Source organism: Zobellella denitrificans (assembly GCF_002237365.1).
Lineage (GTDB): Bacteria > Pseudomonadota > Gammaproteobacteria > Enterobacterales > Aeromonadaceae > Oceanimonas > Oceanimonas denitrificans.
On record NZ_NMUO01000018.1, the window covers coordinates 1 to 50,399 of the forward strand.

At 63.3% G+C, this 50,399-nt stretch carries 49 protein-coding genes, 1 pseudogene and 1 other annotated feature; of the genes and pseudogenes, 20 read left to right on the forward strand and 30 right to left on the reverse strand.

All coding sequences use genetic code 11. The annotated features are described in order from the left end of the window. The 13 genes from CGX12_RS05920 to aspS all read right to left on the reverse strand — a co-directional run. On the reverse strand, positions 1 to 360 hold a 360-nt coding region (locus tag CGX12_RS05920; RefSeq protein ID WP_142995580.1), incomplete at its 3' end, for a YbgF trimerization domain-containing protein. A 16-nt stretch (positions 361 to 376) separates the two neighbouring features. Continuing rightward, positions 377 to 898 carry a peptidoglycan-associated lipoprotein Pal gene (gene pal / locus CGX12_RS05925; protein WP_094038970.1) on the reverse strand — a complete coding sequence of 174 codons (522 nt, stop codon included), beginning with the start codon at positions 896 to 898 and terminating at the stop codon, positions 377 to 379. Between the two features lie 26 nt (positions 899 to 924). Continuing rightward, entirely contained in the window at positions 925 to 2,223 is a 1,299-nt protein-coding gene (tolB, locus tag CGX12_RS05930) for a Tol-Pal system beta propeller repeat protein TolB (RefSeq protein ID WP_094038971.1), read from the reverse strand. A gap of 2 nt (positions 2,224 to 2,225) precedes the next feature. Beyond that, positions 2,226 to 3,389 carry a cell envelope integrity protein TolA gene (gene tolA, locus CGX12_RS05935; RefSeq protein ID WP_094038972.1) on the reverse strand — a complete coding sequence of 388 codons (1,164 nt, stop codon included), beginning with the start codon at positions 3,387 to 3,389 and terminating at the stop codon, positions 2,226 to 2,228. Between the two features lie 7 nt (positions 3,390 to 3,396). Next, positions 3,397 to 3,822, reverse strand: a complete 426-nt coding sequence (gene tolR, locus CGX12_RS05940; protein ID WP_094038973.1) for a protein TolR — start codon at positions 3,820 to 3,822, stop codon at positions 3,397 to 3,399. Next, positions 3,822 to 4,502, reverse strand: coding sequence for a protein TolQ (gene tolQ / locus CGX12_RS05945; RefSeq protein ID WP_094038974.1), 681 nt, complete (start codon positions 4,500 to 4,502; stop codon positions 3,822 to 3,824). Before tolQ ends, tolR begins: the two co-directional genes overlap by 1 nt. Continuing rightward, complete coding sequence (gene ybgC, locus CGX12_RS05950) at positions 4,492 to 4,902, reverse strand: tol-pal system-associated acyl-CoA thioesterase (RefSeq protein ID WP_094038975.1); 411 nt, start codon at positions 4,900 to 4,902, stop codon at positions 4,492 to 4,494. Before ybgC ends, tolQ begins: the two co-directional genes overlap by 11 nt. 204 nt (positions 4,903 to 5,106) lie before the next feature. After that, positions 5,107 to 6,114 carry a Holliday junction branch migration DNA helicase RuvB gene (gene ruvB / locus CGX12_RS05955; protein WP_094038976.1) on the reverse strand — a complete coding sequence of 336 codons (1,008 nt, stop codon included), beginning with the start codon at positions 6,112 to 6,114 and terminating at the stop codon, positions 5,107 to 5,109. Between the two features lie 3 nt (positions 6,115 to 6,117). After that, positions 6,118 to 6,723 carry a Holliday junction branch migration protein RuvA gene (ruvA, locus tag CGX12_RS05960; protein ID WP_094038977.1) on the reverse strand — a complete coding sequence of 202 codons (606 nt, stop codon included), beginning with the start codon at positions 6,721 to 6,723 and terminating at the stop codon, positions 6,118 to 6,120. 288 nt (positions 6,724 to 7,011) lie between these two features. Beyond that, positions 7,012 to 7,533 (reverse strand): crossover junction endodeoxyribonuclease RuvC, encoded by a 522-nt coding sequence (gene ruvC / locus CGX12_RS05965; protein WP_094038978.1) that lies wholly within the window; start codon positions 7,531 to 7,533, stop codon positions 7,012 to 7,014. 77 nt (positions 7,534 to 7,610) lie between these two features. Then, entirely contained in the window at positions 7,611 to 8,351 is a 741-nt protein-coding gene (locus CGX12_RS05970) for a YebC/PmpR family DNA-binding transcriptional regulator (protein ID WP_094038979.1), read from the reverse strand. A 3-nt stretch (positions 8,352 to 8,354) separates the two neighbouring features. Then, positions 8,355 to 8,798: a dihydroneopterin triphosphate diphosphatase gene (gene nudB, locus CGX12_RS05975; RefSeq protein ID WP_094038980.1), complete on the reverse strand. Its 444-nt coding sequence runs from the start codon at positions 8,796 to 8,798 to the stop codon at positions 8,355 to 8,357. Between the two features lie 3 nt (positions 8,799 to 8,801). Continuing rightward, positions 8,802 to 10,583, reverse strand: a complete 1,782-nt coding sequence (gene aspS, locus CGX12_RS05980) for an aspartate--tRNA ligase (RefSeq protein ID WP_094038981.1) — start codon at positions 10,581 to 10,583, stop codon at positions 8,802 to 8,804. A 295-nt stretch (positions 10,584 to 10,878) separates the two neighbouring features. On the opposite strand from aspS, the gene CGX12_RS05985 reads away from it, so the two are divergent. The 6 genes from CGX12_RS05985 (at position 10,879) to CGX12_RS06010 (ending at position 16,911) form a co-directional block, all read left to right on the forward strand. Further along, a complete protein-coding gene (locus CGX12_RS05985; RefSeq protein ID WP_094038982.1) occupies positions 10,879 to 11,721 on the forward strand; it encodes a DUF72 domain-containing protein in 843 nt (280 codons plus the stop codon). 204 nt (positions 11,722 to 11,925) lie between these two features. Then, positions 11,926 to 12,654, forward strand: coding sequence for a carboxy-S-adenosyl-L-methionine synthase CmoA (gene cmoA / locus CGX12_RS05990; RefSeq protein WP_094038983.1), 729 nt, complete (start codon positions 11,926 to 11,928; stop codon positions 12,652 to 12,654). Then, positions 12,651 to 13,661, forward strand: coding sequence for a tRNA 5-methoxyuridine(34)/uridine 5-oxyacetic acid(34) synthase CmoB (cmoB, locus tag CGX12_RS05995; RefSeq protein WP_094038984.1), 1,011 nt, complete (start codon positions 12,651 to 12,653; stop codon positions 13,659 to 13,661). The genes cmoA and cmoB overlap by 4 nt, the downstream gene beginning before the upstream one ends. Then, complete coding sequence (locus CGX12_RS06000) at positions 13,654 to 14,424, forward strand: ATP-dependent zinc protease family protein (RefSeq protein ID WP_094038985.1); 771 nt, start codon at positions 13,654 to 13,656, stop codon at positions 14,422 to 14,424. The genes cmoB and CGX12_RS06000 overlap by 8 nt, the downstream gene beginning before the upstream one ends. A gap of 8 nt (positions 14,425 to 14,432) precedes the next feature. After that, positions 14,433 to 15,947 (forward strand): inactive transglutaminase family protein, encoded by a 1,515-nt coding sequence (locus CGX12_RS06005; RefSeq protein ID WP_094038986.1) that lies wholly within the window; start codon positions 14,433 to 14,435, stop codon positions 15,945 to 15,947. Next, entirely contained in the window at positions 15,940 to 16,911 is a 972-nt protein-coding gene (locus tag CGX12_RS06010; protein ID WP_094038987.1) for an alpha-L-glutamate ligase-like protein, read from the forward strand. Before CGX12_RS06005 ends, CGX12_RS06010 begins: the two co-directional genes overlap by 8 nt. A gap of 221 nt (positions 16,912 to 17,132) precedes the next feature. Here the strand turns inward: CGX12_RS06010 and rluB are convergent, their stop codons facing one another. Genes rluB through rnm form a run of 3 tightly spaced genes read right to left on the reverse strand, consistent with a single transcriptional unit; the run spans position 17,133 to position 19,531 of the window. Beyond that, positions 17,133 to 18,056: a 23S rRNA pseudouridine(2605) synthase RluB gene (gene rluB / locus CGX12_RS06015; RefSeq protein ID WP_094038988.1), complete on the reverse strand. Its 924-nt coding sequence runs from the start codon at positions 18,054 to 18,056 to the stop codon at positions 17,133 to 17,135. Positions 18,057 to 18,065: 9 nt separating this feature from the next. After that, the gene (locus CGX12_RS06020) at positions 18,066 to 18,686 is read right to left on the reverse strand and encodes an L-threonylcarbamoyladenylate synthase (protein ID WP_094038989.1); all 621 of its coding nucleotides are present in this window, start codon (positions 18,684 to 18,686) and stop codon (positions 18,066 to 18,068) included. Positions 18,687 to 18,706: 20 nt separating this feature from the next. Continuing rightward, complete coding sequence (gene rnm / locus CGX12_RS06025; RefSeq protein WP_094038990.1) at positions 18,707 to 19,531, reverse strand: RNase RNM; 825 nt, start codon at positions 19,529 to 19,531, stop codon at positions 18,707 to 18,709. Positions 19,532 to 19,640: 109 nt separating this feature from the next. Further along, positions 19,641 to 19,743, forward strand: a sequence feature (Trp leader region). A gap of 177 nt (positions 19,744 to 19,920) precedes the next feature. Between rnm and CGX12_RS06030 the strand changes: the two genes are divergently transcribed. From CGX12_RS06030 to trpA, 6 genes and pseudogenes are all read left to right on the forward strand, one after another. Beyond that, a complete protein-coding gene (locus CGX12_RS06030; protein ID WP_094038991.1) occupies positions 19,921 to 21,471 on the forward strand; it encodes an anthranilate synthase component 1 in 1,551 nt (516 codons plus the stop codon). Then, positions 21,464 to 22,048: pseudogene (locus tag CGX12_RS20195) on the forward strand (aminodeoxychorismate/anthranilate synthase component II); the annotation flags it as partial. The gene CGX12_RS06030 and the pseudogene CGX12_RS20195, both read left to right, overlap by 8 nt. 9 nt (positions 22,049 to 22,057) lie before the next feature. Next, positions 22,058 to 23,053, forward strand: coding sequence for an anthranilate phosphoribosyltransferase (gene trpD / locus CGX12_RS20200; protein WP_232513440.1), 996 nt, complete (start codon positions 22,058 to 22,060; stop codon positions 23,051 to 23,053). Then, the gene (gene trpCF, locus CGX12_RS06040; protein WP_094038993.1) at positions 23,047 to 24,435 is read left to right on the forward strand and encodes a bifunctional indole-3-glycerol-phosphate synthase TrpC/phosphoribosylanthranilate isomerase TrpF; all 1,389 of its coding nucleotides are present in this window, start codon (positions 23,047 to 23,049) and stop codon (positions 24,433 to 24,435) included. Before trpD ends, trpCF begins: the two co-directional genes overlap by 7 nt. Then, positions 24,432 to 25,625, forward strand: a complete 1,194-nt coding sequence (trpB, locus tag CGX12_RS06045) for a tryptophan synthase subunit beta (protein WP_094038994.1) — start codon at positions 24,432 to 24,434, stop codon at positions 25,623 to 25,625. Before trpCF ends, trpB begins: the two co-directional genes overlap by 4 nt. Next, entirely contained in the window at positions 25,622 to 26,431 is an 810-nt protein-coding gene (gene trpA, locus CGX12_RS06050; RefSeq protein WP_094038995.1) for a tryptophan synthase subunit alpha, read from the forward strand. Before trpB ends, trpA begins: the two co-directional genes overlap by 4 nt. A 127-nt stretch (positions 26,432 to 26,558) precedes the next feature. Here the strand turns inward: trpA and CGX12_RS06055 are convergent, their stop codons facing one another. The 5 genes from CGX12_RS06055 to CGX12_RS19835 form a co-directional block, all read right to left on the reverse strand. Beyond that, on the reverse strand, positions 26,559 to 27,392 hold the full coding sequence (locus CGX12_RS06055; protein ID WP_094038996.1) for a protein NO VEIN domain-containing protein: 834 nt from the start codon (positions 27,390 to 27,392) through the stop codon (positions 26,559 to 26,561). 220 nt (positions 27,393 to 27,612) lie between these two features. Further along, positions 27,613 to 28,104, reverse strand: coding sequence for a nucleoside deaminase (locus tag CGX12_RS06060; protein WP_094038997.1), 492 nt, complete (start codon positions 28,102 to 28,104; stop codon positions 27,613 to 27,615). Between the two features lie 106 nt (positions 28,105 to 28,210). Further along, the gene (locus CGX12_RS06065) at positions 28,211 to 29,188 is read right to left on the reverse strand and encodes a calcium/sodium antiporter (RefSeq protein ID WP_094038998.1); all 978 of its coding nucleotides are present in this window, start codon (positions 29,186 to 29,188) and stop codon (positions 28,211 to 28,213) included. Between the two features lie 286 nt (positions 29,189 to 29,474). Next, entirely contained in the window at positions 29,475 to 30,011 is a 537-nt protein-coding gene (locus CGX12_RS06070; protein WP_094038999.1) for a hypothetical protein, read from the reverse strand. Between the two features lie 87 nt (positions 30,012 to 30,098). After that, positions 30,099 to 30,236, reverse strand: a complete 138-nt coding sequence (locus tag CGX12_RS19835) for a hypothetical protein (RefSeq protein ID WP_157772159.1) — start codon at positions 30,234 to 30,236, stop codon at positions 30,099 to 30,101. A 140-nt stretch (positions 30,237 to 30,376) separates the two neighbouring features. Here CGX12_RS19835 and nirK point away from each other — a divergent pair, with 140 nt between their 5' ends. The 4 genes from nirK (at position 30,377) to CGX12_RS20320 (ending at position 34,295) form a co-directional block, all read left to right on the forward strand. Next, positions 30,377 to 31,798 (forward strand): copper-containing nitrite reductase, encoded by a 1,422-nt coding sequence (nirK, locus tag CGX12_RS06075; RefSeq protein WP_094039000.1) that lies wholly within the window; start codon positions 30,377 to 30,379, stop codon positions 31,796 to 31,798. Next, positions 31,798 to 32,571 (forward strand): formylglycine-generating enzyme family protein, encoded by a 774-nt coding sequence (locus tag CGX12_RS06080; RefSeq protein ID WP_094039001.1) that lies wholly within the window; start codon positions 31,798 to 31,800, stop codon positions 32,569 to 32,571. Before nirK ends, CGX12_RS06080 begins: the two co-directional genes overlap by 1 nt. Beyond that, a complete protein-coding gene (locus tag CGX12_RS06085; RefSeq protein WP_094039002.1) occupies positions 32,531 to 33,070 on the forward strand; it encodes an SCO family protein in 540 nt (179 codons plus the stop codon). The genes CGX12_RS06080 and CGX12_RS06085 overlap by 41 nt, the downstream gene beginning before the upstream one ends. 97 nt (positions 33,071 to 33,167) lie before the next feature. After that, entirely contained in the window at positions 33,168 to 34,295 is a 1,128-nt protein-coding gene (locus CGX12_RS20320) for a methyl-accepting chemotaxis protein (protein ID WP_094039003.1), read from the forward strand. 66 nt (positions 34,296 to 34,361) lie between these two features. Here the strand turns inward: CGX12_RS20320 and CGX12_RS06095 are convergent, their stop codons facing one another. Together CGX12_RS06095 and CGX12_RS06100 are read right to left on the reverse strand one after the other, a co-directional pair. Next, positions 34,362 to 35,000: a YceH family protein gene (locus CGX12_RS06095; RefSeq protein ID WP_094039004.1), complete on the reverse strand. Its 639-nt coding sequence runs from the start codon at positions 34,998 to 35,000 to the stop codon at positions 34,362 to 34,364. Between the two features lie 70 nt (positions 35,001 to 35,070). Then, the gene (locus CGX12_RS06100; protein ID WP_094039005.1) at positions 35,071 to 35,406 is read right to left on the reverse strand and encodes a YkgJ family cysteine cluster protein; all 336 of its coding nucleotides are present in this window, start codon (positions 35,404 to 35,406) and stop codon (positions 35,071 to 35,073) included. A 459-nt stretch (positions 35,407 to 35,865) separates the two neighbouring features. Here CGX12_RS06100 and CGX12_RS06105 point away from each other — a divergent pair, with 459 nt between their 5' ends. Further along, positions 35,866 to 37,749, forward strand: coding sequence for a methyl-accepting chemotaxis protein (locus tag CGX12_RS06105; protein WP_094039006.1), 1,884 nt, complete (start codon positions 35,866 to 35,868; stop codon positions 37,747 to 37,749). Between the two features lie 102 nt (positions 37,750 to 37,851). After that, positions 37,852 to 38,397, forward strand: coding sequence for a hydrolase (locus tag CGX12_RS06110; protein ID WP_254918221.1), 546 nt, complete (start codon positions 37,852 to 37,854; stop codon positions 38,395 to 38,397). 247 nt (positions 38,398 to 38,644) lie between these two features. Here CGX12_RS06110 and CGX12_RS06115 read toward each other — a convergent pair whose 3' ends face one another. Continuing rightward, positions 38,645 to 40,066 (reverse strand): alanine/glycine:cation symporter family protein, encoded by a 1,422-nt coding sequence (locus CGX12_RS06115; RefSeq protein ID WP_094039008.1) that lies wholly within the window; start codon positions 40,064 to 40,066, stop codon positions 38,645 to 38,647. 394 nt (positions 40,067 to 40,460) lie between these two features. Between CGX12_RS06115 and tal the strand changes: the two genes are divergently transcribed. Beyond that, a complete protein-coding gene (gene tal, locus CGX12_RS06120; RefSeq protein WP_094039009.1) occupies positions 40,461 to 41,414 on the forward strand; it encodes a transaldolase in 954 nt (317 codons plus the stop codon). A 207-nt stretch (positions 41,415 to 41,621) separates the two neighbouring features. Then, positions 41,622 to 41,816, forward strand: coding sequence for a DUF3545 family protein (locus tag CGX12_RS06125; protein WP_094039010.1), 195 nt, complete (start codon positions 41,622 to 41,624; stop codon positions 41,814 to 41,816). Positions 41,817 to 42,046: 230 nt separating this feature from the next. Here CGX12_RS06125 and ung read toward each other — a convergent pair whose 3' ends face one another. From ung to CGX12_RS06155, 6 genes are all read right to left on the reverse strand, one after another. Beyond that, on the reverse strand, positions 42,047 to 42,721 hold the full coding sequence (ung, locus tag CGX12_RS06130) for a uracil-DNA glycosylase (RefSeq protein ID WP_094039011.1): 675 nt from the start codon (positions 42,719 to 42,721) through the stop codon (positions 42,047 to 42,049). Between the two features lie 110 nt (positions 42,722 to 42,831). After that, a complete protein-coding gene (tesB, locus tag CGX12_RS06135) occupies positions 42,832 to 43,695 on the reverse strand; it encodes an acyl-CoA thioesterase II (RefSeq protein WP_094039012.1) in 864 nt (287 codons plus the stop codon). A gap of 843 nt (positions 43,696 to 44,538) precedes the next feature. Continuing rightward, entirely contained in the window at positions 44,539 to 45,813 is a 1,275-nt protein-coding gene (gene thrC, locus CGX12_RS06140; protein ID WP_094039013.1) for a threonine synthase, read from the reverse strand. Continuing rightward, complete coding sequence (gene thrB / locus CGX12_RS06145) at positions 45,810 to 46,766, reverse strand: homoserine kinase (protein ID WP_094039014.1); 957 nt, start codon at positions 46,764 to 46,766, stop codon at positions 45,810 to 45,812. Before thrB ends, thrC begins: the two co-directional genes overlap by 4 nt. Continuing rightward, on the reverse strand, positions 46,767 to 49,226 hold the full coding sequence (gene thrA, locus CGX12_RS06150) for a bifunctional aspartate kinase/homoserine dehydrogenase I (protein WP_094039015.1): 2,460 nt from the start codon (positions 49,224 to 49,226) through the stop codon (positions 46,767 to 46,769). It abuts the gene before it with no gap. A gap of 218 nt (positions 49,227 to 49,444) precedes the next feature. After that, positions 49,445 to 50,143 (reverse strand): tRNA/rRNA methyltransferase, encoded by a 699-nt coding sequence (locus tag CGX12_RS06155; protein ID WP_094039016.1) that lies wholly within the window; start codon positions 50,141 to 50,143, stop codon positions 49,445 to 49,447. Positions 50,144 to 50,399 lie beyond the last annotated feature (256 nt).

Below are 50,399 nucleotides of genomic sequence, written 5' to 3' on the forward strand. Positions count from 1 at the left end.
GCCCTGGGCCTGGCCGCCATTCTGGGCGCCGCTCGGCTGAGGCGCCGCCGGCGCCGGGGCCGGCTGTTGGGCCGCATCCTGCTGAGCCGCCAGTATGGCGCGCTGGCGCTCGATCACCTGCTCCAGCCGGTAACTCTGCTCTTCCAGCAGGCCGCGCAATTCGCTGACTTCCTGCTGCAACCCGTTCAGCTGGCGCTGTTGGTCTATTTGGGCCTGGCTGCGGGCGTTGAAGGCGCGCTCCAGTTCAGCCAGGCGATCATTGACGGAGCCGCTGCCACCCACGCTCGTCACCGGTGCCTGGGCCCAGCTGGAGGTGGATAAAACAGCGGCCATCGAAATGGCCGCTAAATTAATCTTCATAGGGTCGACTTAAACCTTAGTAAACCAGAACCGCGCGGCGGTTCTTGGCGAAACCGGCTTCGGAGCGAGAAGTATCTACCGGCTTCTCCTCACCGTAGCTGACGATGGCCAGTTGGGCACCGTTCACACCCAGGCTCTGCAGGTAGCTGGTCACGGCCTTGGCACGACGCTCGCCCAGGGCGATGTTGTACTCGGGAGTGCCGCGCTCGTCCGCATGGCCTTCCACCAGCACGCTGACGGAGGGGTTGGAACGCAGGAAGCTGGCGTGGGCTTCCAGTACCTGGGCGTAGTGGCCGGTCACTTCGTCACGGTCGAACTCGAAGTAGATCACGTTCTCGCGACGCAGGGCTTCGTACTGCTGGCGCATCTGCTCATCGGCAGACATGGCACCGCCCACACCGCCGGTCTGTACGCCGTCCTGATAGCCGCTGCCCGCGGTACCGGTCATCGCATCGGAATCACTGGTGGAGCTACATGCGGCCAGGGTCAACATGGGCAGCGCTACCGCCAGACTCTGAAGCAGTTTTTTCATTTGCATCATTTTTCCTTAGAAATTGCAATGGTTTAGTTAAGGAACGGTGACCATGCCGGTGCACGAACATCACCGCTTCGTGCGGGCAGCCTGGCCTTGAAGCGACCATCCATAGACACCAGGGACAGCACCTGGCGGCCCTGATAGGTAGTACTATAGATGATCATGGTGCCGTTTGGTGCCGGGCTTGGCGATTCATCAAGCTGGGTTTCAGTTAACACCTGCATATGACCGCTATCCAGCTCCTGACGGGCAATTCGGTACTGTCCCTGTGAGCGACTGACCAGCACCAGGCTCTTGCCGTCTCTGGTCACGCTGGGTCCTAGATTCATATCCCCCTGGAAGGTGACACGACGGGTGTCACCCGAACCCAGATCGACCCGGTAGATCTGCGGCCGGCCGCCCCGCTCGGAAGCGAAGAAAAGGGCATTGCCGTCCGTCGACCAGGCCGGTTCGGTGTCGATTGTGCGGTTATTGGTCACCCGGGTCAACTGGCGGCTGGCCAGGTTGAGCACATAGATTTCGGGCTGACCGTCCCGGGACAACACCAGGGCCAGGCGGCTGCCGTCCGGCGACCACTGGGGCGCGCCGTTGATGCCCGGCTGGGAGCTGACCACCTGACGCTGCTGGCTGTAGATGTCCTGCACCACCACCTCGGCCTTCTTGTTCTCGAAGGACACATAGGCCAACCGGCGGCCGTCCGGCGACCAGGCCGGCGACATCAGCGGCTCGCGGGAACGCAGCAGCACCTGCTCGTTGAAGCCGTCGTAGTCGGCGATCATCAACTGATAGGGGTACTGGGCACCGTGCTGCACGTTGACGTAGGCGATGCGAGTGAGGAAGGCGCCCTTGATGCCGGTGAGCTTCTCGAACACGATATCGGCGATGCGGTGGGCGTACTGGCGCAGCTGGGCCGCCGGCACGGTGGCGCTGCGGCTTTCAAGCAGCTGGGCGCCGTTCCTGTCCAGCACATCGGCCAGCTCGAAACTGATGCGGTACTGATCGCCACCGGCCGGCTCAATGGTGCCCACCACCACCGCCTCGACCTGGCGGGAACCCCAGAGGGCGGGGTTGAGCTGGCTGGCCTGGGCCACCTGCTGCGGCAGGCTGCCACGATCCAGCGGACGGAACATACCGCTGTTGCGCAGATCGCTGGCGATCACCTCCGCCAGATCCTGGGGCATGGCCCCTCCCCCGGTCCATTGAAAAGGCACCACCGCCACCGGACGGGCGCTGTCGATGCCGCCGGTAATAATGATATCCAGCGCCGCCTGAGCCCGGCCTGCGAGCAGCAGCAGCGGCAGCCATAACCACAACCATCTTTTTGTCATCACTAGAGCCTCGGTATCAGCGTTAAATTCAGGTTTTGCAATTGTCGGTTCACTTCCGGATCCTTCGGCATCGGCAGGGTGCCGGTCTTGCGGATAGCCAGCTCCGCCGAGCGGCACACTTCCCCGTCACCCTGGCCCTGGCCAATCTGCAGGATAAGGCCGTCGGCCGCCACCCGGATATTGATCCGGCACTGCTTGCCGACCATGGTCGGCCCCACCAGCCAGTTGCGCTGAATGGCAGCGATGATCATGCCGGTATAGCGATCCACCTCGCCCGCCGCGGCCGCGGAAGAAGAGGAGGAGCCGGTCGGCCCCGAGCCCATCAGGGCTTCCAGATCCTTCAGCGCCTGCTCCTGTTCGCGCTTCAGCGCGGCCTCGGCCTGCTTTTTCGCCTCTTCGGCCTTGCGCTTCTGTTCGGCTTCCGCCTGCTTTTTCGCCTCTTCGGCCTTGCGAGCCTCTTCCGCCTTGCGCTTTTGCTCGGCCTCGGCCTGCTTTTTCGCCTCTTCAGCCTTGCGAGCCTCTTCCGCCTTGCGTTTTTGCTCGGCCTCGGCCTGCTTTTTGGCTTCCTCGGCCTTGCGCGCCTCTTCCGCTTTACGCGCCTCTTCTGCCTTGCGTTGTTGCTCGGCTTCGGCCTGCTTTTTGGCTTCCTCGGCCTTGCGCGCCTCTTCCGCCTTGCGTGCCTGCTCCGCGGCCGCCTGCTTTCTCGCTTCCTCGGCCTTGCGGGCTTCCTCCGCCTTGCGCGCCTCTTCCGCCTTGCGGGCTTCCTCGGCCTTGCGCTGCTGCTCTACCACCTGCTGGCGTTCACGCTCGGCCTGAGCCTGTTGCTCGGCCACTACCTTCTGCTGTTCGGCCTGGCGGGCCGCCTCTGCTGCCGCCCGCTGCTGTGCCGCCTGCCGCTCGGCTTCTTCGGCGGCACGCTGTTCGGCTTCCTGCCGTGCCTGTTCGGCCGCCTGGGCCTGCTGCTGTTTGGCCTGCATGTCGGCCAGCTGCTGCGCCTGGGCCGCCACCATGCCATCGTCTATCATGGTAGCTTCGATTATGGATACCGCCTGGGTCGGCCGCTTGGGCGCATTGAAATTGACGCCCACCAGGAAAAAGATCCCGATCGTCAGGTGCAGAGCCAGCGAGATCAGTAACGGCTTGCGAATGCCCTCGTTCTCGGTCATGAGTCCGCTACTGCTCCGGTTGGGTCATGAGGCCGACGGACGGCACCCCGGCCGCCTTCAGGGTCGCCATCAGCTGGATCACGGCGTCATAACGTACATTGGCATCGCCCTTCACCACCACCGGCGCTTCCGGCGTGGTTCTCAGCTGATCCTGCACCATGGTGGCCAGCTCCAGCAGATCCACCGCCTCGTCCCGGCTGTCGCCCACGTCCAGGAAATACCGGCCTTCGGCGTCGATGGACGCCACCAGCGGCCTTTCGCTGTCTTCCGGCAGCATCTCGGCCTGGGCCTGGGGCAGATCCACCTTGACCCCCTGGGTGATCACCGGTGCCGTGGCCATAAAGATGATCAGCAGCACCAGCATGACGTCGATATAGGGCACCACGTTGATCTCGGCAACGCTTTTGCGACGCCTGCGCTGATAGCCGTGCATCAGTTGTTACCTGTCATCACTTGGCGGTTGAGGATGGTAGAGAATTCGTCCATGAAGTTGGCCAGGTGGTTTTCCTGCCGCTCTACCTGATAGCTGAAGCGGTTATAGGCGATAACCGCCGGTATGGCCGCAAACAGGCCCATGGCGGTGGCGATCAGCGCCTCGGCGATGCCGGGGGCCACCATCGCCAGGGTGGCCTGCTGCACCTCGGCCAGGGCGATAAAGGCGTTCATGATGCCCCAGACGGTACCGAACAGGCCGATATAGGGGCTGATGGAGCCGATGGTGGCCAGCAGCGACAGGTTGGTCTCCAGCCGGTCCACTTCCCGGGACAGGGCGACCCGCATGGTGCGGTAGGTGCCTTCCAGTATGCTGTCCTGGGCACGGCCCTGTTTTTGCAGGCGCACAAATTCCTTGAAGCCGGCGTAAAAAATCTGCTCCATGCCGGCCAGGCTGTCGCGGCGGGCGTTGCTCTCGTGGTAGAGGCGGCTCAGGTCGGAGCCGGACCAGAACTTTTCTTCGAAGGTTTCGGCGTCATCCCGGGCCGTGGTCAGCACCTTGCGCCGATTGATGATCAGCGCCCAGGACAGGACGGAGAAGCCCATCAGGGTCAGCATCACCAGCTGGACCAGCAGGCTGGCCTCCAAGAACAGACCTATAAACGATATTTCAGCGTGCACCTGACAATACTCCCATCAGCGGCTCAGGAATGGCAAAAGGTTTCATTTGAGCAATCTGGACGCAGGCGATCAGTACTTCGCCCCTGGCCAGACAAAGGCCCGCATCATCCAGAATTTCCTGCTCAAACACAATAGAGGCTCGTTTCAGCATTTTCACCGTCACGGTGACTTTTAATGCATCATTGAAGCGCGCCGGCTTGCGCAGATCCAGCTCGACACGCCGCACCACAAAGGCGACCCCCTGCTCCAACAACCCGTCTTGCTCAATCCCTTGACTGCGCAGCCACTCGGTGCGCGCTCTCTCCATGAATTTCAGATAGTTGGCGTTATAAACGATACCACCGGCATCGGTATCTTCGTAGTAGATACGCACCGGCCAATAAAAGTTCGTATCAGACATCGGCTACTCGGCCGCGAGGCTCAAAAGATGGGCATACTATACCCGAGTCATGGGAGGGAAAGAAGATGGCCCCGGACAGCCACGACACCGGCTGACCCGGAAGCGGGAAGCGGGAAGCGGGAAGCGGGAAGCGGGAAGCGGGAAGCGGGAAGCCGAGCCTACCCACCTCTCGATCGACTTCAAGCTTCAAGCTTCCAGCTGCCGTTACGGTTCCGGCAGATCAAAGCCGAAGTGCAGGTAGGCCCTGGGGGTGGCGACGCGACCCCGGGGAGTGCGCTGCAAAAAACCCTGCTGGATAAGGTAGGGCTCAATCACGTCCTCGATGGTTTCCTTTTCCTCGCCGATGGCCGCCGCCAGGTTGTCGAGCCCCACCGGACCGCCCATGAACTTGTCAAGCACGGCGTGCAGCAGCTTGCGGTCCATGTAGTCGAAGCCCTGCTTGTCCACGTCCAGCATGTCCAGCGCCTGGGCGGCGATGGCGGCGTCGATGCTGCCGCTGCCCTTGACCTCGGCGAAGTCCCGCACCCGGCGCAGCAGCCGGTTGGCGATGCGCGGCGTGCCCCGGGCCCGGCGCGCCATTTCAAAGGCACCGTCATCGTCGATATCGAGCCCCAGCTTGTCGGCACTGCGGCTGATGATATGGGCCAGATCCGCCACCTGGTAAAACTCCAGCCGCTGCACTATGCCGAAGCGATCGCGCAGCGGCGAGGTGAGGGAGCCGGCGCGGGTGGTGGCGCCCACCAGGGTGAAGGGCGGCAGTTCGAGCTTGATGGAGCGGGCCGCCGGCCCCTCCCCTATCATGATGTCGAGCTGGTAGTCTTCCATCGCCGGATAGAGGATTTCCTCCACCACCGGGCTCAGGCGATGGATCTCGTCGATAAAGAGCACGTCGCCCGGCTCCAGGTTGGTGAGCATGGCCGCCAGATCACCGGCCTTCTCCAACACAGGGCCAGAGGTGGTCTTGATGTTCACCCCCATCTCATTGGCGACGATATTGGCCAGGGTGGTTTTGCCGAGCCCCGGCGGGCCGAAGATCAGCAGGTGATCGAGGGCTTCTTCCCGCCGGCGCGCCGCCTCGATGAAGATTTCCATCTGGCTGCGCACATGATCCTGGCCCCGGTAATCCGCCAGCGCCTTGGGGCGGATGGCCCTGTCGATGGCTTCCTCTTCCCGCCGGGGGGCCGGGTTGATAAAACGGTCCGCTTCTATCATGGCTTATCCCATGCTCCGCAGGGCTTCGCGGATCAGTTGTTCGGCGTTCATCTCCGGCCTGGCGATTTTCTTCATCGCCTGCTCGGCCTGGGCCGCCTTGTAGCCGAGCGCCAGCAGCGCGGCCACGGCCTCGTCCCGGGCGCTGTCGGCCAGCACCGCGGAGGTCGCCGACTCGGGCGCCGGGTTGAACAGATCGTAACCGCCGAAGCCCTTGAGCCGGTCGCGCATCTCCACGATCAGCCGCTCGGCGGTCTTCTTGCCCACCCCCGGCAGCTTGACCAGGGCACCGATCTCCCCCTGCTCCACGTTGTAGATGAACTGATCGGCGGTCATGCCGGAGAGGATGGCCAGCGCCAGCTTGGGGCCGACGCCGTTGGTCTTGATCAGCTCCCGGAACAGGGCCCGCTCGGTCTTGGTGTTGAAACCGAACAACAGCTGGGCGTCTTCCCGCACCACGAAGTGGGTGAGCAGGGTCACCGCCTCACCCACCTTGGGCAGTTCGTAGAAACAGCTCATGGGCAGGGTGACCTCGTAGCCCACCCCGTTCACATCCAGCAGGATCTCCGGCGCCTGCTTCTCGCTGATGATACCTTTCAACCGACCTATCACTGGGGCTCCCCGCTAACCAATCTGTGTGGCGCCAAGCATAATAAATAACTGGATAAATATCCATGCACCTGAGCTGGAAGCCATCAGCTAGAAGCTGGAAGCAGATCGAAGCTGTTTGGAAATATTGAACCGTCTCTTTGGATTCGGCTTTGTTTGCGGGATGGACTCCCGCCTGCGCGGGAGTGACTCACTTCTAGACAAAACACAGCCTCACAAACACGGCGTACTACTCCCAGCAACACCACTTCCAGCTTTCGGCTTCACGCTTCCAGCTTGCGCGGCCGCGCGTCAGCGAAACCGCTTTCTCACCGTGCCACGTACCTGACCGGACATGCTGATCAGGCTCTGGCGGGTGTGACCATGGCACAGGGCCACCGCCAGGGCGTCGGCGGCATCGGCCTGGGGCGTGCCCGGCAGCGTCAGCAGCTTGACCACCATGTGCTGCACCTGGGCCTTGTCGGCGGCGCCGGTGCCCACCACTGCCTGCTTGATCTGGCGGGCGGAATACTCCGCCACCTCCAGGCCGGCGTTGGCGGCGGCGACGATGGCCGCGCCCCGGGCCTGGCCCAGCTTCAGCGCCGAGTCCGGGTTGCGCGCCATAAACACCTGCTCGATGGCGAACAGCTCGGGCCGAAACTGCAGGATGATCTCGCTCACCCCGTCGTAGATCTTCTTCAGCCGGGGCGCCAGCTCATCGTCGCCCATGCGGATACAGCCCGAGCCCAGGTATTCCATCCTGTTGCCGGTCTGGCGCACCACGCCATAGCCGGTGATACGCGAGCCGGGATCGATGCCGAGGATAATGGACATATCAATAAAGCCGGAAGCTAGAAGCTAGAAGCAGGAACTTCTTCCAGCTTCAGGCTTCAGGCTTCAGGCTTCAGGCTTCAGAGCTTTTGAGCCACTTCATCGGAGATCTCGCCGTTGTGGTAGACCTCCTGCACGTCGTCCAGATCCTCGAGCATGTCGATAAGCCGGAGCAGCTTGGGCGCGGTGTCTTCGTCCAGCTCCGCCCTGGTGGAAGGGATCATGGTCACCTCGGCGTTGTCGGCGACCAGGCCGCCGGCGTCGAGGGCATCCTTGACGGCGCCGAACTCGTCCCACTGGGTGTAGACGTCGATGGAACCGTCGTCGTTCACCACCACGTCCTCGGCGCCGGCCTCCAGCGCGGCGTCCATCACCGCCTCTTCCTCCGCGTCCTGGTAGCTGATCACGCCCTTCTTCTCGAACAGGTAGGCCACGGAGCCGTCGGTGCCCAGGTTGCCGCCGCTCCTGGAAAAGGCATGGCGCACCTCGGACACGGTACGGTTGCGGTTGTCGGTCATGCATTCCACCATCACGGCGGTGCCGCCCGGGCCGTAGCCTTCGTAGACGATGGTTTCCAGCACCTGGCCGTCCAGCTCGCCGGCGCCGCGCTTGATCGCCCGGTCGATGGTGTCCCGGGTCATGTTGTTGGACAGCGCCTTGTCGATGGCGGCGCGCAGCCGCGGGTTGGAGGCGGCGTCGGAGCCGCCTTCACGGGAGGCCGTGGTCAGTTCACGGATAAGCTTGGTGAAGATCTTGCCGCGCTTGGCATCCTGGGCCGCCTTGCGGTGCTTGATATTGGCCCACTTACTATGACCTGCCATAGGTTATTCTCCGGTTTGCTTGCTCTGGATCAGCCTGCCGATGGCCTCCTGGTTGGTCCAGGAGCTGGCGGCGCGCCGGGCGTCCTCCAGGGGCAGCCAGCGCTGGGCCAGGTGCTCGCTCAAACGCACCTCGCGGGGCGCCGGCAGGCGTAAACGGAATTCGTATTCCCAGTTATGGGTGACCCCCGGGCGATAGCGGTGCCGCCAGCGGGGATAGATCTCGAAACGCACCCGGTGGCCGGTTTCCACCAGCGCCAGGCCGTCGTCCAGCCTGATCCCGGTTTCTTCCTCCAGCTCGCGCACCGCCGCCTGAAAGCGGCTCTCGCCCGGCTCCAGGCTGCCGGTGACCGACTGCCAGAAGTCCGGGTTGTCCTTGCGTTGCAGCAGCAGCACCTGGTCCTCGGTATGAATGAGGACCAGCACCGACTCCGGGTGCTTGTGGCCCATGCCTCAGTCGTCCGCCCTGTCGGCCTGGGCCGCCGGCAGGCGGGTGGCGATGGCCAGTTCCGCCAGCGCGTCCGGGTTGGCCAGGCTGGGCGCATCGGTCAGCAGACAGGAGGCGGTGGTGGTCTTGGGGAAGGCGATCACGTCGCGGATATTGTCGGTACCGGTGAGCAGCATCACCAGGCGGTCCAGGCCGAAGGCCAGGCCGGCATGGGGCGGCGTGCCGTATTTCAGCGCCTCCAGCAGGAAGCCGAACTTCTCCTGCTGCTCCTCGGCCTCGATGCCGAGCAGGCGGAACACCGTCTGCTGCATCTCGTTGTTGTGGATACGCACCGAGCCGCCGCCCACTTCGTAGCCGTTGATCACCATGTCGTAGGCATTGGCCACCGCCTCGAGCGGGCTGGCTTCCAGTTCGGCAACCGAGACCTCCTTGGCGGCGGTGAAGGGATGGTGCATGGCGTAGAGACGACCGTCCTCTTCCTCGAACATGGGGAAGTCGATCACCCACAGGGGTTTCCAGCTGTTTTCCAGCAGTCCCAGATCCTTGCCCACCTTGAGGCGCAGGGCGCCCATGGAGTCGGCCACCACCTTGGCGGAGTCGGCGCCGAAGAAGAGGGCATCGCCGTCCTGGGCGCCGGTGCGGGCCAGCAGCTCGGCCACGATGGACTCGGTCAGGAACTTGGCCACCGGCGACTGGATGCCCTCCATGCCCTTGGCGGCCTCGTTCACCTTCAGCCAGGCCAGGCCCTTGGCACCGTAGATGCCCACGAACTTGCCGTATTCATCGATCTGCTTGCGGGAAAGTGCCGCGCCGCCGGGCACGCGCAGGGCGGCCACCCGGCCCTTGGGATCGTTGGCCGGGCCGGCGAACACCTGGAAGTCGACCTTCTTCAGCAGATCGGCCACGTCGGTCAGTTCCAGGGGGATGCGCAGATCCGGCTTGTCGGAGCCGTAGCGGCGCATGGCCTCGGCATGGGTCATCACCGGGAAGGCGCCCAGATCCTGGCCGGCCAGATCCTGCCACAGCTCGCGCACCAGTTGCTCCATCACCGCGCGCACCTGCTCGGCGGTCATAAAGGAGGTTTCCACGTCGATCTGGGTGAATTCCGGCTGGCGGTCGGCGCGCAGGTCTTCGTCGCGGAAGCACTTGACTATCTGGTAGTAGCGGTCGAAGCCGCTCATCATCAACAATTGCTTGAACAGCTGGGGCGACTGGGGCAGGGCGTAGAAATGGCCCTTGTGCACCCGGCTCGGCACCAGGTAGTCGCGGGCGCCTTCCGGGGTGGCCTTGGTCAGCATGGGGGTTTCGATGTCGAGGAAACCCTGCTCGTCCAGGAAGCGGCGCACCCGGCTGGTGACCTTGGCGCGGGTCTTGAGGAAGCGGGCCTGCTCGGGGCGGCGCAGGTCCAGGTAGCGGAACTTGAGGCGCTGCTCTTCGGAGTTGTTCTGGTTGAAATCCAGCGGCAGGGGGGCGGCCTTGTTGATGATGGTCAGTTCGTGGGCAAAGACTTCCACCTCGCCGGTGGCCATGTCCTTGTTCACCTGGGATTCGGGGCGGGCCCGCACCACGCCTGTGATCTGCACGCAGAACTCGGCGCGCAGTTCGGACGCCTTCTCGTAGGCCTCGGCCTTGTCCGGGTCGAAGAACACCTGGACGATGCCTTCCCGATCGCGCATATCGATGAAAATGAGGCCGCCCAGATCACGACGGCGATGCACCCAGCCACTCAGGGTCACATTCTGGCCAACCAGGGCAGCGTTGACCTGCCCGCAATAAATAGTGCGCATGGATCTGTTCCTAATGATATTGCCGCGCGACCGCCCGGGCCGCGGGACCGAATTTGTCAGCGAATAGCGCGCTAGTATAATCGGAAACCCGAAGGGCGGTAAAATCTTACCGCCACCACTGCGCGGTGGCGGTAAGATTTAAGACGGAAGCTGGAAGCGGGAAGACGCTCGAGGAGTCGGCGGATTCAGCGCCGCGGTTGCAGGTCAGACCGCACATGATGTCGGACCGGCATCAGCATTTACAATCACCGCCGTGTTGCTTCCGGCTTCCAGCTTCCAGCTTGATAGGAGAGATATGCCGTTATATCTGGGCCTCAGCCAGTGGTCCCATCCCGACTGGCCCGGCAGCCTGCTGCGGCGGGGGCTGAAAAACGCCGATCACCTGGGGGATTATGCCCGGGTGTTCAACACCGTGGAGGGCAATACCAGCTTCTACGGCGTGCCCGACCGCCACAGCCTGCTGCGCTGGGAAGCCCAGACCCCGGCCCATTTCCGCTTTACCTTCAAGTTTCCCTCCTTCGTCAGTCACCAGGGCCGGCTGGAGGAGAACATCCGGGCGGCGCTGGACTTTATCGACCACCTCGCCCCCCTGCACCCCAAGCTCGGCATGCTGATGCTGCAACTGCCCAAATCCTCGGGGCCGGAGCAACTGCCGGGGCTGTCGGCCCTGCTCAAGGCCCTGCCCCGGGACTTCGGCTACGGGGTGGAGGTGCGCCACCCCGCCTTTTTCGCCAAGGGCGAGGCGGAAAGAAGGCTCAACCGGCTGCTGCTGGAGCAGGGCGTGAACCGCATCATCATGGACTCGCGCCCGGTGTTTTCCTGCCCGCCCGACACCCCGGCCCTGATGGATGCCCAGGCCAAGAAGCCGAAGGTGCCGGTGCATGTCATCAGCACGGGCGACTGCCCCATGGTGCGCTTTATCGGCCATCCCGAGCCCGGCTACAACCAGCCCTACTGGCAGCCCTGGCTGCCGCGCCTGCGCGCCTGGCTCGACCAGGGCAAGTCGGTCTACCTGTTTGTGCACACCGCCGACAACCGGCTGGCGCCGGTACTGGCGGCGGAGATGGCCGACGCCCTGGGCGCCCCCCTGCCCGCCTTTCCCGGCCAGGCGCCGGCTCCCCAGGGCGAGTTGTTCTAAATTGGGTGAGGAGTGAAGGACTTCCCCCTCACGCCTCACGCCTCACGCCTCACGCCTCACGCCTCACGCCTCACGCCGCCAGGCGAAAAATAATTTGTCGCGCCTCTTTGCCGCCCGCAAGACAACACCCTGCGCTTCTTTTACAATATCGACCATTCAGTGCAGCCATTGCTGCCGTGAGCCAAGGTCGTAACCAATAGAACCATGCAAGCAAAAGATCATATTTTCGCCGCGCCCATCGCCCAGCTCGGTGATTTCTGCTTTGACCAAAAAGTCGCCGAGGTGTTTCCGGACATGATCAAACGATCCGTGCCCGGTTATTCCAATATCATTTCCGCCATCGGCATGATGACGGCCCGCTTCGCCCGGCCCGGCACCCATTTGTACGATCTGGGCTGCTCCCTCGGCGCCGCCACCCAGGAAATGCGCCGCAACCTGACGCAGCCGGGGTGCCGCATCGTCGCCGTCGACAACTCCAGCGCCATGCTGGAGCGGGCGCGCGGCCACCTGGCCTCGTACAAATCCGAGGTACCGGTGGAACTGGTGGAGGCGGATATCTGCGATATCGCCATCGACAACGCCTCCGTGGTGGTGCTCAACTTCACCCTGCAGTTTATCGCCCCCGAGCGCCGGGAAGCGCTGCTGGCAAAAATCCATCAGGGACTGAACCCGGGCGGCGTCCTGATACTGAGCGAGAAGTTCAGAAGCGCCGACGACACCGTCAACGAGCTGCTGATCGATCTGCACCACGACTTCAAGCGCGCCAACGGCTACAGCGAGCTGGAGATCAGCCAGAAGCGCACCGCCCTGGAAAAGGTGCTGCGCCCGGACACCCCCGAGCAACACAAGGAAAGGCTGGCCCGGGTCGGCTTTGCCCACGTGGACCTGTGGTTCCAGTGCTTCAACTTCGGCTCCATGGTCGCCGTCAAATGATCGATTTCAGCGACTTTTACCAGCAGATCGCCAAGAGCCGGCTGCAACACTGGCTGCACTGCCTGCCGGGACAGCTGCACGACTGGCAGAAACGACACCTGCACGGCGACTTTGCCCGCTGGGTTCGTGCCCTGCACAAGCTGCCGAAGGTGGCCACCGGCCATATCGAGCTGGCCGAAGGCGTCCACCTCGGTCGCCCCGGCGAAGTGTCCGACGGCGAACGGAAAAAGATAGAGAGCCTGCTGCGCCAGTTCCACCCATGGCGCAAGGGGCCCTTCGACATCCACGGTATCCATATCGACACCGAATGGCGGTCAGACTGGAAATGGGATCGGCTCAAGGAGCACATCAGTCCGCTCAGGTACCGTTACGTGCTGGACGTGGGCTGCGGCAGCGGCTACCACCTGTGGCGGATGATGGGGGCCGGCGCCGAAATGGCGGTGGGCATAGATCCCTCCCAGCTGTTCCTGTGCCAGTTCGAGGCGGTAAAACATTTCGCCAATGGTTATAAAGGGATTCAGGTATTACCCTTGGGTATCGAGGAATTGCCCGAGCTGCGCGCCTTCGACACCGTGTTTTCCATGGGCGTGCTCTACCATCGCCGCTCACCCATCGATCACCTGCTGCAGCTCAAGGCCCAGTTGCGCGGCGGCGGCGAACTGGTGCTGGAAACCCTGGTCATCGACGGCGACGAACACCAGGTACTGGTGCCCGGCGAGCGCTACGGCAAGATGCGCAACGTCTGGTTCATCCCCAGCAGCGCCGCCCTGGTCGGCTGGCTGGAGAAATGCGGTTTCGAAGGGATAAGGGTGGTCGACGAAAGCCCGACCAGCCTGGCAGAACAGCGGCGCACCGACTGGATGCGCAACGAATCACTGGCGGATTTTCTCGACCCGAGCGACACCGCCAAAACCATTGAAGGCTACCCGGCGCCCAAGCGGGCGATCATCATCGCCAACAAGCCGGTGGACCCACAGTATCAATCACAAGAGGGACATTATGAATAAAGTCGCGACATCGCTGGTATTACCCCTGTTGCTGACCGCCTGCGTCAGCCGCACATCAGAGGTGGACGCGCAGCCCGAGCCCATGCCCGTATCCGAGCAGCAGCTGCAGGCCTCGCTGGCCAGCCTGGAGGCCCGGCTGGTGGATACCATGTTCCAGCAGAACACCCAGCTCAGCAGTAATCACCATGCCTTTATGACCGCCCTGCAACAGGAGCTCAAGACCTTGAAAAAGCAACTCGAGGAGCCGCAGCTCGCCATGCCGCTGCCGCCACCGCCGCCCGCAGCCCCGGGAGACTACCCCGAAAACGAAACCCGGGACGGCAAGCTGATCGTGGGCGAAACCGAGGAAATCTGGCTGGACGCGGTCAACGACAACTTCCCGGCGCGCATCGACACCGGCGCCACCACCTCTTCCCTCAGCGCCCAGGACATCACGGTATTCGAGCGCGACGGCAACCCCTGGGTCAGCTTCAATCTGGCTCATGAAGGGGTGGACGAGAAGCTGCCGGTGGAAACCCCGCTGGTACGCTACGTGCGCATTCGCCAGGCCTCCGCCGACAACACCGAACGGCGTCCCGTGGTGGCCCTCACCCTGCGCCTCGGCCGGTTGTCGGAGCGCACCGAATTTACCCTGACCGACAGGTCCCAGATGACCTATCCGGTGCTGCTGGGGCGCGAGTTCCTGAAAGACATTGCCGTGGTGGATATTGCCCGCCAGAACGTGCAGGGCAAGCCCAAGCGTCCGACTTCTTCCAACGAGTAAACCACGCCATGTACTCACGCAAGCCCTTTTATCTGATCGTGGCCGCCCTCTTCCTGGTCGGCCTGGCACTGATGCTGCATCGCCATTTCGTGTACGAAGTGCCCTGGCTGCCCGGTGAAAAGCGCCAGATCTGGTCCATCGAAGCCAAGGTGGAATTCGAAGCCTCCGGCCGGCCGGTGAAGGCCTCCCTGGCCATTCCCGGCAGCCAGCCCGGCTTTACCCTGATGAACGAGTCCGCCGCCTCCCCCGGTTACGGCCTGTCCTTTGTCGAGGCCAATGGCAGCACCCGGGCCGAGTGGTCCATCCGCTCCGCCACCGGCCTGCAGGAGCTGTACTACAAGGTCGACATGATGCGGGATCCCTTCGCCAAGGGGATGCTGTCGAGCCAGATCCCGGCCGTGCCCCGGCCCCAGGTGCCCGAGCCCTATGCCACCGCCATGGATCAGGTGCTGGCCATCGCCCAGGAACGTTCCTCCGACGGCATCACCCTCACCCGGGAGCTGCTCAAGGAACTGAACAACCGGGGCCAGAACGCCGAGCTGCTGGCCCAGTACAAGTCCGCCGGCCCCCTGCTGGTGGATCTGCTGCACCGGGCCGGGGTGCCGGCCCGCCTGCTCAAGGGCCTGCAACTGGAAGACGGCCGCCGCCGCCAGACGCTTATCGATCTGGTGCAGGTCTACGAGGGCGACAGGTACGAGGTGTTCCATCCGGCCAGCGGCCGCCAGGGCCACCAGGAGAACCTGCTGCTGTGGGAATACAGCTCGGCACCGGTGCTGGACCTGGTGGGCGGCAGCAACTCCCGCGTCACCTTCACCATGCTGCAACAGGAGCAGCCGGTGAACGTGGCCCTGGCGCAGAAGTTCGATCAACCCGAGTGGATCAACGTCTCCCTCTACAACCTGCCGCTGGAAGAGCAGGCGCTGTTCAAGGGCATACTGCTGATCCCCATCGGCGTGCTGGCGGTGGTGTTCCTGCGCATCATCGTCGGCGTCAAGACCTCGGGCACCTTTATGCCGGTGCTGATCGCCATGGCCTTTATCCAGACCAGCCTGCTCACCGGCCTGGTCGGCTTTTTGCTGATCGTCGGCACCGGCCTGGTGCTGCGCTCCTACCTCTCGCACCTCAACCTGCTGCTGGTGGCGAGGATCTCGGCGGTGATCATCATGGTCATCGGCATGATCGGCTTCTTCAGCATCGTCGCCTACCAGTTGGGCCTGACCGAGGGCATGAAAATCACCTTCTTCCCCATGATCATCCTGGCCTGGACCATAGAGCGGATGTCGATACTGTGGGAGGAAGAAGGCGCCAAGGAAGTGGTCAAACAGGGTGGCGGCTCGCTGCTGGTGGCGGTGGCGGCCTTCCTGGCCATGAACAACGAAGTGATCCGCCACCTCACCTTCAACTTCCTCGGGCTGCAGCTGATCGTCATGTCCCTGGTGCTGCTGCTGGGCAACTATACCGGCTACCGCCTGACCGAGCTCAAGCGCTTCAAGCCGCTGGTGGATGAGCAGAAACATGTTTAAGAGCCTGCTGGAAAAATACGCCTCTCCCTTTGCCCTGCGCCGCATGGGCATCATGGGCATGAACAAGCGCAACATTTCCTATATCAGCCGCTACAACCCGCGCCGGCTCTATCCGCTGGTGGACAACAAGCTCAAAACCAAGCAGATAGCCCTGGATGCCGGGGTGACGGTGCCGGAGCTGGTCGGCGTGATCGAGTTCCAGCACCAGGTGTCCCATCTCTGGGATCTGGTCAAGGACTGGCCGGGCTTCTGCATCAAGCCCGCCAAGGGCTCCGGCGGCAAGGGCATAGTGGTGATCGAGCGCCACGACAGGACCAACTTCGTCAAGCCGAGCGGCAAGGTCGAGACCATAGGGGATCTGGAGCGGCACATCTCCAACATCCTGGCCGGCCTGTTTTCCCTCGGCGGCAAGCCCGACGTGGCCCTGATCGAGGCGCTGATCAACTTCGACGACGTGTTCGACGGCTTTTCCTACGAGGGCGTGCCCGATACCCGGGTGATTGTGTTCAAGGGCTTTCCGGTGATGGCCATGATGCGGCTGTCCACCGACGCCTCCGACGGCAAGGCCAACCTGCACCAGGGCGCCGTGGGCGTGGGGCTCGACATCAACACCGGCCGGGCCATCCGCGCGGTGCAGTTCAACCTGCCCATCCGCTATCATCCGGATACCGGCCGGGATCTGCTCGAACTCAAGGTGCCCTACTGGGAAGAGCTGCTCAACCTCTCCTCCTCCTGCTACGAGATGTCGGGGCTGGGCTATATCGGCACCGACATGGTGCTCGACAAACAGAAGGGCCCCATGCTGCTGGAGCTGAACGCCCGTCCGGGGCTCGCCATCCAGACCGCCAACGCCGCCGGCCTGGTGCCCAGGCTGAAGAAAATCGAAAAGCTCGGCAAGAAGGTGACCATGTCGCCGGAAGAGCGGGTGGCCTTTTCCCGGCGGGAATTCGCCACCGAAGCCTGACTGGCGTGAAGCGTGAGGCGTAAGGCGGGATGATGGGGCGCAGGCGGCCCGCCTGCATTAGCGCCCGCAGGGCGCTCAAATACCAGGGCCTGCCGCTGCGCGGCAAAGGCGGGCGAGCCGCCCGCGCCCCACAAAACCTCGAAAAACCAACAAAAACGGCGCCGGGATGACTCCCGGCGCCGTTTTTCTTCACGCTTCAGGCATCCAGCTTAGCGCTGCTTTCACATCCTGGTTTTGCGCTTTTGCCGCTGGCCGGTGCTGCGCGGGCGGGCGGGGGCCGGCTTCTTGGGTGCCGCGCCGGTGCCGGCGCTCTTCATGCGGGAATTGTGCTTGCGCACCGCCTTGCGGATCTGGGCCACCTGCTTGTAGCGCTCGGCGGCGTGCACGTCCACCTTGCTCTGCTCCTCCGGCGCCAGCCCCACCTCCCGGCGCAGGTAGTTCACCTGCTCCAGGGGCAGCTCGGCCCAGCCGCCCCGCGGCAGGGTACGGGGCAGGTCGATCTTGCCGTAACGCACCCGGATCAGCCGGCTCACCTGCACCCCCTGGGATTCCCACAGCCGGCGCACTTCCCGGTTGCGGCCTTCCTTCAGGGTGACGTGGAACCAGTGGTTCATGCCTTCGCCGCCGCTGTACTTCAGGGTCTCGAATTTGGCCTCGCCGTCTTCCAGCATCACCCCCTTGCGCAGCCGCTGCATCATGCCCTCGTCCACCTCGCCGAACACCCGCACCGCGTATTCCCGGTCGATTTCATGGCGCGGGTGCATCAGCCGGTTGGCCAGCTCGCCGTCGGTGGTGAACAGCAACAGGCCGGAGGTGTTCACGTCCAGCCGGCCCACCGCCACCCAGCGCGCGCCCTGCAGCTTGGGCAGGCGGTCGAACACGGTCGGGCGCCCTTCCGGATCCTTGCGGGTGCTCACCTCCCCTTCCGGCTTGTGATAGGCCAGCACCCGGCAGATGATCTCGCCCTGGGGCTGGGTTTCCACGATATGGCCATCTACCCGGATCTGCTCGCTGCCGGTCACCCGGTCGCCCAGGTGGGCCACGTTGCCGTTAACGCTGACCCGTCCCATGCTTATCAGCGCCTCGATTTCGCGCCGGGATCCCTTGCCCGCCCGGGCCAGTACTTTTTGCAGTTTCTCAGTCATGTCATTCACTTATTCAAAGGGACGGCTATCGCCCGCGCCCTGGCGCACGATAACGGGAACATCGTCATAGAGATCCACCACAGTGGTGGGTCTGGGATCCAGCACACCGCCGTCGATGATCAGATCCACCAGCTTTTCCAGCCGCTGCCGGATCACCTGGGGGTCGTATTCGGCCTCCTCCTCGCCGGGCAGGATCAGGCTGCAGGACATCAGCGGCTCGCCCAGGGCCTCGAGCAGCGCCAGACTGATGGCGTTGTCCGGCACCCGCAGGCCGATGGTCTTGCGCTTGGGGTTCTGTAGCCGCTTGGGCACTTCCTTGGTGGCGCGCAGGATAAAGGTATAGGCGCCGGGGGTGTTGTTCTTCATCAGCCGGAAAGCGGTATTCTCCACCCGGGCGTAAAACGACAGCTCGGAGAGATCGCGGCACACCAGGGTGAAGTTGTGATCCTTTTCAATCTTGCGGATGCGGCAAATGCGTTCCATGGCGTTCTTGTCGCCCACCAGGCAGCCGATGGCGTAGCCGGAGTCGGTGGGATATACCAGCACCCCGCCCTGGCGTACGATGGCCACCGCCTGGTTGATCAGGCGGGCCTGGGGATTGTCGGCGTGAATTTCGAAATACTGACTCATAATTCCTCCCGGAATGATTTTTAGAGAAAACGCTCCCACACGGGGCTCGCTTCTTTGGGTAGCCATAACTGCCGGCCCAGTTCCCGCCAATGGCTGGGATAATGAAAATCGGAGCCAACAGAGGCCGCAAGGCCGAAATCCTTGCTCCACTGTCCCAAGTTAGCACGCTCCTGGGGACTCTGCTGGGCCATGGACACCTCCATGGCGTCGCCCCCCGCCTCGGCGAAGGCCGCCAGCAGCTTCTTGACCCACTTGTTGGACAGGTCGTAGCGGGTGGGGTGGGCCAGCACCGCCACCCCGCCCGCCTGCTGGATGGTGGATACCGCCTCAGCGAGCGAACACCAGTCCGGCGGCGCATAGCCGGTGTTGCCCCGGCTCAGGAACTTCTGGAACACCTTGCCCATGGAGTCCGCCGCCCCCTGCTCCAGCAGCCACTGGGCCATGTGGGTACGGGTGATGGGCGCCTCGCCGGCGATGGCCCGGGCCCCTTCATAGGCGCCGGGAAAGCGCGCCTTTTCCAGCCGCTCGGCCATCAGCCGGGCGCGGGCCTCGCGCCGCCGCTGCTGGGCCGCGAGCAACTGACCCAGCCCGTCATGCAGGGGATCGATAGCAAGGCCCACCACATGGATTTCCTTGTGCTCCCACAGGGCCGAGATTTCCACCCCGTCCACCAGCCGGATACCGTGCAACTCGGCCGCCTGCCGCGCTTCAATCAGCCCGGCCACCGTATCGTGGTCGGTCAGGGCCAGCACCTCCACCTCCTGGGCCGCGGCCCGGGCCAGCAGCTCGGTGGGGCTGAGCCGGCCATCGGAGGCGGTGGAATGGCAGTGCAGGTCGATTCGCATAAAAAATCCTGTGGTCGGGGTTGACTTGCACCCCCGAATATCGTTTAACTGTATCCAGTTTCTGATTGACGAGAAGAGCGCGATGTTTCGGCAAATTTCCACTCTGACCATCTGGTGGTGGCACACTCCCTGAAAGCGGGTGGTGTGAATTGCTGTATTCGTCTTAAAGTCTCAGCACACATAAAAGCCCGCGACCTCGCGGGCTTTTTTATTATCCAGCAAAAGGTGATGCGATGAAACCGACCCGGACCCTTTTTTGGCGATGGCAACCCCAAATCCTGTTGATGACGCCGCAACCGGCCTTTGTATCCATAACCGATGACGACATTGCCAGCCAGGTGATACTGCAAATCCCTGACGACAGACATTAACCAGACAAGGAATACCCCATGGCGCATGGTCAGCTCCACGTATTACTGCAAGATGCCCCCTATACCGGCGACCCCCTCGCCCTGTTCGCCGCGCTCACCCGTCCCGGTGACAACAGCGTATTGCTGGAGTCCGCCGAAATCGACACCAAGGCCGGTACCCAGAGCCTGCTGATGCTGGACGCCTGTGTCCGGCTGGTATGCGATCACCACAGCGTCACCCTCACCGCCCTCAACGCCAACGGCCTGCCCGCCCTGGATCTGGTCGAGCAGGAGCTCGGCGGCGAACGCCAGTCCCACACACTGGTGGTGACGGTGCCGGCCGCCGATGCCAACCTGGACGAAGACAGCCGGCTCAAGGCGCCCTCGGTGCTGGAAACCCTGCGCCTTATCCTGACCCGCTTCACCGCCGACCAGGGCCAGCAGCACCTGTTTATGGCCGGCACCTTCGCCTACGATCTCATCGCCGCCTTCGAGCAGTTGCCCGAGGTGCCCGAGGGCATCAACCACTGCCCCGACTTCAGCTTCTACCTGGCCGAAACCCTGATCACCCTGGATCACCTGCAGGAACGCTGCCAACTGGCCGCCTGCGTGTTCGATCCCGCCGAGCAGGGCCGGCTGCAGGCCCGCCTCGGGCAACTGGCCGCCGCCTGCGGCGAGGTCCACGCCGACCCCCTGGCGGAGCTGCCCTTCACCGGCCAGGTGCAGGTGAACAAGAGCGATGCCGAGTTCCGCGCCGACGTGGACACCCTCAAGGGTCACATCATGGTGGGCGACATCTTCCAGGTGGTGCCTTCCCGCTGTTTCAGCCTGCCCTGCCCCAGCCCCCTGGCCGCCTACCGCAAGCTCAAGCAGACCAACCCCAGCCCCTACATGTTCTACGTCAACGATCAGGACTTCATCCTGTTCGGCGCCAGCCCCGAGAGCTCGGTCAAGTTCGACCACGCCAGCCGCCAGGTGGAAATGTACCCCATCGCCGGCACCCGCCGCCGCGGCTTCAACCCGGACGGCAGCGTCAACCTGGATCTGGACGGCCGCATCGAGCTGGAGCTGCGCCGGGACGAGAAGGAAACCGCCGAGCACCTGATGCTGGTGGATCTGGCCCGCAACGACATCGCCCGCATCAGCGAGCCGGGCAGCCGCTATGTGAAGGATCTGCTGAGCGTGGACCGCTACAGCCACGTGATGCACCTGGTGTCCCGGGTGGTGGGCACCCTGCGCGCCGATCTGGACGCCCTGCACGCCTACCAGGCCTGCATGAACATGGGCACCCTCACCGGCGCCCCCAAGATCCGCGCCAGCGAGCTTATCCGCCAGGTGGAGCGCCGCCGCCGGGGCAGCTACGGCGGCGCCGTGGGCTACCTCAACGGCCTGGGCGACATGGACACCTGCATCGTGATCCGCTCCGCCTTCGTAAGCGCTGGCCAGGCCCATGTGCAGGCCGGCGCGGGCGTGGTGTACGACTCGCAACCGCAGGCGGAAGCGGACGAAACCCGCAACAAGGCGGCGGCGGTGCTCAATGCCATCGCCCTGGCCCACGGCAAGACCCTGGCGGAGGTGACCCATGGCTAACACCATTTTCCTGCTCGACAACTACGACTCCTTTACCTACAACCTGGTCGACCAGTTCCGCAGCCTGGGCGCCACCGTGCGCATCTACCGCAATACGGTGCCCGTGCCCCAGCTGGTGGCGGCCATGGAGCAATGCGAACGGCCCATCCTGGTGCTGTCGCCTGGCCCGGGCACGCCCAGCCAGGCCGGCAACATGCCGGCCCTGATCGGCGCCTGCATCGGCCGCTTCCCCATACTGGGGATCTGCCTGGGCCATCAGGCGCTGGTCGAACACTATGGCGGCAAGGTGGAAAACGCCGGTGAAATCAAGCACGGCAAAAGCTCGCTCATCAGCCACAGCGGCAAGGGCGTTTTCGCCGGCTTGCCCAACCCCCTGCCCGTGGCCCGCTACCACTCGCTGGTGGGCACCAGGATCCCCACCAGCCTGTCGGTGATCGCCGACTACCAGGGCATGACCATGGCGGTGCAGGATACCGCCAAGCGGGTACTGGGCTTTCAGTTTCATCCCGAATCCATCATGACCACCGAGGGCGCCCGGCTGCTGGAGCAGAGCCTGGCCTTTTTGAGCGCACCGGAAACCCGGGCCATGGACCAGCTGTACCGCGGCGAGCACATCAGCCGCGCCCAGGCCCAGGCCCTGTTCGGCGAGCTGCTGCGCGGCGACATGGACCAGATGACCATGGCCTCCCTGCTGACCGTGCTGAAGATGAAGGGCGAAACCCCGGACGAAATCGCCGGCGCCGCCCAGGCCCTGCTGGAAGCGGCCAGCCCCTTCCCGCGCCCGGACTACGCCTTCTGCGACATCGTCGGCACCGGCGGCGACGGCATGAACACCATCAACGTCTCCACCACCTCGGCGCTGGTGGCCGCCGCCTGCGGCATCAAGGTGGCCAAGCACGGCAACCGCGGCGTCTCCAGCAAGTCCGGCTCTTCCGACCTGCTGGAGCAACTGGGCATCGACCTGAACATGAGCCCGGACACCGCCCGCCGCTGCCTGGACGAGGCCAACGTCTGCTTCCTGTTCGCGCCCAAGTATCACGGCGGCATCCGCCACGCCATGCCGGTGCGCCAGACCCTGAAAACCCGCACCATCTTCAACGTGCTGGGCCCGCTGGTGAACCCCGCCCGCCCCGACTTCATGCTGCTGGGGGTGTATTCCGAAGCGCTGGTGCGCCCCATTGCCGACACCCTGGTGGCCATGGGCCTCAAGCGGGGCATGGTGGTGCATGGCAGCGGCCTGGATGAAATTGCCATCCACGGCCCGACCCAGGTGGCGGAAATCCTCAACGGCGAGATCATCGAATACAGCATCACTCCCGAAGAGCTGGGACTCAGGCGTTACGACATCAGCGCCATTGCCGGCGGCGAGCCCAGTGAAAACAAAGCCATCACCCTGAGCCTGCTGCAAGGGGGCGGCACCCCCGCCCAGCAAAGCGTCATCGCCATCAACGTGGCGCCGCTGCTGGTGATGAGCGGCCGGGCCGAAACCCTGAAAGAAGGCGTGGAGCAGGTGCTGGCTGTGTTAAAGTCGGGCAAAGCCATGGAAGTAGCCAATAAACTGGCGGAGTTGAGCCAATGTTAAGTACCGTTCTCGGCAAGATTGTTGCCGACAAAAAAATCTGGGTCGAGGCGCGCAAGCAGGCCCAGCCCCTGGACAGTTTTGAAGCCGGCCTGATCCCGAGTGATCGCCCCTTCGAGGCGGCCCTGGCCGCCGGCCAGCCGGCCTTTATCCTGGAATGCAAGAAGGCTTCGCCCTCCAAGGGCCTGATCCGCGCCGACTTCGACATCGACGCCATCGCCGGTGTCTACGGTCGCCATGCCTCGGCCATCTCGGTGCTGACCGACGAAAAATACTTTCAGGGCAGCTTCGAGTTCGTGACCCGGGTGCGCGGCCAGGTGAGCCAGCCGGTGATCTGCAAGGATTTCATCATCGACCCCTACCAGATCAAACTGGCCCGCCACCACCGGGCCGACGCCATCCTGCTGATGCTGTCGGTACTGGACGACGACCAGTACCGGGAGCTGGCCGCCGTGGCCCGCGCGCTCAACATGGGCATACTGACCGAAGTCATCAGTGCCGAGGAAGTGGCACGCGCGCTGCGCCTGGATGCCCGGGTTATCGGCATCAACAACCGGGATCTGCGCGATCTGTCCATCGACCTGGACCGCACCCGGGAACTGTCCCGGCTTATCCCGGACGATCGCATCGTCATCTCCGAGTCCGGCATCCATCACCACGCCCAGGTGAAGGCATTGTCCGCCCACGCCGACGGTTTTCTGGTGGGCAGCTCGCTGATGGCCGAGGACGATCTGGATCTGGCGGTGCGCCGCCTGATCCTGGGCGACAACAAGGTGTGCGGCCTGACCCGCCCCGAGGACGCCGCCGCCGCCCATGCCGCCGGCGCCGCCTTCGGTGGCCTCATCTTCGTGGCCAAGAGCCCGCGCTGCGTCAGCCTGGAGCAGGCGCAGGCCCTGATCCGGGCCGCGCCCCTCGACTACGTGGGTGTGTTCCAGAACCACAGGCGCACCGAGATTGCCGATACCGCCCGCACCCTGGGGCTGAAGGCGGTGCAGCTGCACGGTGACGAGGACGAGGCCTATATCGACGCCCTGCGCGCCATGCTGCCCGAGGGCGTGGAAATCTGGAAGGCGGTGGCGGTGGCGGATGCCCTGCCTGCCCTGCCCGCCAACGCCGACCGGCTGCTGTTCGACACCAAGGCCTTCGGCCAGAGCGGCGGCACCGGCCAGGCCTTCGACTGGTCGCTGCTGGCCACGCTCGACAAGCGCAACCTGATGCTCGCCGGCGGCCTCAACCCCGACAACGCCGCCCGCGCCGCCGCCCTCGGCTGCCGGGGGCTGGATTTCAATTCCGGCGTGGAAAGCGCCCCCGGGCAGAAAGACCCGGCCAAACTCGACGCGGCCTTCGCCGCCCTCAGACATTACGGACGCAGGAACACACAATGACCCTACTTAACCCCTTCTTCGGCGAATTTGGCGGCATGTACGTGCCCCAGATCCTGATGCCGGCCCTGCTCCAGCTGGAGCAGGCCTTTGTGGACGCCCAACAGGATCCCGAGTTCGAGCGGGAATTCCGCGAGCTGCTGTGCGAATACGCCGGCCGCCCCACGCCCCTCACCAAGGTGCGCAACCTGGTGTCCCACACCAAGACCCGCATCTACCTCAAGCGGGAAGACCTGCTGCATGGCGGCGCCCACAAGACCAACCAGGTGCTGGGCCAGGCGCTGCTGGCCAAGCGCATGGGCAAGCAGGAGATCATCGCCGAAACCGGCGCCGGCCAGCACGGCGTGGCCACCGCCCTGGCCTGCGCCCTGCTCGGCCTCAAGTGCCGGGTATACATGGGCGCCAAGGACTGCGAGCGGCAAAAACCCAACGTGTTCCGCATGAAGCTGATGGGCGCCGAGGTGATACCGGTGCACTCCGGCTCGGCCACCCTCAAGGACGCCTGCAACGAGGCGCTGCGCGACTGGGCCGCCAACTACGAGACCACCCACTACATGCTGGGCACCGCCGCCGGCCCGCACCCCTTCCCCACCATAGTGCGCGAGTTCCAGCGCATGATCGGCGAGGAAGCCAAGGTCCAGCTGCGCGAGCGCGAGGCCCGGCTGCCGGACGCGGTGATCGCCTGCGTGGGCGGCGGCTCCAACGCCATCGGCATCTTCGCCGACTTTATCGATGAAGAGGGCGTGGAGCTTATCGGCATCGAGCCCGCCGGCAAGGGCATCGACACCGGCGAGCACGGCGCGCCCCTGCGCCACGGCACCAAGGGCGTGTTCTTCGGCATGCACTCGCTGCTGATGCAGAACGACGACGGCCAGATTGAGGAGTCCTACTCGGTGTCCGCCGGGCTCGACTTCCCCTCGGTCGGTCCCGAGCACGCCTACCTGGCCTCCATCGGCCGCGCCCGCTACGAGTCCATCACCGACGACGAAGCGCTGGACGCCTTCCAGGCCCTGGCCCGCAACGAGGGCATCATACCGGCGCTGGAATCCTCCCACGCCCTGGCCTACGCCCTGAAGATGGCCGAGGCCGAGCCGGAGAAAGAACAGGTGCTGATCGTCAACCTCTCCGGCCGGGGCGACAAGGACATCTTTACCGTGGCCGAGATCCTGGAGCAGAAAGGAGTGCTGAAATGAGCCGTTACCAGTCTTTGTTCGACCGGCTGAACGCCGCCGGTGAAGGCGCCTTCGTCCCCTTCGTGACCCTGGGCGATCCCACCCCTGCCCGGTCGCTCAAGGTGATCGACGCCCTGGTGGCCGGCGGCGCCGACGCCCTGGAGCTCGGCATTCCCTTCTCCGATCCGGTGGCCGACGGCCCCACCATCCAGGGCGCCACGGTGCGGGCGCTGGCGGCCGGCACCCGCTCCGCCACCTGCTTCGAGATGCTGAAACAGATCCGCGAAAAATACCCCGAGCTGCCCATCGGCCTGCTGGTGTACGCCAACCTGGTGTACAAGCCGGGCCCGGCCAACTTCTACGCCCAGTGCGTGGCCGCCGGGGTGGACTCGGTGCTGGTGGCCGACGTGCCGGTGGAAATGGCCGCCCCCTTCAAGGCCGCCGCCGACGAAGCGGGCATTGCCAGCATCTACATAGCGCCGCCCAACGGCAACGACGACACCCTGAAAACCGTGGCGGAAATGGGCTCGGGCTACACCTACCTGCTGAGCCGCGCCGGGGTGACCGGCACCGAAACCAAGGCCGGCATGCCGGTGGACAGCCTGCTGGCCAGGCTGAAGGAATTCGGCGCCCCGCCCTGCCTGCTGGGTTTCGGTATCTCCGAGCCGGAGCAGGTACGCGCCGCCGTGCAGGCCGGTGCCGCCGGCGCCATTTCCGGCTCCGCCGTGGTCAAGATCATCGAGCAACACCTGGACGACGACCAGGCCATGCTGGACGCCCTGACCACCTTCGTGCGGAACATGAAGGCCGCTACCCGCAAGGGGTAAAACCAGCCTCGTCGCCCCCGCGAAGGCGGGGGCCCATAAAAACGGCGCCGGGATTCAACCCCGGCGCCGTTTTTATGGAGCGCAGGCGGCCCGCCTGCAATTACCGCAAGAGCGGCAACGAAATGGTTCAACCAACCACAGCCATAAACTCAGTCGGTTTTAAATGACAATGAAGTGCCAAGTTGCCGCTCAAACTAAACATGCGTGGTTGCGTTTTAAGCTCAAAAACCCGGTACAAAAAATATCTATTGGCGTTATTTTGTGAAAATTTCAACTCATTCTGAGTCACAAAGAACGGGATATTTTTTCCATACTTTGTTGCCTTCACTTCGATAAATCTATCTGTGCCATCAGCATTATACGAACGAATATCGTATCCAGCAGAAGGCCCCTGAGTTCGAGCAACATGCTCGATTCTGTCTGCCAGAAAGCCTTTGTTTACTCTCTCAAGCCTTTCTTTTTCATAAGCCAGAACAAATTCTTCCCCAAAATCGCCGATAGCTTGATTTCGAGCTTCACGCTCCAAGTAGTTGATATTTTTAAAACTACAACTAGCTTCTCCTTCGCTTACCTTGTCATTCTTAGGCGGATCTTCTAACACAGCATTAAAGTCAAATTGAGGCAAGACAGAAGGAGACTCTTCCACGTCCACCGCCAACATTTGATGTAAATCGAATCTTTTTGAAACGAGCCTGGATACAACATCCGGCAACAGTGAACGCTGATAGTTAGCGCGTGGTTTGTAGCCATTCACGTATGGGATGCCCATTTCTATCATTACAGCACTAATATTCTGGTGCTTCAGCTCTACCGCGCCATCACTGCGGCCATTGAGCTTCGACTGTAAATTTCTTCGGTGTTCGGATTTATTATATCTCTTACCACTCAGTTCCAAAAAAAGCATATCTAGGTAATCTTCAACCGTCGCCTCTACTTCGGCTTTTGACCATCCTCTGGACATCCCACCTCCGAATAATTATCTGCCCTCGAACAACAAAGGGACTCGATTGATTCAAATAATTATAATGGGAAAGCAACGCGCCACAAGACCCTCCGAGCAATCCGCGGGAACACCCGCTGCCGGTGAGGCTGTTCCGGGAGTTCAGTGTGCTGAAGGGATGAAAAGAATGGGCCCCCGCTTTCGCGGGGGCGACATGGGATAGCGCAAGCGGAAGCGGGGCCTAGTCCTTGCTCTCAATGCCAAAACAACGCCGGTACAGCTCGCGCAGCTGTGCCGCCAGCTCGGGCTCGGGGCCGTCCACTGCTATGCTCGGCGCCACCTGCTGGATGGACAGCGGCGCGACCGGCGAAGCCGGCAGGCCCCACTCCTGGCACCACTGGCCGAACTGCTCGGCCGAGCAAGCGTAAACGATGCGCCCCAGTCCCACCCAGGCGTGGGCGGCGGAGCACATGGGACAGTGCTCGCCCGAGGTATAGAGAATGGCGGCGGCGCGCTCCTGCTCGGTGAGGTGTTCGGCGGCCCAGCGCGCCAGGGCGATTTCCGGGTGCCAGGTGGGCTCGCGGCTGTGGATGCGGTTGCGATCCTCCGCCAATACGGCGCCATCCGCCCCCACCAGCACGGAACCGAACGGCTGATCCCCCGCCGCCAGCGCCTGTGCCGCCAGCTCCACGCAACGGCGCAGGTGCCGTTTATCCTGTTCGCTAATTGCCATGATTTCCTCCCTTTGAATAACAGTGACAGGCTGTGCCAACGTCCGGAGCACGGATGAAAAAACATCCATGCTCCCGCCACGCGGCCAGGCCGCCGGCTCGCCAGGATCAGGCGGTGCCAAGCACGCCCAGCGCCAGCCAGCTGGTGTAGCCGATATAGGCAGCCAACAGCAGGCCGCCTTCCACCCGGTTGATGCGGCCCTGGCGGCCGCTGAACCCGTAGCCCAGCACGAACAGCGACAGGGTCAGGGCACCCATCACCATAAAGTCGCGGCTGATCACCTCGGCCGCCACCTCCAGCGGATGGATGATGCCGGCCAGGCCGACCACCGCCAGGGTATTGAACAGGTTGGAGCCGATCACGTTGCCGATGGCCAGATCATGCTCGTTCTTGCGGATGGCGGCGATGGAAGACGCCAGCTCCGGCAGCGAGGTGCCCACCGCCACTATGGTCAGGCCGATGATAAGATCGCTCACCCCGAAGGCCTGGGCCACGTTGACCGCGCCCCACACCAGGATGCGCGAGCTGATGATCAGCAGCACCAGGCCGGCCACCAGCCAGAACAACGCCTGCTTGAGGGTCATTTGGTTGTCGTCCAGCTCCCTGGTTTCGTCCGCCGCCATGGCGTCGGCACCGTCCTTCAGTCCCTGCCAGATGCTCCAGCCCATCAGCAGCACGAAGACACCGAGCAGCACCAGGGCATCGGTGCGGGCCAGCCAGCCGTTCCACAACAGGGAAAGAGACAGCAGGGTGATCAGCAGCAGGATCGGCAGTTCCTTGCGCAACACCTGGGAATGCACGGCGATGGGGCTTATCAGGGCGGTCAGGCCCAGGATAAGGCCGATATTGGCGATATTGGAGCCATAGGCGTTGCCCAGGGCAAGGCCGGGGTTTCCTTCCATGGCTGAAATGATAGACACCACTATCTCCGGCGCCGAGGTGCCGAAGCCGACAATCACCATGCCGATGAGCAGGGGGGGCATGCCGGCGTACCGGGCGGTGGCCGAGGCTCCGTCCACAAAACGGTCGGCACTCCAGACCAGCACGGCCAGGCCCAGCACAATGGCGACCAAGGACATCAGCATAAGCAGGTTCCCCCTTGGGCCGGGGTGACAAGGCAGCAGAAGGGTGTGTTGTGTTTCATAGGCGCTCTTCAGGGCGGGATCATGGATACCGGAGACATCGTGACTTCCCGCCCGGCAAGTCACGCTGTCTCAGGTCTCATCAATCCATCAGGACACCACTGCCATAAGCCTTTGGCTCAGAGATTGTTGACAGTGGTTTCGGCGGTTGCCGAACGATTACTCCCCCAAGAGACGCCTATTCTGACAGTTTGCTCAGAGGATGAAAAGAGGGCCTGGTGTCCGGGGCTCACCCCCGGCCGTTGCCGCCGCCGCCGCCGTTGCCGTTGCCGTTGCCGTTGCCGTTGCCGTTGCCGCCGCCATTGTCGCCGCCGTTGCCGCCTCGGCCGCCACTGCTGGCTGCCCCCATGGAGGAGCGGCTTTCACCCTGGGCAGCGATGCCGTTGCCCTGGCCCGGCTCCTTCGCCTTGGCCGCCGCGGAGGTGATGGCACCGTGCTGGCTGACCTGCTGGGCGTGCGCTATGGCCTCCAGGGCCCGCTCGGACGCTTCGCCTTCTTCCACCTTGATGGTCAGCTTGTCGTATACCCGCTGCAGGGTCTCGGCGCTGGCCGCGCTGATCACGGCGCCTTCGGTTACTTCTTCCGTTTGCTCGGGCGCCGGCTCTTCCGCCAGGTTTTCTTCTACCGGCGTTTCCTCTACCAGGGTCTCCTCTACCAGGGTTTCCTCTACCGGCGTTTCCTCCACCGGGGGGGCCTCCTGGGCGTAGAGGGCGCCGGACAAGGCCCACAGGGTGCAGGCCGCGGCGATCATGCTGGCTTTCTTCATCCTTCACTCCTTCTGTAACCGGATAACGCTCCCCCAACGGGAACGCCTTGGCGGATTCTAGGAGCGAATGGCCGCCAACAACAGTGGTCACTTGCTCGCCAGGGCCAGCTCCTGACGCCTGCCCTGCCGACAAAGTCCAAACGAAACCTTGTCGGCATGACAAAGGAGCAGGAAAAAACCATGCCTTTGTCCGCCAAAACTGTGCGCCATGTCGATATTTTGCACACCGCCGCCTCCCTCCTGGGAGGTACAAGGGCATTTGTTGATCCAAATCAGCCCTGTTTGACAATGCCAGGAACAAACTTACATATGAAATGCAGATTAAGTTCAACCAACAATAAGCGCCAAAGCGCAGGGAGCATCCCATGAAACTGAGTAAGCTTGTCGCCGCCATCAGCATGACCTTCGCCTTGTCCGTACAGGCCAATACCCTGCCGGTGGAAGAAGCCGTTCTGACCTCGCCGCCCCTGGTGCCGCCCCCCATCACCCGGGATCATGCCGCCAAGGTGGTGGTGAAGATGGAAACGGTGGAAAAGGTGATGGAAATCGCCGACGGGGTGGAGTACATGTTCTGGACCTTCGGTGGCTCGGTGCCGGGCCAGTTCCTGCGGGTGCGCGAGGGGGATGAAGTCGAGTTCCATCTCTCCAACCACCCCGACTCCAAGATGCCCCACAACATCGACCTGCACGCGGTCACCGGCCCCGGCGGCGGCGCGGCGGCCTCCTTCACCGCTCCCGGCCACACCTCGGTGTTCAACTTCAAGGCGCTCAACCCCGGCCTCTATGTCTACCATTGCGCCACCGCCCCGGTGGGCATGCACGTGGCCAACGGCATGTACGGCCTGATCCTGGTGGAGCCGAAGGAAGGGTTGCCGCCGGTAGATCGGGAATACTACGTGATGCAGGGCGACTTCTACACCAAGGGTGCCTATGGCGAGCAGGGCCTGCAGCCCTTCGACATGGACAAGGCGATCAAGGAGCAGGCGGACTACGTGGTGTTCAACGGCGCCGTGGGCGCGCTCAACGGCGACAAGGCGCTCACCGCCAACGTGGGCGAAACGGTGCGGCTCTTTGTCGGCAACGGCGGCCCCAACCTGGTGTCGTCCTTCCACGTCATCGGCGAAATCTTCGACAAGGTCTATGTGGAAGGCGGCGACCTGGTCAACCACAACGTGCAGACCACCCTGGTCCCCGCCGGCGGTGCCGCCACCGTGGAATTCAAGCTGGACGTGCCCGGCAACTTCATCCTGGTGGATCACTCCATCTTCCGCGCCTTCAACAAGGGCGCGCTCGGCATGATGGCGGTGGAGGGCGACGAGGACAAGATTGTCTATTCCGGCAAGGTAGCCGACAACGTCTACCTGCCCGAGGGCTCGGCGGTGCAGGTGATGCCCAACGGCCATCCCAAGGTCACCGCCAAGAACAAGGAAGAGCGGATGATGTACGGCAAGCGCGCCTATGAGGCCAACTGCCAGGCCTGCCACCAGGGCAGCGGCGAAGGCATCCCCGGCGCCTTCCCGCCGGTCGCCGCCTCCGACTTCCTCAATGAAGACCCGACCCGCGCCATCGACGTGGTGCTGCACGGCCTCAAGGGCCCGATCAAGGTCAACGGCCAGGCCTTCGACAGCATCATGCCCGCCATGCGCCTGTCCGACGAAGACGTGGCCAACGTGCTGACCTACGTGCTCAACAGCTGGGACAACAAGGGCGGCGAGATCACCCCCGAGCAGGTGGCCAAGCGCCGCGAGGAAGGCAAGCCCATCGTAATGGAAGGGAGCGCCCACTGATGAACCCCGCGCTGCTGATTGCTCTAGCGGCGCTGCAGATGGCCGACCTGCCCGGTGGGGAGATTCGGCCACTGTATCTCAGCAAGGACAGCCCGCTTACCCGGGTGGCGCCGTTCCGGCTGGATGTCACCCCGGTCACCAACCGGCAGTTCGCCGACTTCGTGGCCGCTCATCCCCGCTGGCAAAAAGGGCGGGTTCCCGCCCTCTTTGCCGAGCCCAACTACCTCAAGCACTGGCCGGGGGAGCAGCCCTCCCCCGAGCAGGCAGCCCAGCCGGTCACCCATGTGTCCTGGTTTGCGGCCAGCGCCTACTGCCAGGCCCAGGGCAAGCAGCTGCCCACGGTGGCGGAGTGGGAGTTCGCCGCCCAGGCCTCGGAGCAGGCCGCCAACGGCAGCAGTGAACCGGACTATAGCCGCCGCATCCTGTCCTGGTATGCCCGCCCGGCCACCGCCAGCCTGGCCGAGGTCGGTCAGAGCCCGGCCAACTACTGGCAGGTGCAGGATCTGCACGGGCTGGTGTGGGAATGGACCCGGGATTTCAACTCCACCCTGGTCACCGGCGAATCCCGCGGTGACAGCAGCCTGGATCAGGGCATGTTCTGCGGCTCCGGTGCCGCCGGCAGCGCCGATCCGTCCGATTATGCCGCCTTCATGCGTTTCGGCTTTCGTTCCAGCCTGAAGGCTCCCTACACCCTGGGCAACCTGGGATTTCGTTGTGCACAGGAGACAACCGATGAAACCATGGCTACTGCTGATCTGGCTGGCCGCCTTTAACCTCCAGGCAGCCCTGCCCGGCGACTCCGTCTACCAGCTCGATGCCCCCTGGCAGGACAGCCGGGGAGAGCGGCTCCAGTTGCGGGAGCTGGCCGGCAAGAAACAACTGCTGGGCTTTATCTATACCGACTGCGCCACCGCCTGCCCGGTGATAGTGTCCAACCTGCAGGCGGTGCAGAAAGTGCTGACCCCGGCACAGCAGGCCGGACTCGGCTTTGTGCTGGTGTCGCTCACCCCGGGGCGGGACACCCCCAAGGTATTGCGGCACTTCGCCGAGCACCGCGGCCTGGATGAACACTGGACCCTGCTGAGCGGCACCGATGACAACGTGCGCGAACTGGCCATGGCGCTCAATATCCAGTACCTGAGCCAGGCCGACGGCGAGATCTCCCACTCCAATGCCATCACGGTACTGGACGAGCAGGGCCGGCTGCTGGTGCAACAGGTCGGCCTGCCCGAAGGCGCCCAGGGCCTGGCCGAGCAGCTGTCAACGCCCTGAACCGGGATCCGGGCAGGAAAAGCATGCACTAAATGATGCATCTGGGATGATTATTTTGTTAACATTCAAAGGTCGTCGGACGGAGCGGAGAAATTGCATGCTTTTTAAACGGAACAGGGCACGACTGGCGGAGCTGGAACAGCAATGCCAGCAACAACGGCAACAGTTGCAGCAACTGACAACGGCGCTGGCCGACAAGGAACGGGAGCTGGCCGAACGGCAAGCGAGGGTCGCCGAACTGGAAGACCGGCAACTGCTGAGCCAAGGGGTTTTTGGCAGCATGGCCAGCTTCGGCCAGTCGCTGGATGGTCTGTGCTTTTCCTTCGGCAGCCTGTCCAGCAACCTGGATCGGGAGCAGGCCACCGCCATCAGTGCGGCCGGCCAGTCGGAGCGGGCCAAGACCATACTGGGCGGCATCGCCGACAATCTGCACACCCTCTCCGCCACCACCGACACCACCGCCGATGGCGTGGAGCGGTTGTCGCAGCAGGCCGGCCAGATCGGGCGCATCGTGCAGTTGATCCGCGAAGTTGCGGATCAAACCAACCTGCTGGCGCTCAATGCCGCCATCGAGGCGGCCCGGGCGGCGGAAGCCGGCCGGGGCTTTGCCGTGGTGGCCGATGAAGTACGCAAACTGGCCGAGCGTACCGGCAATGCCACCACCGAGATAGCGGGCCTGGTGGACGCCATCCAGCAGGAAACCCACAGCACCCGTACCGCCATGACCGAAAGCGCCCGTCTGGCCAGGCTGTGCGCCGAAGAATCCGGCACCGCCGCCGACGACATGACCCGGCTCAACCGCCTGGCCCACCACATGGAGCGCGCCGTGGTGGACGCCGCCCGTCTGTCCGGCGTTGAACTGGCCAATATCGAAGAGCTGCAGCTCAAGCTCGAAGTCTACCGGGTGTTCATGGAACAGTCCGACAGCCGGCCCGAACAGATCCCCGACGAAACCCAGTGCCGGCTCGGGCAATGGTATTACCAGGGAGAAGGCAAGACGCTCTTTGCCGGCAACGCCGACTACCGGGCGCTGGAAACCCCGCACCAGGCCATGCACCGCTTTGCCCGGGATGCCATCCGGCACTATTACGCCCGGGAGTACCCTCAGGCGCTGGCCGCCCTGCAAGGCATGGAGCAGGCCAACCTGAACGTGATCAACGGCATGGAAAAGATGCTGGCCCCCTTGCGGGACACCGGGGAAAAGACAGGCCGGCAGGCGGCCTAGCACGCCATATAGTTTAAAACTTAGGCAGTAAATTGGGGCGCGGGCGGGCGGCCCGCGCTCCGACGCCTAGCCTTCCAGCTCGGCGATGCGCGCCTGCAGGCGCTGCACCTCCGCTTCCAGCTCATGGATGCGCGCCTGCAGCTCGGCCTCCCGGTCCTGAGCAACCGGCTCCTGCCCCTGCTCGGCGTCGAGCGCGGCGTAGTCGGTATTGCCGAACAGGTGGGCGTAGCGGGACTCCCGCTTGCCGGGCTGGCGCGGCAGTTTAACCACGAAGGGGCCCTTGTCGATAAGTGCCTGCAGGCAGGCTTCCACCTGGGTCACGTCGTCGAACTGGTGCAGCCGCGGGGTGCGGCTGCGCAGCTCTCCCGGGGTCTGGGGGCCGCGCAGCAGCAGCTCGCAGACGATGGCCAGTTCACCGGGGCTGAACTGCAGCTCACCGAACTCGGTGTTGCAGAAACGGTGCTGGAGCTTGGCAGCCCGGGCGTTGAAGCCGGCCACGTTGTTGACCAGGCGCCGGGCGATCAGGGTGTTCAGTACCGACTGCACCTCCTTTTCGCCCAGGTTCATCACCGGATCGCGGTTGCTCTTCTGGTTGCAGGCATTCACCAGGGAATTGAGGGTCAGCGGATACACTTCGGGAGTGGAAACCTGTTTTTCAATCAGGCAACCGATCACCCTTTGTTCGAGGGCGGAAAGCATTTCCATAAGCACACTCCTTGATGGCATTGCCTTCAGCCTACCGGACAATGTCCGAAACACCAACGAATTCCGAGCCTTAAGCCGCGACCGGATTGTTGCCCAGGGGAGGCAGCCCGTAGGCCGCCCGGGCCCGGTTACAGGCGCCGTCCGCATCAAAGGCCTCGAACTCCCGGCAGGGACTGGGCCGGTTGGGATAGATGCGGCAGGACACGCAGTCGCCCACCTCCCCCTCCAGCGCCACGCAGCGCGGGCCGGGCTGGTTGGTGCCCCGCATCGCCAGCCGGCTGGGACTTACCGGCTCGGTCAGGTCTTCGGGCACCTGGAACTCGCTGTGAATTTCTCCCCAATAAAAGGAAACACGAAAAAAGGCGCAACAGGCGCCGCAGGTCAGACAGGGATTGCCACCACTCATTAACGCCTTACCTCCTGGCAAAACTAAACAGTGACGAAACAGGAACAGGGTTGGATCAGGGGGACGGAGCAGGCTCCGTCGATGCGGAAAACGAGAGAAAGGGTTGGCGTACAGGGCGAATGCCTCTGACGCGGCTGGCCGGTGTCTTCTCCTCTACAAGAACCAGATGAATACCCTTGTCGTCACGACAAGGGGACGACAGGGGCCTTATAGATAAATCGAAAGCAGTCACTAATCAAGAGGGGCTGGATGCTGCCGATAAGATAAAAATGCCCCCGTTGTCATTGCCGCCAGAGAAGGTTTCAATTGGCAATACAACGGTGCGGGAAACCCGGAAAGAAACTGTGCTCTAGCGCAGAATATTGCAAAAAATGAATTTTTTTCAGTATGTTACTCTGCTCTATGCGACTAAAGTATAAGCCGCTCTCGACCAGACAATAACTACAGGGACCCAGTTGTATGAAAATAGCCCATAAAGTAGGACTCACCGCCGCCGCCGTGCTGCTCGTTACCGTCAGCATCCTGTCCTGGATGCAGCTCTCCCAGGTAAGGGACGCCCTGCGCACCCAGACCGCCGCCGCCATCGGCGAAACCAGCTCGACCCTGGCCAAGCAGATCGAAAGCTGGCTCAACGCCAAACTCGGTCTTATCGACATGGTGGCCCAGAATATCGACGGCGACTTCAGCCCGGAGCAGGTGCTGCGCACCTTCAGGCTCCCCCTGCTGAAGGACGAGTTCATCCTCGTGTTCGGCGGTCTCGACAGCCAGAACGGCCGCCCCATCGGCAGCGATCCCGGCTGGAACCCTCCCGGCTGGGATGCCCGCCAGCGTCCCTGGTATGCGGTGGCCATGGCCTCCCCCCGGGCCGCCCTGACCGAGCCCTACCCCGACGCCACCACCGGTGAGATCCTGATCTCCGCCGTGGCCAAGATCACCGACCAGGGCCGCCCCTTGGGCGCCTTCGGCGGCGATCTCAGCCTGCAGACGGTGGCCGACGCCATTAACGTCATCGACTTCAACGGCGCCGGTTATGCCTTTCTGGTGGCCGAAAACGGCAATATCATCTCCCATCCCCGGTCGGAGCTGAACGGCAAGTCCCTCACCGAGCTGTTCGAGGGCAAGCAACCGGCCCTGAGCAGCACCATGGCCAGCTACGACCTGGGCGGCAAGCCCCATTGGGTGTCTTTCACCCCGCTGTCGGAGCTGAAAAGCGCCAAGTGGTATATAGGGGTGGTGCTGGATGAAGCCGCCGTCATGGCCCAGGCGGATCGCCTGCAATGGCAGGCGCTGCTGATCGCGGTGCTGGGCGTGGCCATCAGCATGACCCTGCTGATCCTGCTGATGACCAGCCTGCTCAAGCCGCTGGGCGGCCTGCACCAGTCCCTGAAGGACATCAACGGCGGCCAGGGCGATCTGACCAAACGCCTGCCCATAGTGCGCCGGGACGACTTCGGCCTGGTGGCCAACGAGTTCAACGGCTTCCTTGGTCACCTGCAGAAGCTGATCGGCGAGGTGATGGACAGCTCCGACAAGCTGAAGGCCAGCATCGGCCAGACTTCCGGCCAGTCGGAGCAGGCGGAGAACCAGCTGCAGTTGCAGTTGCAGGAGCTGGATCAGCTGGCCACCGCCATGCACGAGATGGCCGCCACCGCCACCGAGGTGGCCCAGCACGCCCAGAACGCCGCCGAGGCCGCCAACGCCGCCAACCAGGAAACCGAACAGGGGGCCCTGGTAGTGTCCCGCTCCACCCAGGCGGTGGAACGGCTGGCCGCCGACATGGAAGACACCATGGCCTCGGTCAACGAGCTGGCCCAGCTGAGCCGCAATATCGAGTCCATCCTCTCGGTGATCACCGGCATCGCCGAGCAGACCAACCTGCTGGCCCTCAACGCCGCCATCGAGGCTGCTCGCGCCGGTGAGTCGGGCCGGGGCTTCGCGGTAGTGGCCGACGAGGTGCGCTCGCTCGCCTCCCGCACCCAGCAGTCGACCCAGGAGATCGGCGACATGATCGAGCGGCTGCAGGCCGGGGTCAGGCTGGCGGAAAACAAGATGAAGCAGAGCCAAGAGCTGGCCGCCCAGACCTCGGTGGACGCCGCCGAGGCCAACGAGGTGCTGGCCCGGATCCGTCAGGCCATCAGCCACATCAACGACATGAACCTGCAGATCGCCACCGCGGCGGAAGAGCAGAGCGCCACCAGCGAGGAGATCAACCAGAACACCACCAATATCCGCGACATCAGCCAGGATGTGGCCAGCGGCGCCATCGCCCAGGTGCGCCACTGCCAGGCCATGCTGGAGCAGATGCAGCGCCAGCACAGTCTGCTGGGGGAGTTCAAGGTCTGATCAGGACCAATGTGACCAGGGGGCGCCGCGGCGCCCTTTTTCTTTGCCCGGCAAAAGGGTCATACTAACGGCAACCAGACAGAGAGGGAGAACAGGATGTTGATGGAATTTGATAAGGCGGCACTGATGGTGATCGACGTGCAGGAGAAGCTGATCCCGGCCATCGACCACGGCGAGCGGCTGAGTGCCCGTATCCAGTGGCTGATCTCGGCCTGCCAGGCGCTCGGCACCCCCATTTTGTTTACCGAGCAGTATCCCAGGGGGCTGGGCCACACCCAGGGCGCCCTCACCGTCCTGGTGGACCAGCCCGAAGTAGTGGAAAAGATGCACTTCTCGGTGGTAGCCGCCGACTGCCTGCCGGCGCACTGGCAGCACTACCCTCAGGTGATCGTCTGCGGCATGGAGACCCATGTCTGCGTGCTGCAGACGGTGATGGATCTGCTGAAGGCGGGCAAGGAAGTGTTCGTGGTGGCGGATGCGGTGGGCAGCCGTACCGAGGAAAACCGGCAGCTTGGCCTGGCCCGCATGCGCGATGCCGGCGCCCGGATCGTCAGCCGGGAGATGGTGGTGTTCGAGTTGCTGCACCGCGCCGGCACCGAGCAGTTCAGGACCATCAGCAAGCAGTTTCTGGTGGGCGAGCAGCCCTGAGACGTGAACATAATGGAGCGCAGGCGGCTCGCCTGCATTCGCGCACAGCGCGAACCCTCGGGTTGGCCTACCACACCGCAGGTTTAAAAAGGCTCGAGGCAAAATAGGCACCGCCGATTAGGCCGTGCCTTCGCCCACCTCGGTGCCACCCTCATGCGGGCGGGCCGCCCGCGCCCCAAGAAACGTCGCTGCCTAATTTTTAGGCTGATCGGTGCTCTAGGGACTGGCCGACCCAGTCCCCGGGCGGTTATTTCTTGTCCCAGATCCCTTCTTCGAGCTGACGGTTCAGCTCCGGGTACTTGGTCGGGTCGAAGCTCGGCACCTTGCCAAGCTTGAGCTGGTCGTTGTAATCCCGCGCCAGCTTGATGGCCACGCCCGACAGCAGCAGTATCGCCACCAGGTTGGTCAACGCCATCATGCCCATGGACGCGTCCGCCATGGCCCAGATGGTGGGCAGTTCGCCAATGGATCCAAACATCACCATGCCCAGCACGAACAGGCGGAATACCAGCAGGCCGGCCTTGTGGTTGTGCTCCAGAAAGATCAGGTTGTTCTCCGCATAGGCGTAGTTCGCCACTATGGAAGTGAAGGCAAAGAACAGGATGGCGATGGCGATAAAGGTGTTGCCCCAGTTGCCCACCTCGTGGGACAGCGCCCGCTGGGTCAGCTCGATGCCGGTCACCCCGGAGCCGGGTTCAAACTGGCCCGACAGCAAAATGATGGAGGCGGTGCAGGTACAGATAACGATGGTGTCGGTAAAGACCCCCAGCATCTGTACATACCCCTGGGACGCCGGATGGGGCGGATAGGGCGTGGCCGAGGCCGCCGCATTGGGGGCCGAGCCCATGCCCGCCTCGTTGGAGAAGAGGCCGCGCTTGATGCCGTTGATCAGGGCCTGGGAAATGGCATAGCCCATGGCGCCGCCGCCGGCCTGTTCCAGGCCGAAGGCCGACTTGACGATCAGGCTCAGCACACCGGGCAGCTCGGTAATGTTGATTGCCACCACCACCAAGGCAATCAGCAGGTAGGCCAGGGCCATCACCGGCACCACCAGTTCGGCGAAGCGGGCGATGGTGCGCAGGCCGCCGAAGATGATAAGGCCGGCCAGTACCACCAGCGCCAGGCCGGTGGCCCAGTGGGGGATGCCGAAGGCCACGTCCATGGCGGCGCTGATGGAGTTGGCCTGCACCGCGTTGAACACCAGGCCGAAGGCGATGATCAGGAAAATGGCGAACAGCACGCCCATCCAGCGCAAGCCCAGGCCCTTCTCCATGTAATAGGCGGGGCCGCCCCGGTAGTTGCCGTCTTCATCCTTTACCTTGTACAGCTGGGCCAGGGTGCTCTCCACGAAGGCGGTGGACATGCCGATAAGCGCGATGACCCACATCCAGAAGATGGCGCCCGGCCCGCCCAGGTACAGGGCCACGGCCACACCGGCCAGGTTGCCGGTGCCTACCCGGGCCGCCAGGCTGGTACAGAGGGCCTGGAAGGACGAGATACCCGCCGCATCGGACTTGCGACTGTTCCTGAGCACGGAAAACATGTGGCCGAAATGGCGAAACTGAATAAAGCCCAGGCGCAGGGTGAAGAATACCCCGACACCCAGCAGCAGGTAGATCAGTACCGTGCCCCAGAGCAGGTCGTTGATAAAGGCGATAATAATATCCATTGGCGTGTCTCTGCTTCTCCAAAATTTGAGCATTCATTTACCAGATAAGAATGGTTATCATCTTCTCTGGTCCGCAGCGCACGGAATCTAGCACAATGCGCAAAAATCGCCATGTGACACAGATCACACTAAATTATAACCGTCTAAAGAAACCGGTCTTTTTTATCAAAAAACAAACGATTTGACCAAAAGATCAAAATATATCACTAACAAAAAACCATGGTTCGAAATTTCATCTCACCCTGATTTTCCGGGGCTTTCTCTCCCCCCTCCCCTTGTCTGACCCCCTGTTCAGCTCTTTCCCGAGGTCACTTTATTTTAGTGGCCCGAATAAGGGATACTGTGGCCCTGTACCCCAAAGGGGCCCGAACCAGAGCAAAGGACCTTACCATCAATGGCCGATAAACTGACCCAACTGAAAAAACTGACTACCGTCGTAGCCGATACCGGCGACATCGAAGCCATCCGCAAGTATCAACCGCAAGACGCCACCACCAACCCCTCCCTGATCCTGAAAGCGGCCCAGATCCCGGAGTACCGCCCGCTGCTGGAAGACGCCGTGGCCTGGGCCAAGTCCCAGAGCCAGGACGCCGCCCAACAACTGGTCGACGCCTCCGACAAGCTGGCGGTCAACATCGGCTGTGAAATCCTCAAGATCGTCCCCGGGCGCATCTCCACCGAGGTGGATGCCCGCCTGTCCTTCGATACCCAGGCCAGCATCGCCAAGGCACGCCGCCTGATCGCCCTGTACAGCCAAGCCGGTGTTGGCCGCGAACGCATCCTGATCAAGCTGGCCTCCACCTGGGAAGGCATCCGCGCCGCCGAGGTGCTGGAGCAGGAAGGCATCAACTGCAACCTGACCCTGCTGTTCAGCTTCGCCCAGGCCCGGGCCTGTGCCGAGGCCGGCGCCTACCTGATCTCCCCCTTCGTGGGCCGTATCCTCGACTGGTACAAGAAAAACACCGACCAGAAGGAATACGCCCCGGCACAAGATCCGGGCGTGCTCTCCGTGAGCCGCATCTACGATTACTACAAGGCCCACGGCTATGCGACCGTGGTGATGGGCGCCAGCTTCCGCAACACCGGCGAAATCCTCGAGCTGGCCGGTTGCGACCGCCTGACCATAGGCCCCGACCTGCTGGCGGAGCTGAGCCAGGCCGAAGGCGAGGTGGTACAGAAGCTTAAGGATCAGGGCGCCAGCCAGACCCGCCCGGCCCCCATGACCGAAGCCGAGTTCCGCTGGGAGCAGAACCAGGACGCCATGGCCACCGAGAAACTGGCCGAAGGCATCCGCAACTTCGCCATCGACCAGGGCAAGCTGGAAGCCATGCTGAAAGAAATGCTGTAAGCCCGGCGCCCCCCATGCCGCGGCCGCCATTCCCCGGCGGCCGCTTTGTTTCTCCCCCCTTCCCTGGCCCCTCCGGCCGTCCTTTTGCTCATCCGGAGCATCTTCCGGGCCAAGCATAATAAAAGTGTCATAACCAAGTTTTATTTTAGAACGGACTGTGATATATCCAAATGTGACTGCAACTGATAGCCAACAGGAGGGAGCCCCATGGAAAGGTTCAGCTTCGAAGATCAGGAGTTTGTGGTTGAACGGTCCGCGCGCGGAACATCGCGTGAACCCGCCAAAAAGCGTAAATGGCGGGAAATAGAAGCATTGAAGGACAAAAAGCGCTTACAAAAAGAACTTCAGCTGCTCGACTGCGCCTTCGAATACGAAGGCAACCTGGAAGAGCTTGAGCTGTAGAGCACGAAGAAAATATTTTCAGGCGCCCGCGGGCGCCTTTTTTGCTCTTACTCCAACCGTAGGGTCCACTGTAGGGTCCACTTCAGTGGACCTCCCCACCACCGGCGCCGTGGTTCGGTCGACTGAAGTCGACCCTACAACAGGAGCACAGCGGGAACCTTTGCCCTGGGTGCAACACCCATGCGGGCGGGCCGCCCGCACTCCAAAAACGGTGCGGTGGGCCCCCTATTTCACAGCTCGGTCGGCAACTGCCAGTCGATGGGCGCCTTGCCCTGCTGCGCGAGCAACTCGTTGGTTTTGGAGAAATGCCGGCAACCGAGAAAACCGCGGTGGGCCGACAAGGGGCTGGGATGGGGCGCGGCCAGCACATGGTGCCGCTGGCGGTCGATCATGGCGCCCTTCTTCTGGGCATGGCTGCCCCACAGCAGGAACACCACGCCCTGGCAGTGCTCGTTGACCGCCCGGATCACGTGATCGGTAAAGGTTTCCCAACCCAGCCGGGCATGGGAGTGGGCCTTGCCGGCCTCCACCGTCAGCACCGTATTGAGCATCAAGACCCCCTGCCGGGCCCAGGACTCGAGGCAACCGTGGTTGGGGATGCGAAAACCGGGGATGTCGGCGCTCAGCTCCTTGTACATGTTCTGCAGCGAAGGCGGCACCCGCACCCCCGGCAGCACCGAAAAACACAAGCCATGGGCCTGGTTGGGGCCATGGTAGGGATCCTGGCCCAGCATCACCACCTTCACCTCACCCAGTTCGGTGTATTTGAAGGCGTTGAAGATATCCTGCTGGGGCGGGTAGATCACCTTGCCCGCGCCGCGCTCCTGCTTGACGAAGGCCATTGCCTGCTGAAAGTAGGGCTGCTCTTTCTCGTGGCCTATTACCTGGTTCCAGGTCAGGGTCATGGGGAGTGTCCGTTGAAGAAAAATAAAACCTGGCGCCTAGCTTAAAAGCTGCCTCCGGCGCCTGCAAGCCCCACCTTCGCGGAGATGACCACCATTAAAACAGTGCCTGATTATTCCGTGCGGGGGCGGATAATGCCCTCCTGCATCGCCGAGGCCACCAGCTTGCCGTCGCGGGTAAAGAAATGCCCCTGCACCAGCCCCCGGCCGGCCACGGCGCGCGGGCTTTCGATGGCGTAGAGGATCCAGTCGTCGAAGCGGAAGTCCTGGTGGAACCACATGGAGTGATCGATGGTCGCCACCTGCAGCTGGGGCTCCCAGAAGGAGTGGCCGTGGGGCATCAGGGCGGTGGGCAAAAAGTTGAAGTCGGAGGCATAGGCCAGCAGGTACTTGTGGATACGCGGATCGTCCGGCAGCCGGCCGTTGGCCTTGAGCCAGATATGGCGCACCGGCGCCATCTTCTCCGGCTTCATGGGGTTGACGTAGTTGACCTGGCGGATCTCTATCGGTTTTTCCGACAACAGCTTGTCCTTGACCCGCTCCGGCAGGAAGGCGGACAGGGCGGCGATGCGCTCGCTCTCGGGGACCAATCCCTCCGGCCCCGCCACCTGAGGCATGGGCGCCTGGTGCTCAAAGCCGTCCACCGGCTCCTGGAAGGAGGCGGTCATGTAGAAGATGGGCTTGCCGTATTGCAGCGCCTGCACCCGGCGGGTGGAGGTGGTCTTGCCGTCGCGGATCTTCTCCACGTCGTAGATGATGGGTTTGTTGACGTCCCCCGGCCGCAGGAAATAGGAGTGGAAGGAATGCACCGGCCGCTCCGGCTGCAGGGTGTACTTGGCCGCCGCCAGCGCCTGCCCCATCACCTGGCCGCCGAACACGGCGCGAAAGCCCAGATCCCGGCTCTGGCCGCGATAGAGGCCGTCATCCAGCGGCTCCAGCGCCAGCAGCGTCAATAACTCATCCAATGCCTGACTCATGGCTTGTTACCCGATTAACTCAACTGGTCGTACAAGTTAACATAAGCCGACAAGCCGGGGGTAGCCCCATGATACGGACAAAAGCGCAATAGAAAAGGGGCAGCCTGTGGCCGCCCCTTTTGGTGTCGTCGGTTTGTTCCCTGAACCTGGTTGCTCCCTGCAATCCCTGACCTGACCCGTCCCGAGCCTTCCCCTTCCCGTTCCGTCGGGGTCATCCTGCGTCATCCTGACTGGCCGCGTCCTGTTGCCAACCGCTCCGTCCTGGAGGTATCCCTGACCTTTCCCTCGGTCATCCCCTTGGCCATCCGGGCCTGGTCCCTTGCCTCCTGGCTGCCGGCTTCCGCTCCGACACCGCTTCCTTAATCCTTGCTCCGGCTCCTGCCGGTGGTTCCTTAAGGCCTTCCTGCCGTTTGTCTTCCTGACAAGCCAGCCTGCCTTGCTGTTGGTATTAACTATACGGATTTACCGGCCCGGCTCAATTTACCAGGGACGGGATCTTGGCCGAGCAAAAAACAAGCATCATATGAAAATCATTAAATAACAAAGAGATAAATGGATTTATGACCAAATTCCACGGCCACAAACCGCCTTATCCCTAGCCTTATTGAGAGATCTCTTACAAACACTTGCAGCGATGACGGATAGCAGTTGGTCGACTGAAGTCGACCCTACATGACCCGGCGCCGGGTTTGGTCGAATAACCATAAAAAAGGGCGAAGGCAACGATACATGCCTTCGCCCTTTTTCCATGTTGCCGCTGCGCGGCAAGGCAGGCGAGCCGCCTGCGCTCCAGGGATAGGTGCACAACTTGGAGCGCGGGGGGCCGCCCGCGCTCCGGATGGGTTATTTCATCATCTTGGCTTTCAGGGCCGCGAAGTCGGCGGGGATCACCTCGGACAGGGACTCCATGGCGCCGTGCTTGGCCAGGGGGCCGGGCAGCGGGATGTCCTGGCCCAGGATCTCGTCCACGCTCTCCTTGAACTTGGCCGGATGGGCGGTGCACAGGAAGATGCCCACCTCGTCCTTGCCCCGCTCCTTGTTGAGCAGTTCCCAGGCAATGGCGCCGTGGGGCTCGCACAGATAGCCCTGGGCGAACAAGCGCTTGAGGGCGTCTTTGGTCTGCTCGTCATTGAGGGCGCCGGAGGCGATGTCGGACAGTTTCCAACCCTTGACCCGGCACAGCTCTTCCACCCGCGGCCAGTTGTTGGGCCGGCTCACGTCCATGGCGTTGGACAGGGTGGCCACGGTGGCGTGGGGATCCCAGTTGCCGCTTTCCAGGTAGCGCGGCACCGTGTCGTTGGCGTTGGTGGCGGCCACGAAACGCTTCACCGGCAGGCCCAGCGCCTTGGCGATAAGGCCGGCGGTGAGGTTGCCGAAGTTGCCCGAAGGCACGGCGATGACCGCCTTGTGGCGCTGCTCGGCGGGCAGCTCGGCCACCGCCTCGAAGTAGTAGCACACCTGGGCCACCAGTCGGCTGATGTTGATGGAGTTGGCGGAGTTGAGGCCCACCGCGGCTTTCAGCTCTTCGTCATCAAACGCCTGCTTGACCAGCGCCTGGCAGGCGTCGAAGTCACCCTGCACCGCGAAGGTACGGATGTTGCCGCCCAGGGTGGTGAACAGCTTCTCCTGCAGCGGGCTGATCTTGCCTTCGGGGTAGAGGATCACCACCTCGATGTTGGGCAGGCCGTAGAAGGCGTGGGCCACGGCGGCGCCGGTGTCGCCGGAGGTGGCGGTGAGGATGGTGATCTTGCCGTCGTCGCTCAGGGTGGCCAGGCACTGGGCCATAAAGCGGCCACCGAAGTCCTTGAACGCCAGGGTCGGGCCGTGGAACAGCTCCAGGGCGTAGGTGTGGTCGTCCACCTTCACCAGCGGCGCCGGGAAGGTGAAGGCCCGCTCCACCATGGCGGCCAGGGTGCTTTCGGGAATTTCGTCGCCGATCAGGTGCTGCAGAATGGCCACGGAGCGCGGCACCAGCGGCAGCTCCAGCAGGGCGTCCACATTGGGCAGCGGGTTCAGGCTTTCCGGGAAAAACAGCCCCTGGCCCCGGCCCAGCCCCTGCCGGACGGCACCGGCAAAGTTGATGGTCTCGCTATTGTCCTTGATGTTGTACAGCTTCATAGTTCCGTTCCTGTTACCCGTGCGCCTTGGGCATCGAGTTTGCAAATATGGCAAAAGCCATCCTGGTTCTGAATAAAATGCTCGGCCAGCCAAGTTTTAAGTTTTTCCGCCTGGTGCAGATCCTTCATCACGCAGAACACGGTGGGGCCGCTGCCGGAAATACCGGTGGCCAGCGCCCCCATGGTGGCGGCATGCTCGCGCACCTCGTTGAAGCCGGGGATCAGCTGGGCGCGGTAGGGCTCGGCAATCACGTCCTTCAGCATGGCGGCGGCCACCTTTTCCTGGCCGGTGTGGCTGGCATGCACAAAGCCCGCCAGGCGGCGGCCGTAGGCCAGGCAGTCCTGGCGGCGGTACTGGGCCGGCAAGATGGCCCGCGCCGCCGAGGTGGACACCGCTATGCCCGGGTAGCACACCACCCAGTACCAGTCGTCGAACACCGGCAGCGACTGGCTGACCACGCCGGCTTCGTCCAGTACCAGCTGCATGCCGCCGAGGTGACAGGGTGCCACATTGTCATAATGAACTGAACCGGAAATCTGCCCTTCCAGCTCGCCCATCAACAGGGTCAGCTCGTGCTCGCTCATGGCCTCGTCGTGGAAGGCGTTGAGCGCCACGAAGGCGGCGACGATGCTGGTGGCGCTGGAGCCCAGGCCCGAGCCCACCGGCAGGTTTTTCTCCAGGGTCATCACCAGCGGCTTGAGCCTGAGGCCCTTTTTCGCCAGCGCCTTGCCGTAGGCCACATAGCAGTCGTAGACGATATTCTGGGTGAAATCGTCCGGCAGCTTGTGGGCGAAGGGACCGGTATTGACCAGGTTGAAGTCGCCCTCGGTCTCGCCCACGAACACGCGGTCACCCAGCAGGGTGCCGTCCAGGGGGGCCAGCGCGGCCCCCAGTACATCAAAACCCACGCTCACGTTGGCGGTAGAGGCAGGGGCGTACGCAACAACACTCATTCAGATCTCCTGCTTCCAGTTATGGGTGCGCAACAGGTCGGCGAACACGCCGGCGGCGGTGACATCGGCACCGGCGCCGTAACCGCGCAGCACCAGCGGGATCGGCTGGTAATACTGGGTGTAGAACGCCAGGGCGTTTTCACCGTCCTTGACCTTGAACAGGGGATCATCGCCATCTACCGCCTTGATGGCAACCTTGCAGTGGCCGTTTTCGATGGCGCCCACGTAACGCAGCACCTTGCCCTCGGCGGCGGCCTCGGCCACCCTGGCCTCGAACCAGGCGTCGGCCTCCGGCAACCGCGCCATAAAGCTGTCGATATCGCCGCTGGCATCGAACTCCGGCGGCAGCGCCATTTCCACTTCTATGTCGTCCAGGCTGAGTTCCATGCCCGCCTCCCGGGCCAGGATCAGCAGCTTGCGCGCCACGTCCATGCCGTTGAGGTCGTCGCGGGGATCCGGCTCGGTAAAGCCGTTCTCCCGGGCGATGCGGGTGGCGTCGGCAAAGCTCATGCCCTCGTCCAGCTTGCCGAAGATGTAGGACAGGGAGCCGGACAGGATGCCGCCGAACGCCTTCAACTGGTCGCCGGCGCGGATCAGGTTCTGCAGGTTCTCGATCACCGGCAGGCCGGCGCCCACATTGGTTTCGTACAGGAACTTGCGGCGGGTGGCCCGGGCGGTACGGCGCAACTCGCGGTAGTAGTCCAGGCTGGCGGTGTTGGCCTTCTTGTTGGGGGTCACCACGTGGAAGCCGGCGGCCAGGAAGTCGGCGTACTGATCGGCGATCTGCTCGTTGGAAGTGCAGTCCACCAGCACCGGGTTGATCAGGTGGCTGTCTTCCACCAGGCGGGCCACCCGCTCCAGGCTGAAGGCCTCATGGGCCTGCTCCAGCCGGTCGCGCCACTCGTTCAGGTTGATGCCGTGGCGGTCCAGCGCCATCTTGCGGGAGTTGGCGATGCCCACCACCCGGATACCGATGTCCTGGGCTTCCAGCACCGGCTGCTGGCGGCGGATCTGCTCGAGCAGGGCCGCGCCCACGCCGCCGCAACCCACCAGGAACACGTCGATAAACTGGCGGCTGGAGAAAAAGTTCTGGTGACAGGCGCGGATCGCCTCGGTGGTCTTTTCCTTGCGGATCACCGCCGAGATGGAGCGCTCGCTGGAGCCCTGGGCGATGGCCACGATATTGATGGACGCCTCGGCCAGGGAGTTGAAGAAGCGGGCCGACACGCCCTTGGCGGTGCGCATCCGATCCCCCACCAGGGAGATGATGGCCAGATCGTCGATCACGTCCAGCGGCTCGAGCAGGTTGTTCTTGAACTCCAGGGCGAACTCGTCGGCGATGGCCTTCTGGGCCTTGTGCCTGTCGTAGCTGTGGATGCAGAAGCTGACGCTGTATTCGGACGAACTCTGGGTGATCAGCACTATGCTGACCCCGGCGCGGGACACGCAGGAGAACAGGCGGCCGGCCATGCCCACCATGCCCTTCATGCCCGGGCCGGAGAGGTTGATCATGGTCATGCCGGCCAGATCGGAGATGCCCTTGACCTGCAGGTCGTCGTCGCTGCACTCGGGGCCGATCAGCGAGCCTTCGCCCTGGGGGTTGCCGGTGTTCTTGATAAGGCAAGGGATATGGAACTGGGCGATGGGGGCGATGGTCTTGGGATGCAGCACCTTGGCGCCGAAGTAGGACAGCTCCATCGCCTCCTTGTAAGACAGCTGCTTGAGCAGCTTGGCGTCGGGCACCAGGCGCGGATCGCAGTTGTAGACGCCATCCACGTCGGTCCAGATCTCGCAGCACTCGGCGTCCACGCAGGCAGCCAGCACGGCGGCGGAGTAGTCGGAGCCATTGCGGCCCAGGATCACGGTTTCCCCTTTTTCGTTGCCGGCGGTAAAGCCCGGCATCAGATACACGCAGTCGGAGCGCAGACCCTGGTCGCGAAAGCGCTGGCGGGACACTTCGATATTGACGTGGGCCTCGAGGAAGCTGCCCTCGCCCAGCAGCATGGCCTGGGGCGAAATCACTTCCACCTGCTCGCCGCGGGCCTTGAGCAGCTCGGCCATGGTGGCGATGGACAGCGCCTCGCCCCGGCTCAGGATGCGGGCCTGGATGTTGTCCGGGCACTGTTGCAGCAGGCTCACCCCCTGCAGCAGGCGGGTAAGCTGGCCCAGTTCCCGGTCGACCTGACCTTTCAGGCCCTCATCGTCCAGGCGCTCGAAGCGTTGCTTGAGGCCATCGATGATGGCGTGGAAGATCTGCTCGATCTCTGCCAGCACCGGGGCCGGATCCAGGCCACGGCTGGCCTGCTCCACCACCGCCACCAGATGGTTGGTGACCTTGGCCGGCGCCGACAGCACCAGGGCCACCTGGGACTGCCGCTGATTGTTGACCACGATGTCGGCCACGGTCTGGAACCGTTCGGCGTTGGCCAAAGAGGTGCCGCCAAATTTCAAGACACGCATCTATTACTCCCTGTGTAAAACGAAAAAGCCCGCATCTGGTTGGGATACGGGCTTGAGGATTCAGATCTTGTTTGTCGTCAGCGCATCAGCCCGCCCCAGTGCCACCAGTGGTGGTACCGGTAATAATAATGGTGGTGATGGTGCGGCTTGCATGGAACAGCATGACGGACAACCTCGAAAAACGGATGGCATAGCAATAACCCGAGCCTTTCGGCTTGTCAACCTCGTTCCTTGCCGGCCAGGGCGCGCTCCAGGTCTTTATACAGCAGATGCAGCAGATTCAGGTCCCGCTGTTCCAGCATAGGCAATCGGTCCCTTACCCAGTCGGCCAGTTTTTCCTGCTGCGACACTCCGGAAAGCTCAAACAATTGCTCTGTTTTTTGTTGCAGCACCCTTAACTGGGCATTTTCTGCCTGAATGGCGCTTTTTTCCTCGTTTTCCGCCGCCAGCCCCTGGCTGAACTCCCAGGCATACAGCATGATGGCCTGGCCCAGGTTGAGCGAAGGATAAGCCACCTTCAGCGGCAGGTAGCTGATGATGTCGGCATGGGCCAGATCGTCGTTACTCAGCCCCGACTCCTCGCAGCCGAACAAAATGGCCACTTTTGCCAGTTGCTTGTTGTTTACCTGACTGATGGCTTCCTTGGGGGTGAGGTAGTGCAGGTAGCGGCCGCGCCGGCGCGCCGTGGTGGCGATGACCAGGTCCATGTCCGCCAGCCCCTCGGCCAGGGTGGGAAAGTACTCGGCCTGCTCCAGTATCTCCTGGGCGCCGTGGGCCACCCAGTGGGCCTGGTCCTGCTGGTGCACCCGGCTGTCGACCAGCCGCATATGCTCGAAGCCCATGGTTTTCATGGCGCGGGCGGCGGCGCCCACATTCTCGGCCCGGGCCGGCGATTTGAGTACGAAATAAAGCTCCATGCCACTCCCCTAAATGTAAGGCCGCGTATTGTCCGCAAAGCGGGGGCTGAGGTAAAGCGTGAGGAGTGCCGCCGTAGGTGCCGCTTTAGCTGGCACAAGGCACCCGTTTGTCGGTTTGCGCCACGTAAACGGGCGCCTACGGCTGGAGCGCAGGCGGCCCGCCGGCATTGCCGCCCGGCGGCAACCCTCGTGGCCTCAAGCCACACCCAAACCACGGCATCACCCCCAGGCGGGCGAGCCGCCCGCGCCCCAATAC

Bases quoted from the DNA above. Each gene is read 5' to 3' on its own strand.
- CGX12_RS05985 (WP_094038982.1), top strand. From the start codon at position 10,879: ATGCCGTTATATCTGGGCCTCAGCCAGTGGTCCCATCCCGACTGGCCC.
- CGX12_RS06065 (WP_094038998.1), bottom strand. From the start codon at position 29,188: ATGCTGATGTCCTTGGTCGCCATTGTGCTGGGCCTGGCCGTGCTGGTC.
- CGX12_RS06060 (WP_094038997.1), bottom strand. From the start codon at position 28,104: ATGGCAATTAGCGAACAGGATAAACGGCACCTGCGCCGTTGCGTGGAG.
- CGX12_RS20320 (WP_094039003.1), top strand. From the start codon at position 33,168: ATGCTTTTTAAACGGAACAGGGCACGACTGGCGGAGCTGGAACAGCAA.
- rluB (WP_094038988.1), bottom strand. From the start codon at position 18,056: ATGACTGAGAAACTGCAAAAAGTACTGGCCCGGGCGGGCAAGGGATCC.
- ung (WP_094039011.1), bottom strand. From the start codon at position 42,721: ATGACCCTGACCTGGAACCAGGTAATAGGCCACGAGAAAGAGCAGCCC.
- tesB (WP_094039012.1), bottom strand. From the start codon at position 43,695: ATGAGTCAGGCATTGGATGAGTTATTGACGCTGCTGGCGCTGGAGCCG.
- CGX12_RS06115 (WP_094039008.1), bottom strand. From the start codon at position 40,066: ATGGATATTATTATCGCCTTTATCAACGACCTGCTCTGGGGCACGGTA.
- cmoA (WP_094038983.1), top strand. From the start codon at position 11,926: ATGCAAGCAAAAGATCATATTTTCGCCGCGCCCATCGCCCAGCTCGGT.
- CGX12_RS06105 (WP_094039006.1), top strand. From the start codon at position 35,866: ATGAAAATAGCCCATAAAGTAGGACTCACCGCCGCCGCCGTGCTGCTC.
- CGX12_RS06000 (WP_094038985.1), top strand. From the start codon at position 13,654: ATGAATAAAGTCGCGACATCGCTGGTATTACCCCTGTTGCTGACCGCC.
- CGX12_RS06155 (WP_094039016.1), bottom strand. From the start codon at position 50,143: ATGGAGCTTTATTTCGTACTCAAATCGCCGGCCCGGGCCGAGAATGTG.
- thrC (WP_094039013.1), bottom strand. From the start codon at position 45,813: ATGAAGCTGTACAACATCAAGGACAATAGCGAGACCATCAACTTTGCC.
- ruvB (WP_094038976.1), bottom strand. From the start codon at position 6,114: ATGATAGAAGCGGACCGTTTTATCAACCCGGCCCCCCGGCGGGAAGAG.
- CGX12_RS06010 (WP_094038987.1), top strand. From the start codon at position 15,940: ATGTTTAAGAGCCTGCTGGAAAAATACGCCTCTCCCTTTGCCCTGCGC.
- CGX12_RS06085 (WP_094039002.1), top strand. From the start codon at position 32,531: ATGAAACCATGGCTACTGCTGATCTGGCTGGCCGCCTTTAACCTCCAG.
- trpD (WP_232513440.1), top strand. From the start codon at position 22,058: ATGGACCAGCTGTACCGCGGCGAGCACATCAGCCGCGCCCAGGCCCAG.
- CGX12_RS06030 (WP_094038991.1), top strand. From the start codon at position 19,921: ATGGCGCATGGTCAGCTCCACGTATTACTGCAAGATGCCCCCTATACC.
- ruvC (WP_094038978.1), bottom strand. From the start codon at position 7,533: ATGTCCATTATCCTCGGCATCGATCCCGGCTCGCGTATCACCGGCTAT.
- CGX12_RS06055 (WP_094038996.1), bottom strand. From the start codon at position 27,392: ATGTCCAGAGGATGGTCAAAAGCCGAAGTAGAGGCGACGGTTGAAGAT.
- thrB (WP_094039014.1), bottom strand. From the start codon at position 46,766: ATGAGTGTTGTTGCGTACGCCCCTGCCTCTACCGCCAACGTGAGCGTG.
- ybgC (WP_094038975.1), bottom strand. From the start codon at position 4,902: ATGTCTGATACGAACTTTTATTGGCCGGTGCGTATCTACTACGAAGAT.
- CGX12_RS06110 (WP_254918221.1), top strand. From the start codon at position 37,852: ATGGAATTTGATAAGGCGGCACTGATGGTGATCGACGTGCAGGAGAAG.
- tolB (WP_094038971.1), bottom strand. From the start codon at position 2,223: ATGACAAAAAGATGGTTGTGGTTATGGCTGCCGCTGCTGCTGCTCGCA.
- tal (WP_094039009.1), top strand. From the start codon at position 40,461: ATGGCCGATAAACTGACCCAACTGAAAAAACTGACTACCGTCGTAGCC.
- aspS (WP_094038981.1), bottom strand. From the start codon at position 10,583: ATGCGCACTATTTATTGCGGGCAGGTCAACGCTGCCCTGGTTGGCCAG.
- CGX12_RS06070 (WP_094038999.1), bottom strand. From the start codon at position 30,011: ATGAAGAAAGCCAGCATGATCGCCGCGGCCTGCACCCTGTGGGCCTTG.
- CGX12_RS05970 (WP_094038979.1), bottom strand. From the start codon at position 8,351: ATGGCAGGTCATAGTAAGTGGGCCAATATCAAGCACCGCAAGGCGGCC.
- tolA (WP_094038972.1), bottom strand. From the start codon at position 3,389: ATGACCGAGAACGAGGGCATTCGCAAGCCGTTACTGATCTCGCTGGCT.
- trpA (WP_094038995.1), top strand. From the start codon at position 25,622: ATGAGCCGTTACCAGTCTTTGTTCGACCGGCTGAACGCCGCCGGTGAA.
- CGX12_RS06095 (WP_094039004.1), bottom strand. From the start codon at position 35,000: ATGGAAATGCTTTCCGCCCTCGAACAAAGGGTGATCGGTTGCCTGATT.
- trpCF (WP_094038993.1), top strand. From the start codon at position 23,047: ATGTTAAGTACCGTTCTCGGCAAGATTGTTGCCGACAAAAAAATCTGG.
- rnm (WP_094038990.1), bottom strand. From the start codon at position 19,531: ATGCGAATCGACCTGCACTGCCATTCCACCGCCTCCGATGGCCGGCTC.
- thrA (WP_094039015.1), bottom strand. From the start codon at position 49,226: ATGCGTGTCTTGAAATTTGGCGGCACCTCTTTGGCCAACGCCGAACGG.
- CGX12_RS06080 (WP_094039001.1), top strand. From the start codon at position 31,798: ATGAACCCCGCGCTGCTGATTGCTCTAGCGGCGCTGCAGATGGCCGAC.
- nudB (WP_094038980.1), bottom strand. From the start codon at position 8,798: ATGGGCCACAAGCACCCGGAGTCGGTGCTGGTCCTCATTCATACCGAG.
- nirK (WP_094039000.1), top strand. From the start codon at position 30,377: ATGAAACTGAGTAAGCTTGTCGCCGCCATCAGCATGACCTTCGCCTTG.
- CGX12_RS06020 (WP_094038989.1), bottom strand. From the start codon at position 18,686: ATGAGTCAGTATTTCGAAATTCACGCCGACAATCCCCAGGCCCGCCTG.
- tolR (WP_094038973.1), bottom strand. From the start codon at position 3,822: ATGCACGGCTATCAGCGCAGGCGTCGCAAAAGCGTTGCCGAGATCAAC.
- cmoB (WP_094038984.1), top strand. From the start codon at position 12,651: ATGATCGATTTCAGCGACTTTTACCAGCAGATCGCCAAGAGCCGGCTG.
- trpB (WP_094038994.1), top strand. From the start codon at position 24,432: ATGACCCTACTTAACCCCTTCTTCGGCGAATTTGGCGGCATGTACGTG.
- CGX12_RS06100 (WP_094039005.1), bottom strand. From the start codon at position 35,406: ATGAGTGGTGGCAATCCCTGTCTGACCTGCGGCGCCTGTTGCGCCTTT.
- CGX12_RS06005 (WP_094038986.1), top strand. From the start codon at position 14,433: ATGTACTCACGCAAGCCCTTTTATCTGATCGTGGCCGCCCTCTTCCTG.
- CGX12_RS06125 (WP_094039010.1), top strand. From the start codon at position 41,622: ATGGAAAGGTTCAGCTTCGAAGATCAGGAGTTTGTGGTTGAACGGTCC.
- pal (WP_094038970.1), bottom strand. From the start codon at position 898: ATGCAAATGAAAAAACTGCTTCAGAGTCTGGCGGTAGCGCTGCCCATG.